The 57,671-nt window shown below is 35.7% G+C and carries 53 protein-coding genes, 4 tRNA genes and 1 pseudogene (1 of these 58 running past the window's edge); 42 read left to right on the top strand and 16 right to left on the bottom strand.

The window, feature by feature from the left end; translation table 11 throughout:
- Window positions 1-226: 226 nt before the first annotated feature.
- The 4 genes from DB891_RS11030 (at window position 227) to DB891_RS11045 (ending at window position 3,916) form a co-directional block, all read left to right on the top strand.
- Window positions 227-2,443: a molybdopterin oxidoreductase family protein gene (locus DB891_RS11030; RefSeq protein ID WP_116763493.1), complete on the top strand. Its 2,217-nt coding sequence runs from the start codon at window positions 227-229 to the stop codon at window positions 2,441-2,443.
- Between the two features lie 16 nt (window positions 2,444-2,459).
- Window positions 2,460-3,029: a 4Fe-4S dicluster domain-containing protein gene (locus DB891_RS11035; protein WP_116763495.1), complete on the top strand. Its 570-nt coding sequence runs from the start codon at window positions 2,460-2,462 to the stop codon at window positions 3,027-3,029.
- Window positions 3,030-3,133: 104 nt separating this feature from the next.
- Entirely contained in the window at window positions 3,134-3,649 is a 516-nt protein-coding gene (locus DB891_RS11040; protein WP_116763497.1) for a Rieske (2Fe-2S) protein, read from the top strand.
- 18 nt (window positions 3,650-3,667) lie between these two features.
- Window positions 3,668-3,916 carry a DUF6755 family protein gene (locus tag DB891_RS11045; protein WP_116763499.1) on the top strand — a complete coding sequence of 83 codons (249 nt, stop codon included), beginning with the start codon at window positions 3,668-3,670 and terminating at the stop codon, window positions 3,914-3,916.
- A gap of 132 nt (window positions 3,917-4,048) precedes the next feature.
- On the opposite strand, the gene nadB is transcribed toward DB891_RS11045, so the two are convergent.
- Complete coding sequence (gene nadB / locus DB891_RS11050; RefSeq protein WP_116763501.1) at window positions 4,049-5,587, bottom strand: L-aspartate oxidase; 1,539 nt, start codon at window positions 5,585-5,587, stop codon at window positions 4,049-4,051.
- A gap of 2 nt (window positions 5,588-5,589) precedes the next feature.
- Window positions 5,590-6,516 (bottom strand): quinolinate synthase NadA, encoded by a 927-nt coding sequence (gene nadA, locus DB891_RS11055; protein ID WP_116763503.1) that lies wholly within the window; start codon window positions 6,514-6,516, stop codon window positions 5,590-5,592.
- Between the two features lie 256 nt (window positions 6,517-6,772).
- On the opposite strand from nadA, the gene DB891_RS11060 reads away from it, so the two are divergent.
- Window positions 6,773-8,587, top strand: coding sequence for a hypothetical protein (locus DB891_RS11060; RefSeq protein WP_116763505.1), 1,815 nt, complete (start codon window positions 6,773-6,775; stop codon window positions 8,585-8,587).
- A gap of 257 nt (window positions 8,588-8,844) precedes the next feature.
- On the opposite strand, the gene DB891_RS11065 is transcribed toward DB891_RS11060, so the two are convergent.
- From DB891_RS11065 to ric, 8 genes are all read right to left on the bottom strand, one after another.
- Window positions 8,845-9,573, bottom strand: coding sequence for a hypothetical protein (locus DB891_RS11065; protein ID WP_116763507.1), 729 nt, complete (start codon window positions 9,571-9,573; stop codon window positions 8,845-8,847).
- A gap of 90 nt (window positions 9,574-9,663) precedes the next feature.
- Window positions 9,664-10,098, bottom strand: a complete 435-nt coding sequence (locus DB891_RS11070) for an RrF2 family transcriptional regulator (RefSeq protein ID WP_116763509.1) — start codon at window positions 10,096-10,098, stop codon at window positions 9,664-9,666.
- A gap of 346 nt (window positions 10,099-10,444) precedes the next feature.
- Window positions 10,445-10,894 (bottom strand): CopD family protein, encoded by a 450-nt coding sequence (locus tag DB891_RS11075; protein ID WP_116763511.1) that lies wholly within the window; start codon window positions 10,892-10,894, stop codon window positions 10,445-10,447.
- Entirely contained in the window at window positions 10,891-12,102 is a 1,212-nt protein-coding gene (locus DB891_RS11080; RefSeq protein ID WP_116763513.1) for a hypothetical protein, read from the bottom strand. Before DB891_RS11080 ends, DB891_RS11075 begins: the two co-directional genes overlap by 4 nt.
- 2 nt (window positions 12,103-12,104) lie before the next feature.
- On the bottom strand, window positions 12,105-12,821 hold the full coding sequence (locus DB891_RS11085; RefSeq protein WP_116763515.1) for an anaerobic ribonucleoside-triphosphate reductase activating protein: 717 nt from the start codon (window positions 12,819-12,821) through the stop codon (window positions 12,105-12,107).
- Window positions 12,775-12,942 carry an anaerobic ribonucleoside-triphosphate reductase gene (nrdD, locus tag DB891_RS11090; RefSeq protein ID WP_116763518.1) on the bottom strand — a complete coding sequence of 56 codons (168 nt, stop codon included), beginning with the start codon at window positions 12,940-12,942 and terminating at the stop codon, window positions 12,775-12,777. The genes DB891_RS11085 and nrdD overlap by 47 nt, the downstream gene beginning before the upstream one ends.
- A 287-nt stretch (window positions 12,943-13,229) precedes the next feature.
- Complete coding sequence (locus DB891_RS11095) at window positions 13,230-15,335, bottom strand: ribonucleoside triphosphate reductase (protein ID WP_116763520.1); 2,106 nt, start codon at window positions 15,333-15,335, stop codon at window positions 13,230-13,232.
- A gap of 30 nt (window positions 15,336-15,365) precedes the next feature.
- Window positions 15,366-16,097, bottom strand: coding sequence for an iron-sulfur cluster repair di-iron protein (ric, locus tag DB891_RS11100; RefSeq protein WP_116763522.1), 732 nt, complete (start codon window positions 16,095-16,097; stop codon window positions 15,366-15,368).
- Between the two features lie 429 nt (window positions 16,098-16,526).
- On the opposite strand from ric, the gene DB891_RS11105 reads away from it, so the two are divergent.
- From DB891_RS11105 to DB891_RS11160, 12 genes and pseudogenes are all read left to right on the top strand, one after another.
- On the top strand, window positions 16,527-16,961 hold the full coding sequence (locus DB891_RS11105) for a c-type cytochrome (protein WP_116763524.1): 435 nt from the start codon (window positions 16,527-16,529) through the stop codon (window positions 16,959-16,961).
- Between the two features lie 11 nt (window positions 16,962-16,972).
- A complete protein-coding gene (locus DB891_RS11110; protein ID WP_116763526.1) occupies window positions 16,973-18,307 on the top strand; it encodes a cbb3-type cytochrome c oxidase subunit I in 1,335 nt (444 codons plus the stop codon).
- Between the two features lie 116 nt (window positions 18,308-18,423).
- Window positions 18,424-19,203 (top strand): CbbQ/NirQ/NorQ/GpvN family protein, encoded by a 780-nt coding sequence (locus DB891_RS11115; RefSeq protein WP_116763528.1) that lies wholly within the window; start codon window positions 18,424-18,426, stop codon window positions 19,201-19,203.
- A 90-nt stretch (window positions 19,204-19,293) separates the two neighbouring features.
- Window positions 19,294-21,069: a nitric oxide reductase activation protein NorD gene (locus DB891_RS11120; RefSeq protein WP_116763530.1), complete on the top strand. Its 1,776-nt coding sequence runs from the start codon at window positions 19,294-19,296 to the stop codon at window positions 21,067-21,069.
- Window positions 21,070-21,182: 113 nt separating this feature from the next.
- Window positions 21,183-22,148, top strand: a complete 966-nt coding sequence (locus tag DB891_RS11125) for a DUF438 domain-containing protein (protein WP_116763532.1) — start codon at window positions 21,183-21,185, stop codon at window positions 22,146-22,148.
- 134 nt (window positions 22,149-22,282) lie between these two features.
- Complete coding sequence (locus DB891_RS11130) at window positions 22,283-22,864, top strand: cytochrome c oxidase subunit 3 (protein ID WP_116763534.1); 582 nt, start codon at window positions 22,283-22,285, stop codon at window positions 22,862-22,864.
- 2 nt (window positions 22,865-22,866) lie between these two features.
- Complete coding sequence (locus DB891_RS11135; RefSeq protein WP_124019512.1) at window positions 22,867-23,109, top strand: cytochrome C oxidase subunit IV family protein; 243 nt, start codon at window positions 22,867-22,869, stop codon at window positions 23,107-23,109.
- A gap of 118 nt (window positions 23,110-23,227) precedes the next feature.
- The gene (gene nirK / locus DB891_RS11140; protein ID WP_394335997.1) at window positions 23,228-24,709 is read left to right on the top strand and encodes a copper-containing nitrite reductase; all 1,482 of its coding nucleotides are present in this window, start codon (window positions 23,228-23,230) and stop codon (window positions 24,707-24,709) included.
- 259 nt (window positions 24,710-24,968) lie between these two features.
- A pseudogene (locus tag DB891_RS11145) lies at window positions 24,969-25,292 on the top strand (c-type cytochrome); the annotation flags it as partial.
- Window positions 25,293-25,317: 25 nt separating this feature from the next.
- Window positions 25,318-26,091 (top strand): formylglycine-generating enzyme family protein, encoded by a 774-nt coding sequence (locus tag DB891_RS11150; protein ID WP_116763542.1) that lies wholly within the window; start codon window positions 25,318-25,320, stop codon window positions 26,089-26,091.
- A gap of 27 nt (window positions 26,092-26,118) precedes the next feature.
- Entirely contained in the window at window positions 26,119-26,718 is a 600-nt protein-coding gene (locus DB891_RS11155; protein WP_116763544.1) for an SCO family protein, read from the top strand.
- A gap of 12 nt (window positions 26,719-26,730) precedes the next feature.
- Window positions 26,731-28,005: an alginate export family protein gene (locus DB891_RS11160; RefSeq protein ID WP_116763546.1), complete on the top strand. Its 1,275-nt coding sequence runs from the start codon at window positions 26,731-26,733 to the stop codon at window positions 28,003-28,005.
- A gap of 64 nt (window positions 28,006-28,069) precedes the next feature.
- On the opposite strand, the gene DB891_RS11165 is transcribed toward DB891_RS11160, so the two are convergent.
- The 4 genes from DB891_RS11165 to DB891_RS11180 all read right to left on the bottom strand — a co-directional run bounded on the left by DB891_RS11165 (window position 28,070) and on the right by DB891_RS11180 (window position 32,649).
- Window positions 28,070-28,306, bottom strand: a complete 237-nt coding sequence (locus DB891_RS11165) for a hypothetical protein (RefSeq protein ID WP_116763548.1) — start codon at window positions 28,304-28,306, stop codon at window positions 28,070-28,072.
- A gap of 131 nt (window positions 28,307-28,437) precedes the next feature.
- Window positions 28,438-30,147: a lysine--tRNA ligase gene (gene lysS, locus DB891_RS11170; RefSeq protein ID WP_116763550.1), complete on the bottom strand. Its 1,710-nt coding sequence runs from the start codon at window positions 30,145-30,147 to the stop codon at window positions 28,438-28,440.
- Between the two features lie 244 nt (window positions 30,148-30,391).
- Entirely contained in the window at window positions 30,392-31,426 is a 1,035-nt protein-coding gene (locus DB891_RS11175; RefSeq protein ID WP_116763552.1) for a hypothetical protein, read from the bottom strand.
- The gene (locus DB891_RS11180; protein WP_116763554.1) at window positions 31,417-32,649 is read right to left on the bottom strand and encodes a hypothetical protein; all 1,233 of its coding nucleotides are present in this window, start codon (window positions 32,647-32,649) and stop codon (window positions 31,417-31,419) included. The genes DB891_RS11175 and DB891_RS11180 overlap by 10 nt, the downstream gene beginning before the upstream one ends.
- Before the next feature lie 251 nt (window positions 32,650-32,900).
- Here DB891_RS11180 and DB891_RS11185 point away from each other — a divergent pair, with 251 nt between their 5' ends.
- Window positions 32,901-33,656, top strand: coding sequence for a hypothetical protein (locus DB891_RS11185; protein WP_223256092.1), 756 nt, complete (start codon window positions 32,901-32,903; stop codon window positions 33,654-33,656).
- Window positions 33,657-33,782: 126 nt separating this feature from the next.
- On the top strand, window positions 33,783-34,484 hold the full coding sequence (lipB, locus tag DB891_RS11190; RefSeq protein ID WP_116763559.1) for a lipoyl(octanoyl) transferase LipB: 702 nt from the start codon (window positions 33,783-33,785) through the stop codon (window positions 34,482-34,484).
- A gap of 42 nt (window positions 34,485-34,526) precedes the next feature.
- Here lipB and DB891_RS11195 read toward each other — a convergent pair whose 3' ends face one another.
- Complete coding sequence (locus DB891_RS11195) at window positions 34,527-35,186, bottom strand: ribonuclease HII (RefSeq protein WP_116763561.1); 660 nt, start codon at window positions 35,184-35,186, stop codon at window positions 34,527-34,529.
- A 487-nt stretch (window positions 35,187-35,673) separates the two neighbouring features.
- Between DB891_RS11195 and DB891_RS11200 the strand changes: the two genes are divergently transcribed.
- The 5 genes from DB891_RS11200 to DB891_RS11220 all read left to right on the top strand — a co-directional run bounded on the left by DB891_RS11200 (window position 35,674) and on the right by DB891_RS11220 (window position 41,660).
- Window positions 35,674-37,629, top strand: coding sequence for a putative porin (locus DB891_RS11200; protein WP_116763563.1), 1,956 nt, complete (start codon window positions 35,674-35,676; stop codon window positions 37,627-37,629).
- A 260-nt stretch (window positions 37,630-37,889) separates the two neighbouring features.
- Entirely contained in the window at window positions 37,890-39,251 is a 1,362-nt protein-coding gene (locus DB891_RS11205; RefSeq protein WP_116763565.1) for a pyridoxal-phosphate dependent enzyme, read from the top strand.
- A 94-nt stretch (window positions 39,252-39,345) separates the two neighbouring features.
- Entirely contained in the window at window positions 39,346-39,828 is a 483-nt protein-coding gene (locus tag DB891_RS11210; RefSeq protein WP_116763567.1) for a 3'-5' exonuclease, read from the top strand.
- Window positions 39,829-39,985: 157 nt separating this feature from the next.
- A complete protein-coding gene (locus tag DB891_RS11215; protein WP_116763569.1) occupies window positions 39,986-41,257 on the top strand; it encodes a DUF2851 family protein in 1,272 nt (423 codons plus the stop codon).
- Between the two features lie 175 nt (window positions 41,258-41,432).
- Complete coding sequence (locus tag DB891_RS11220; protein WP_116763571.1) at window positions 41,433-41,660, top strand: PspC domain-containing protein; 228 nt, start codon at window positions 41,433-41,435, stop codon at window positions 41,658-41,660.
- A gap of 74 nt (window positions 41,661-41,734) precedes the next feature.
- Here the strand turns inward: DB891_RS11220 and DB891_RS11225 are convergent, their stop codons facing one another.
- On the bottom strand, window positions 41,735-43,228 hold the full coding sequence (locus DB891_RS11225; protein WP_116763573.1) for an amino acid permease: 1,494 nt from the start codon (window positions 43,226-43,228) through the stop codon (window positions 41,735-41,737).
- A gap of 243 nt (window positions 43,229-43,471) precedes the next feature.
- Here DB891_RS11225 and DB891_RS11230 point away from each other — a divergent pair, with 243 nt between their 5' ends.
- The 18 genes from DB891_RS11230 to rpoC all read left to right on the top strand — a co-directional run.
- Window positions 43,472-44,359: a ComEA family DNA-binding protein gene (locus tag DB891_RS11230; protein WP_116763575.1), complete on the top strand. Its 888-nt coding sequence runs from the start codon at window positions 43,472-43,474 to the stop codon at window positions 44,357-44,359.
- Window positions 44,360-44,551: 192 nt separating this feature from the next.
- Window positions 44,552-45,721 (top strand): acyl-CoA dehydrogenase family protein, encoded by a 1,170-nt coding sequence (locus DB891_RS11235; RefSeq protein ID WP_116763577.1) that lies wholly within the window; start codon window positions 44,552-44,554, stop codon window positions 45,719-45,721.
- A 260-nt stretch (window positions 45,722-45,981) separates the two neighbouring features.
- Entirely contained in the window at window positions 45,982-46,179 is a 198-nt protein-coding gene (gene rpsU / locus DB891_RS11240) for a 30S ribosomal protein S21 (protein WP_024982054.1), read from the top strand.
- 70 nt (window positions 46,180-46,249) lie between these two features.
- Entirely contained in the window at window positions 46,250-47,161 is a 912-nt protein-coding gene (locus DB891_RS11245; RefSeq protein WP_116763579.1) for a tyrosine-type recombinase/integrase, read from the top strand.
- 19 nt (window positions 47,162-47,180) lie between these two features.
- Window positions 47,181-47,483, top strand: coding sequence for a ribosome hibernation-promoting factor, HPF/YfiA family (gene hpf / locus DB891_RS11250; RefSeq protein ID WP_116763581.1), 303 nt, complete (start codon window positions 47,181-47,183; stop codon window positions 47,481-47,483).
- A 91-nt stretch (window positions 47,484-47,574) separates the two neighbouring features.
- Window positions 47,575-47,648 (top strand) — tRNA-Thr (locus tag DB891_RS11255).
- A gap of 59 nt (window positions 47,649-47,707) precedes the next feature.
- Window positions 47,708-47,788 (top strand) — tRNA-Tyr (locus DB891_RS11260).
- 86 nt (window positions 47,789-47,874) lie between these two features.
- Window positions 47,875-47,946 (top strand) — tRNA-Thr (locus DB891_RS11265).
- A 53-nt stretch (window positions 47,947-47,999) separates the two neighbouring features.
- Window positions 48,000-49,187 carry an elongation factor Tu gene (tuf, locus tag DB891_RS11270; protein WP_116763583.1) on the top strand — a complete coding sequence of 396 codons (1,188 nt, stop codon included), beginning with the start codon at window positions 48,000-48,002 and terminating at the stop codon, window positions 49,185-49,187.
- A gap of 56 nt (window positions 49,188-49,243) precedes the next feature.
- Window positions 49,244-49,314, top strand: a tRNA-Trp gene (locus tag DB891_RS11275).
- An 18-nt stretch (window positions 49,315-49,332) separates the two neighbouring features.
- Window positions 49,333-49,530: a preprotein translocase subunit SecE gene (gene secE, locus DB891_RS11280; RefSeq protein ID WP_116763649.1), complete on the top strand. Its 198-nt coding sequence runs from the start codon at window positions 49,333-49,335 to the stop codon at window positions 49,528-49,530.
- 9 nt (window positions 49,531-49,539) lie between these two features.
- Entirely contained in the window at window positions 49,540-50,091 is a 552-nt protein-coding gene (gene nusG, locus DB891_RS11285; RefSeq protein WP_116763585.1) for a transcription termination/antitermination protein NusG, read from the top strand.
- A gap of 67 nt (window positions 50,092-50,158) precedes the next feature.
- Complete coding sequence (gene rplK, locus DB891_RS11290) at window positions 50,159-50,596, top strand: 50S ribosomal protein L11 (protein WP_035639405.1); 438 nt, start codon at window positions 50,159-50,161, stop codon at window positions 50,594-50,596.
- A 13-nt stretch (window positions 50,597-50,609) separates the two neighbouring features.
- The gene (rplA, locus tag DB891_RS11295) at window positions 50,610-51,299 is read left to right on the top strand and encodes a 50S ribosomal protein L1 (protein WP_072944426.1); all 690 of its coding nucleotides are present in this window, start codon (window positions 50,610-50,612) and stop codon (window positions 51,297-51,299) included.
- A 22-nt stretch (window positions 51,300-51,321) separates the two neighbouring features.
- The gene (rplJ, locus tag DB891_RS11300) at window positions 51,322-51,831 is read left to right on the top strand and encodes a 50S ribosomal protein L10 (RefSeq protein WP_116763587.1); all 510 of its coding nucleotides are present in this window, start codon (window positions 51,322-51,324) and stop codon (window positions 51,829-51,831) included.
- A gap of 84 nt (window positions 51,832-51,915) precedes the next feature.
- Window positions 51,916-52,284 carry a 50S ribosomal protein L7/L12 gene (rplL, locus tag DB891_RS11305; protein ID WP_077370834.1) on the top strand — a complete coding sequence of 123 codons (369 nt, stop codon included), beginning with the start codon at window positions 51,916-51,918 and terminating at the stop codon, window positions 52,282-52,284.
- Between the two features lie 274 nt (window positions 52,285-52,558).
- A complete protein-coding gene (gene rpoB / locus DB891_RS11310) occupies window positions 52,559-56,371 on the top strand; it encodes a DNA-directed RNA polymerase subunit beta (protein WP_116763589.1) in 3,813 nt (1,270 codons plus the stop codon).
- A gap of 247 nt (window positions 56,372-56,618) precedes the next feature.
- Window positions 56,619-57,671 carry the 5' end (the start) of a DNA-directed RNA polymerase subunit beta' gene (gene rpoC, locus DB891_RS11315; RefSeq protein WP_116763591.1) on the top strand. 3,258 nt of this gene lie beyond the right edge of the window, so only the first 1,053 of its 4,311 coding nucleotides appear in the window; the start codon lies at window positions 56,619-56,621; its stop codon lies off the right edge, out of view.

Genomic DNA, 57,671 nt, shown 5'->3' on the forward strand with positions numbered 1-57,671 from the left:
GCATAGTTCACCTCTGTTTTCCTTTGAATAAATTTAGTGTTTTATCAAATACAAAGTAAAGGCGGATAGCCCGACAGCAGTAATGAAAGGGGCCGAATAAGCGGTATAGTGAGTTGGCCTCTTTCATTACTGGTGGCACGCCCAGAGGAGGACTGCAGATTTTAGAATTAAGATTTTAGATTTTTGAAACCGAAAACTAATAACAGAGAACTGTAAAAAATATAAAATGGCAAAATTACCAGTAGCAGAAGAGAATATAGTAAAGCATTTTGGACCCACGCTGAATTATGCGCCAAAGGACGGATATGTCGGTAGGGACGAACCGGATGAGGCTGTGAAAACGCATTGTTGTTTTTGCGGGATGCAATGCGGGATTCAATTGTTGGTGAAAGAAAATAAGGTAGTGGGGTTCGAGCCTTGGATGGAATTTCCTTTTAATGAAGGGAGATTGTGTCCAAAAGGGGTGCAACGCTATTTGCAAAACAACCATCCAGACCGTTTGATGTCTCCGTTGAAAAGGGTAGAAGGACAAGGGTTTGTTCCAACTTCTTGGGATGAGGCGATGAGCAAAACGGTTTCTGAAATCAAAAGAATTCAAGAAAAATACGGGAATGATGCCATGTCTATGTTATCAGGAGTTTCGTTGACGAATGAGAAAAGCTACCTAGTTGGTAAATTTGCTCGTGTGGCGCTAAAAACCAAAAACCTGGATTACAACGGTCGCTTATGTATGGTGAGTGCAGGAGCGGGTAATAAAAAAGCCTTTGGATTGGACAGGGCTTCGAATAACTATTCGGATCTGGAATATGCCGAAGTGATTATAGTGGCTGGTGCCAATATCAGCGAGACATTCCCAACACTGACACACTGGATTTGGAAAGCCCGTGATCGCGGCGCCAAAATTATAGTGATTGACCCAAGGATGATTCCGCTGGCAAGAACTGCTGATATCCATTTGGATGTGAGACCGGGAACCGACTCGGCTTTGTATGGTGCGATGCTGAAATACTTGGTGGATCACGACATGCTGGATCATGATTTTATTGACAATTATACTTCTGGTTTTCAGGAAACCATTGATGCTGTAAAAGACTATACGCTTGAATGGGCGGAGGAAGTTACTGGAATCGACAAAAATAAAATACGCGAAGCGGCCGAATTGTGGGGCAAAGCCAAAACGAGTTTCTTGCTTCACGCCCGTGGAATCGAACACCACTCGAAAGGGGTGGACAATGTTTTGGGCTGTATCAATTTGGTACTAGCAACAGGAAGAATAGGCAGACCGTATTGTGGTTACGGAACCATTACCGGTCAAGGAAACGGACAAGGCGGTAGGGAGCACGGACACAAATGCGACCAATTGCCGGGTAACAGAGATATTGAGAATCCGGAACACCGTAAGTATATTTCGGAAGTTTGGGGAATCAACGAGGAAGATATGCCTGGAAAAGGGCTTTCGGCTTACGAAATCATCGAAGCCATTCATCGTGGAGAAATAAAAGGATTGATATCAATTTGTTTCAACCCGTTGGTCTCTTTGCCGAATAGCAACTACGTTCGGGAAGCTTTGGAAAAATTAGAATATTATGTATGTATTGACTTTTTCTTGAATGAAACGGCACGCCACGCCGATATGGTGCTGGCGGGTTCTTTGCAGGAAGAAGAGGAAGGAACCACGACATCTGCGGAAGGTCGAGTGATTCGTATCCGTCAAGCGGTAACTCCTCCCGGTGATGCGAGAACCGATACGTCCATTATTCTTGAATTGGCCAAACGATTGGGTGTTGAAGATAAATTTACGTATGAAAACAGTGAAGCCATTTTTAACGAATTGCGTGTGGCTTCGAAAGGAGGAACAGCAGATTACAACGGAATCACCTATAAACGAATTGAAGATAATATGGGAATCTTTTGGCCTTGCCCAACCGAAGACCATCCCGGAACACCGCGATTGTGGGAAGACAAAAAGTTTAAAACCCCAGATGGAAAAGCACATTTTAATCCCGCTCCATACAAGCTTCCAGGCGAAATAACCGATGCGGATTATCCTGTGATTTTGACAACAGGCCGAGTGGTGTCTCAATATTTGAGCGGAACGCAAACCCGTAGAATTGGGAAATTGGTCGATCAATTTCCAGAGCCTTTATTGGAAATTCATCCTAAAATGGCAGAACAATACGGAATCAAGCAAAGAGAATTAATAAAAGTTTCCACTCGACGCGGAGAAGGAATCTTTCCAGCAAATATTGTTGAAACCATTCGGGAGGATACCGTTTTTATCCCGTACCATTGGTCTGGGAAAAAATCGGCGAATCAATTGACCCCTGGAACATTGGATCCTATTTCTAAAATACCGGAGTTCAAAGTATGTGCCTGTCAGTTGGAACCGCTAAAAGAAATTGCTGGGCCATCCAAAGAATCAAAAGCGTATGCTAGTGTTTAATCTATAAAAAGGAAAAATGAATTACACCAGTTTCAATAAAAACGAGGAATTTTTTGTAGATATGCAACGTTGCATTGGCTGTAAAGCCTGCGAAATGGCTTGCGCCGAATGTGAAACCAACGGTCAGGAAACCTTAATTCACGTGAATTATGTCGATAGGGCTTCAACGATTCAAACTACGGTTCAGGTGTGTATGCACTGTGATGATCCTGTTTGTGCCAATGTATGTCCTGCCGATGCAATATCTAAAGACGAAAACGGAATTGTTCATACTGCCAATACCGAGAGATGTATCGGTTGTTCGAATTGTGTGATGGCTTGTCCTTTTGGGGTACCCAAAAAAGAAGAATCGTATGATTTGATGATGAAATGTACGATGTGTTATGACAGAACCAGTATTGGCAAAAAACCAATGTGTGCGACAGTTTGCCCAAGCGGTGCTTTGTTTTTTGGAACAAGAACCGAAATCGAGGAAATGCGTCCGAACAGTACGCCGGTCAACACCTTTATATTTGGAAAAGAAATAGTCAACACCAAAGTCAATATCATGATGCCAAAAGGAAGCACGGAGCTGATTATATACTAGTAGCCCCCTCCCCGATAGCTATCGAGACCCCGAAGGGGGAACTTCACAAGAAGTTGAAACTTGAAACATTAAACTTGAAACAAAACTTTTTACAACATATAGAAATGTCAAAAGAAGATAATTTAAATAAAAATTGGAAGAAAGACTTTCCAATTCTTAAGCAGCAAGCGACCAATGTAAGTCGTCGTGATTTCGCCAAATTCCTTACCCTAGTTTCGGGCGGACTAATGGTAGGTAGCGGACTCGTAGCCGCCAAAGCCTATTTGCTTCCCAAAGAAGAAGTAGAAGGGGAGCATTTTGTATGCAATAAAGATGAGGTACCAGTAGGTGGAACTCGTGCTTTTGTAATCGCGGGCAGTACTATTCCGTATATTTTGATTCACCTCGAAAATGGCGATTTCAAAGCCTACGAGCAAAAATGCACCCACCTGTCGTGTTCCGTATTTTACAAACCAGGCACCGGAATTATTCATTGCCCTTGTCACGAGGGATCATTTGATGCCAAAACAGGAGATGTTCTAGGTGGTCCACCGCCAAGAGCTTTGCCAAGTCTTGATGTGTTTTTTAAAGAAAACGAGATTTATGTAAAAGCGGCTCACCAAGAGGAACATGCAGTTTAAAAACTAAAATAAAAAATCATGAGTACTTTTAGAACTAGTCAAAATCAAGCGAATCCCAACAAGCTCAACAACATCCTTTCGACTTTGATATTCATATTAATTTTGAATGTCACTATCCAGATTTGGTTGTTGTATGCCTCGTTGAACAACGCTTTAGAAAATAATCGTGAAATATTAATTCCTGCTTTTATTGCCTCCTTGATCCTGTTCCTGATAGGGTTTGCGTGGCTGTATTATTTGCCAACAGGCAATAAAAGGCAACAATAATAGTGACAGTCAATATACCTTATGATCAATCCCAGTTTAGCGACTGGTTTTTTTTATTTAGAAGTGTTATTTTCAAGTTTAACAAACAAAAAAAGTCTCTCAACATATTCCAGTTAAGAGACTTTTTTAAATTTATTTAATATCTTTCGATTCATATTTCACAAATCCACCACAATTGCCATTGCGATCAATGGATTGTTGTACTATAAGATTTCCGATGTCTATCATGTTGTTCAATTCATATAAATCAGTGCAAACAAGATGTTTTTTTATAGTGGCATCTATTTCGTCTTGCATGATTTTGAGTTGTTCTTTGGCTTTCAATAAATCCGAATCAAATCGAACGATTCCTGCATTTTGACGCATCAAAAGCTGTAGTTTAGCTTTCATTTGGGCAATATATTCGGGAGCAATTTTTGTTTTAGATTCGATAGACCATTTTGGAATGGCAATTTTTGTTTTTGGAGCAATAAAAGGATTTTCTGCTAAATAATGGTAAACCTTATCCGAGTATACCAAAGCTTCCAACAAGGAATTTGAAGCCAGCCTATTGGCGCCATGCAAACCAGTTCTGGAGCATTCACCACAAGCAAATAAATTATCTACAGAGGTTTTACCGTTGATGTCCACTACAATTCCACCACACAAATAATGTTGGGCAGGAACAACGGGAATCCAATCTTTTTCAAGATCAATCCCTACATTTTTGCAATGCGAATAAATCATTGGAAAGTGATTTTTAAATCCTTCCATTTCTAGATGGGTGCAGTCTAGATAGACACATTCGTCACCCGATTTTTTGAGTTCCAAGTCAATGCTTTGGGAAACAATGTCTCTTGAGGCAAGATCTCCACGAGAATCATAATGATGCATGAACAGTTCTCCTTTTTTGGTTCTCAATCGAGCACCAAAACCACGAACAGCCTCAGATATTAAGAATTTAGAACCAGCCGAGGTATCATATAAAGCTGTTGGATGAAATTGTATAAATTCCATGTCCTTTATGGTGGCGTTAGCACGATATGCCATGGCAATTCCGTCGCCTGTTGCTATGATTGGGTTGGTGGTGTGACCGTATAAATGTCCGATACCCCCAGTTGCCAGTAAAGTAAAATCAGATTGATACGTAATGATCTCGTTTGTTTTTTCGTCAAGGGCATAAGCACCTACACAGCGATTGTCTTTAGTGATCAATTCGAGTGCGAAGTAATGATCCAAAACCGTAATGTTCTCTTTGAGCATTACCTGTTCTAAAATAGCACGTTGAATTTCGTGACCGGTTTGGTCTTTATGGTGTACCACCCTATTTTCAGAATGGCCTCCTTCTTTACCTAAGTCAAAAGTACCTTTGGCATTTTTGTCAAATTGCGCTCCCCATTCTATCAGTTCTTTCAGTCGCTTAGGGCCTTCGGTAACCACCATTTTAACTACAGTTTCGTCACACAATCCGTCGCCACAAATAAGGGTGTCTTCGATGTGTTTTTGATACGAATCTTCCATTTTATCAGTAACAATGGCTATTCCGCCTTGAGCATATTTGGTATTAGACTCGTCAGCGTTGGCTTTGGTAATAATGGTAATGGTTTTCTCAGGAAAACGATTGGCTATTTTAAGGGCAAATGTCAATCCGGCAACGCCCGAACCTATAACTAGATAATTGGTTGTAATCATTATTAAGATAGTTCGAGCATGCGTTCTATTGGGATTAATGCTTTTTTTCTAATGTCGTCCGGAACATTGATTTCTGGAGTTTCATTCAATAGGCAGTCGTATACTTTTTGAAGGGTATTCATTTTCATATATCCACATTCGCTGCAAGCGCAAGTGTTATCTTCGTTTGATGGCGCTGGAATAAGGATTTTGTTTGGAACTTCTTGTTTCATTTTATGCAAAATACCTGCTTCGGTTGCAACGATAAATTTGTTGTTCGGATTGGTTTTTACATAATTAATCATTCCTGCAGTAGATCCTATATAGTTTGCCGTTTTTAGAATATGTGTTTCAGATTCTGGGTGTGCAATAATTTGGGCATCCGGATTTTGTTTGTAAAGTGCAATCAGCTTGTCTAGCGAAAAAGCTTCGTGAACCACACATGCGCCATCCCAAAGTAGCATTTCTCTACCGGTTTGCTCCATTACATACTTCCCTAAATTCTTATCTGGGGCAAAAATAATAGGCTTGTCTTTTGGAATAGACTGTACAATTTTAACTGCATTCGATGAGGTAACCACAATGTCTGACAACGCTTTTACTTCGGCAGAGCAGTTTACATAAGTGATTACGATATGATCAGGGTGTGCTTCCGTGAATTTTTGAAATAAATCAGCAGGGCAAGATTCGGCAAGGGAACAACCTGCGTTTAAATCTGGCAGAATTACTTTTTTAGTAGGATTTAAAATTTTGGCAGTTTCGGCCATGAAATGAACTCCAGCAAAAAGGATTATGTCCGCATCCACTTTCATGGCTTCTTGAGACAATCCTAAGCTGTCACCTACATAATCTGCAACATCTTGAATATCGGCTTCTTGATAATAATGGGCTAAGATTACCGCATTTTTCTCTTTTTTCAATTCCAATATACGTTCTTTAAGACTTTTCATTTTTAGAAACTTTAATTGTGTTTTCTTAATTGAAGATTATTTTTTTGCAAAGATAAGGTAAAACTTTGAAGGTACCTCTTTCTAAAAGCTTTAGAAAAGACTCTAAAAGGAGGTTTTTGTTAAATATCTGTTTTTACGCATTTTACAATCTGCAAATGTAATTCAATATGTTTCTTTATAGTATGACATTTATCAGTTTTTAAGCTAATAAGTTTTTTGACCTTTGCAAAATAAGTTCATTAAACCAATAAAACGCATGACAACAAAAAAACCGATACATACTTTCCATATTCCAGTAATGGGATTGGCGTATACCATTGATAGCCCGATACGAGTGGCACAATACGGAATATCATCCGTAGTTTCGATTATAGACGATGATTTAATAGAAAGAATGAACGCTTTTTATAGCGAAAAATTCAAAATGCCATACCAAGAAATCACAGAAAAGATTCATGATTACCGTGCAGAACGCGTGACATCTTATTTGAATTTGATGGACACTATCGTAAAAGAAAAGTTCGAAAAATTTAAAGTAGAATTGGCAGAAAGTAAACAGGCTTTAGACAATTACATTGCCATGTTGCCTAATAAATCGGAGATTAAAAAAGGGCTGCAGAATCTGATTGACGATGGCGTTGCTTTTAAGGACAATATCAAAAGTTACCTTGAAAACAACCTTTCACCCGGAGAGATTGATGTTAATATCATGACCAAAGTTGATAAAGATAATTTCATTAAAGACGAGCAATTACCGGTTGAATTTAATGATGCTCATGCTTCTTTACGTGGTTTTGCCAATAGTAATTTGTCTTCATCAGTAGTGCTATCTGCGGGAATGAATCCTAGATTGTATGCTTATTTTGAAAATTTCCCCGTTTTTTACCCGGATGCGAATAATACATTGCAAAAGAAAATTATTTTGAAAGTAAGTGATTTTCGTTCGGCTATGATTCAAGGGAATTTCTTGGCTAAAAAAGGGCTTTGGGTATCTGAATACAGAATAGAATCAGGTCTGAATTGTGGAGGTCATGCCTTTGCTACCGATGGATATTTGTTAGGTCCGATTTTGGAAGAATTCAAACAAAAAAAGGAGCAATTAATTCAATCAGCGCATGAATTGATGGTTAAGTCTTTGGAGATAAAAGGACTGCATGTTCCTGAAACGCCATTAGAATTAAAAATCACCGTACAAGGTGGTGTTGGTACTGCCGAGGAGCATGACTTTTTATTAGAACATTATCAAGTAGATTCAGTGGGCTGGGGTTCTCCATTTTTGTTAGTTCCCGAAGCAACTTCTGTAGATGCCGCCACTAGAACATTATTGGAAAAAGCCAAAGAAGACGATTTTTATTTAAGTCATATTTCGCCACTTGGAATTCCATTCAATGCGGTAAAAGGAACGACCAATGAGTTTTTTAAACAAAAAAGGATTGAAGAAGATAAAGCAGGAAGCTCTTGCCCTAAAAAATTCTTGGCCTTAAGTAAAGAATATGGTCCAAAAGGAATGTGTCCTGCATCAAAAAAATACCAAGATTTAAAATTGGAGGAATTAGATGCCATAAAAGATTCTCTATCTAAAGACTCTTTTGATAAAAAGAAAAACAGCATTACCGAGAAATCATGTCTTTGTGTTGGTTTGGCGAATGCTTCTTATCTTGAAAATAACATTAAAATAAAAGGACAATCCCAAGGAGTTGTTATTTGCCCAGGACCTAATTTGGCTTATTTTGACAAAGAAGTTTCGCTTTCGGACATGGTAAAACACATTTATGGCAATGCATCAGTACTGGGAAATAAGGATCGTCCGAATGTAATTATCAATGAATTGAAAATGTACATGGATTACCTGAAAAATGAAATCAATGAGTTTTCAGAGCAAATAACGGCACCTCAAGTAAAGAAATTGAAAGCTTTCAAAAGTAATTTGAATGAAGGAATTGAATATTATCAATCATTAATTGCTTCTAATACTTGGTTTGAGAAAAGTAAACAAAACATCGAAAATCAGTTGAATAATTATAAGAAAGAACTGTTTGAACTTAGTATACCTGAATTAGCAGTAGTTTAAATAAAGAAAAAGGCTTGATGAAAATCAAGTTTTTTTTTTGGTTTATTTGTAACTGTCAAAGCAGAGATATAGCCCAAGGTTTCAACCTTGGGTATCGTATCTTTGAGAATATTTTCCGATATTGAATGCTTTCTTATTGTCTCCAACGGTTGAAACCGTTGGCTATGGTATAATCTTTATCTGTGTTCCGTAACAGTCTCTAACTAGTGCTTTTAATGCTAAAAGTTAAGGACGGTATTGGTGTAATTGGCTTAAAATTAATCTTTAAACAGTGTTTCTCCTTTGACTAGCCAAGCAAAACCAAAACTTTCAATAGCCAAGGTTTCCATCCAAAAAGTAAGTGGATATTCTTTAAAATATTCGGTTGGTATTATTTGGAGGGATCCTGCAAATAGAATCAAAATGGCCAATACCATCAATGCCCCACAAGTTCTGTAAATTCGGTTTCGGATTATTTTTTTAGAACCTCTTTCGCTTGGTGATTTGTTTGATTTTGTAAATAAAAAGAAAGCCATAAAGGATAAGCAAAGAAAGAACAAGCCTGCAACGGTATAATGAAAATACATTCTGAAATCACTTTTGGGCAAAATCGTAACAGCATATTTTTTGGTTGGGTCACAACATATGTCGGTTAAGTTGCTTGTTGGGAATAAAACGACCAATAATGCAAAAACTCCAGCGAATAAGGAGATGTAGAAATCAATAGGTTTTTTGCCTTTGTAAACAATCAAGAAGACAGCTAATAAACTTAAAACAATAACAAATATACTGCTAACTCTAGTGTAGTAATAATGACTGATGGATTCTAAGGGGAAATTTAATCCATTGTCGAGGTATAAGGATAAGTACAGCAATAAAGGCATTGCCATCCCTAAAACACCAATAATTTTTCGGAGTGTCAAACTATCGGTGAGCCAGATACTATTGTCTTCGGTATAATCTACTTTTAAAAAAGTATTTAAATCAGATTCCTTAGATTTAATCATGATAATTTGGGTTTAAGTTTTGCTACTTAAAATATCATGTAAATATAAGATTACTTTTTATTTTGCAGTAAATTCTTGGCTTAAAAGGTATTAATACCTCAAAAAAGTATCTCCTGTCTTTATACCCAAGGCCAATTCCTCCAGATTGGTATTTTCGAGCATAAAAGCCAATTCATTTCGAATGGATTTGAATTTTTCATGAACTGGGCAAGGATGCTCCTCAGAACAGGAACTCAACCCCAACCCACAACCCGTAAAAACCGAGTCGCCTTCTAATGCGGTAACTATGTGCGAAAGCTTTATTTCGCTCATCGTTTCTTTGGGAATTTCAAAGCCGCCTCCAACACCTTTTATGGAATTAATGATGTTGTTTTTGGATAGTATTTGAAGAATTTTGGCGGTAAAAGCTTCGGGAGAATCAATTTTTTGGGCAATGTCTTTGAGTCCCACCCTGTTGTTCTGGTAGGATTGTGAGGCTATGAAAATGGTGGCTCGAATACCGTATTCGCAGGTTTTTGAAAACATAATTGGTTTTTTACAAATTTATAGAAATAAGTTGTATTCTCTATTAACCCGTTGGGTGTAATATTTTTTTTACCACATAGAAGCATAGAATTTTAGTTTTTGAAAAGAGTTTGATAGATGTTTTACTTTTCACATAGTCAATCTATGTGAAAAATAGTGCTATTTTCTATTCTTTCTTTAATTATTAGTTATAAATCTATGTATCTATGTGGTTTGTTTTTTATTTAAAAACGGGTTCTATTAATAATTTATGGACGTCCTAAAGCTTATTAGGAGTTTTATTAGTTATGGAAAGGCATATAATAATTATGGCAAAAGCTCTTTTTTAATTTGATTCATTATAAAACTAAAACCCTCCAAAACGAACAAAAGAACCAAAAATAAGCATCAAAACACCAATTAAGGTGACGGATAGAATATGAAAAGTCATTTCGGGCAATTTATCGGGACTGTTTTTGAGTTTTGGCAATACTCTAAATTGAGCACTCAGTGCAAAAACAACGGTGAGTAAAAGCAAAAGCAATTTTGTAGAAACCACTTTTTCTATTGGTGTAGAAAAATGGAACCAATATTCGATGCTTACGCCATATTGATAAGCCATCAAAATTCCAGTAGTTACCAGTAAAATTAAAGAAGTCATTCCTACTGGTTCATACTTTTTCTCATAGTTCAGGATTATATTTTGATTTTTCTCTTTGAGGGCTTGAGGCAAATGACCAAAGACAAGCAATAAATGCCCACCTACCCAAATGGTAGCACTCAAAAGGTGAATGATTAACAATAAATGATGACTCATATAAATTTTGATTTAAGTTTAAAAACACCGATTGTCAACATCAAAAGTCCTACTGGCAAACAAATACTTGATAAAAACAGATTTTGATAATAGCCAGGAAGTGATCCTTTATTCAAGAACAGCCAAATACCTTGAAGGAATAAAAGAATTTCGGTAGTCACAAATCCCAGTAAAAAAAGAATTGTTCCCCATTTTTGAATGGAGTTTTGAGAGCTTAAAAAATCATTTTGCAAGGCAAACCCAAACAGAAAACCAGTGATAATCCCCAGCATTGTCAAGTGGATGTATCCAATGACAAAATTCCTAATCTCATGGGATACTTGTGCCAGTTCAGGAACCAAAACGACCAATTGAATGATGACTTTTAAGGCTAATGAAAATAAGGCAAAACGGTATACGATTTTTTCCAATGAAGACAACGGAGTAAAAAATGTTTGGAATTGAGGTCGAATAAGTTGGATGAAAAATAGTGTCGAAATGAGTTGAAGCACAACCCCAACCACATTAATCCAATAAAAAATGGGATTCGAAAGCGACCAACTCACGGGCAAAGCCAATGTTAATACCGTTGCGCTAACGAATAAATTATAGAACATACGGAATTTTTTCTCCTCGATGTTTATTTTTGACTGTTTGAAAAACAAAGCCAAAACTGCAAACAGGAACCATCCATTAAACTGAAAATGAAGGAAAAACTGAATCGCAATTTGATAAAAAGCACTTTCTTTCCCCAGCATCCCAACTGCGGGGCCCAGACACCAAACGCCCAATGTGGAAAATACCATAAAAAACAAAGCCGTTCTCAACAATTTTTTTTCAGGAAGAGTGGCGGGTTTAGCGTCTTTCCAAATCAGATAACAGAAATAATAACTGCAAAAAATATGTAAAGTCGAAAAGAGGATAGAGGCAAAGGCATACCCTTGGGCTGGAAAATCAATCATCATACCAACAACGGCCAATTCAGTAACCCAAAATAATCGGTTGTATATGGGTTTTTGTTGGGCTTCTTTGGGAACAAAGAAATGAAAAATCAAGCAGTACAGCATCAAATATACCCAACCCAACATGGCTACATGCGAATGCCCGTGCATTAAAAACTGAAAATTGACTCCTTCAAGAGGTGCAACATACATCCATCGAAGCAATAAGCCCATCACCGAAGCGATGAAAAAATTTATAAAACATACCAAAATCCAACTCTTTCTCATAATTATCCCCTAAAATGTACTTTAATTTTTTCCGTAGAAAGATTTTCGTTTTCTAATTCCCTGAATGAATGACTTAGTTTTTCTATGGTGGGTACTTCGTTTATAAAATGTTGAATATAATAATTGCCATTGTAACCAGTTTTTTCCAAATAGGAAATCATCTCCTGAATATCCTTTTTCTTTAATAATTCAGAATGTACAGTTGTACGTACTTCAAAAGAAATTCCACTTTGAAGCAATAAAAGTAATGACTTTTCGAAGGGAACAAAGAGTTTTGATTGCGTTATTTTTTCGAATTTTTCAGGCATTGCCTTAAAATCGAGCGCTACATAATCAATGAGTTTTTTTTGGATGAGTTCTTCCAGTACTTCGGGTTGGGATCCATTGGTGTCGATTTTGACTAAGAAACCCATTTTTTTCACTTCTGCTATAAACGAAATGCTTTTTTTATGCAACAAACATTCGCCTCCGCTAAAAACAACTGCGTCGAGTAAATGGATTCTGCTTTTGAGGAATTGGAGCGCTTTTTCAAAGGAAATAGTTCCTTTTCCAAAAACAATTTCGGGATTGTAACAATAAAGACACCGCATATTACAGCCTGCAAACCAAAGTATGCAAGCTGATTTATGAGGGTAGTCCAATAAGGTAAAAGGGGTTAAGCTATAAATAGGTTTAGCAACACTTTCCTTCTGTAAAATGAGTTCGTTGTTTGTGTTCACCTTTTTTTCCTATGTTAAAACTTTCTACGGGTCTGTGATAGCCCATTACTCGTGTGTACACCAAACACTTGGTGCGTAATTCTTGATTTTGCTCTAAAATCTGGTTGGTGGTTAGTTTCATTTTTTTGTAGTTTAAATTGTTTAAGGTTTAAATTATTTAAGGTTTAAATTGTTTAAAGTTGTTTAAATCTGAGTTTGATTATTGATTTGGAGCGAAAGATTAGGCTTTTTTGCTGGCATAGTTCCCGCTATCCGTTTCAATCTTTTGTGCCGAACCCCGGCACAAAAGGATTTCCACTACTATCGGGGCTAAAGGCAATTATTTTGTTTTTTTTGCCATTATCAAAAAACGTTCAAACCTTAAACAATTTAAACCTTAAACAATTTTAAACTATTCTTAAACCCTTTTTATATCTCAATAAATTTTGCTTTTTCCTCAATTATAATTTCATCACATTTCGGGCAATATTCGTGTTCTCCGTTCAAATAACCGTGCAATGGACATATACTGAATACAGGAGTTACGGTAATGTAAGGCAACCTGAAATTCGTGATTACTTTTTTGACAAATTGTTTGCAGGCTTCGGGTGAACTTATTTTTTCGCTCATGTATAAATGTAAAACTGTCCCTCCAGTGTACTTGCATTGCAATTGATCCTGTAGCATCAAGGCTTCAAATGGATCTTGGGTAAAATCCACAGGGATTTGCGAACTGTTGGTGTAATAAATATTGTCGTCCTGTCCCGCTTGAATAATATCGTCAAAGCGTTTTTTGTCTTCTTTGGCAAAACGATAGGTAGTGCCTTCGGCTGGAGTGGCTTCAAGGTTGTATAGATTCCCAGTCTCCTCTTGAAATTCTTTCATCCTGTTTCGAATATGATCCAGTATTTCGGATGCAAATTCAATGCCGGATTCAGAGGTAATGTTGTTTTGGTCATAGGCGAAATTCTGTATCATTTCATTCATTCCATTCACACCAATAGTTGAAAAGTGATTCCTGAAATGTTGCAGATAACGTTTGGTATAAGGATATAATCCACGGTCATACATCTCTTGGATAAAGACTCTTTTTTTCTCCAAAGTCGATTTGGCGATGTATAAAAGTGAATCCAGTTGGGTATATAATTTTTCTTTGTTTCCTTTATTCAAATAACCCAAACGCGCCATGTTGATGGTAACTACGCCAATACTTCCCGTCATCTCGGCACTTCCAAAAAGTCCGTTTCCGCGTTTTAGTAATTCGCGTAGATCAAGTTGCAAACGGCAACACATACTGCGAACCGCATTAGGTTTGTAGGCATTCTCATTTTCAATTTGATTGCCATTTTCATCTAAGACATATTGACTTCCGATGAAATTCTGAAAATAGGAAGATCCAATTTTGGCGGTATTTTCAAAAAGTAAATCGGTATTTTCTCCGTCCCAATCAAATTCTTCGGTAATGTTTACCGTAGGAATCGGGAAGGTAAACGGTTGTCCATTGGCATCTCCCTCGGTCATTACGGTATAATAGGCCTTGTTGATGAGGTTCATTTCTTTTTGAAAATGCTCGTAACGTAATTCAGTAACTTTTTCAACACCACGCTCTTTGGCTCTTACCAAAAGATCATATTCAAAATTATTTTCAAAAAAATGGAAATCATTCTTTGTTGGAATTTGAGTCTTCAAATCATCTGGAACAATCCAATCCAGCGTGATGTTGGTAAAAGGCGATTGCCCCCATCGAGCGGGAACATTCAGGTTGTACACAAAACTTCGTACGGCTTTTAGAACATCCTCAAAGTCTAAATTATCTTTAAAAACATAGGGAGCAAGATAAGTATCAAAAGAACTGAAGGCTTGCGCTCCAGCCCATTCGCTTTGCAAAATCCCAAGAAAATTAGCCATCTGACCCAATGCTTCCCTAAAATGAGAAGGCGGTTTACTCTCTACACGACCTCTTACGCCATTGAAACCTTCGTTTAATAAAACGCGTAAACTCCAACCCGCGCAATAACCCGTAAGACAATCTAAATCGTGAATGTGAATATCGCCATTACGGTGTGCATAACCTTCTTCTTTGGTATAGACTTTATCCAACCAATAATTGGCTATAATTTTACCGGCAACATTGTTGACCAATCCTGCATTAGAATAAGAAGTGTTGGCATTGGCATTAATACGCCAATCGGTTTGTTCGATATATTCCTGGATGGTTTGCGTACTGTCTACATAAGTAGTATCGTCATTCAATCCGTTGATATGTTCGCGTTGCAACTTTCTTGTGTGACGAAACAACATGAAAGATCGCATTACATTAAAGTATTGCTTTTCGTACAACTTTTTTTCAATCAAGTCCTGAATCTCTTCAACTGCCCAAACTTTTTTGGCTGTAAGCTGAAGAATAATGCTTTCAAAAACACTTTCATCAACGACTATGGAAACGCTTTTAAAACTTTTTTCAATGGCATCTTTAATTTTAAAACTTTCAAATGGTTTGTATTTTCCATTCCTTTTGATAACGTAATTCTCCATAGTAGTTGATGTTTAGTGTTTATAATTATTTTAGTGTTGAGCCGAAAAGTCTTTTTCCAGTTTAGCGGCTTTTGGGAACAAAATGTTGTTTTCCAAATGAATGTGTTTGTGCAAATCCTGTTCGAATTCCTGTAGCATTGCAAAGGTTACTTTATAGGTATTACAAGCATCTGAAGGCGGAGTATAATCATTTGTCAACTCAGCTATTTTTCTAAAACGTACCCCTTCGGCATCGTGTTCGTGCATCATCATGGCAATAGGATTTTCTACTGTTCCAAAATGAGGTTGCTCAATTAATTCATCCGAAATACTGGCACGAACCATTTTTTTGACAAAAGGGAACAAAATCAGCTCTTCTTTTTTCATGTGTTGGGCCAGTTCGCCTGCACAACCTTTGAAGAGTTCATTTATTTCTAATAATTCAGGATGATTGGCTCCATGTACTCGACTTAATTTGTCTAAAAATTGAAGTAGAGTAGGTGTTTTATCTGAAACATAACGGTGATGTGTTTTCTCAATATAATCGGCTAATAAATCGATAGGCCATGAATTGAAATCGATTCCAGAATCCGTTTTTGAGGATAAAACAGTTTTAATTTCTTGTAATAAATCATCAGGATTCACTGCTTTTTTTTCGCAAGCTTCTTCGATACTTCTATTGCCATTGCAGCAAAAATCAATGCCATATTTTGAAAAAAGGGCTGCTGTTCTAAAGTCTTTTGCTACATATTCACCTATTGTAATTTTTTCTAAAGTTTCCATAATGTTATTTTTTAATTTAAATCTTGAAGGCAAAATTAGGTAACATTACAATAAAAGACAAATTTATCCGTAATTAATTTTTTTAATTTTAATTTTTTGTAAATCTTTGATAACGAAAAGAGTGTGGTTTTTTAATATCTTTTTTTAGGCGATATAATTTTACGAATATTAAAAAGTTCAGAATATGATTTTTATCATATTTGGAGTGCTACTTAAGAACAATTGGTTGTTGAAAACTTATAAAATCAAATTTTTCAGGAACTACGCAGGATTCTATTTAATGAAGAGTGAAAAAAATATTTTTATTAAAAAAAATGACAATTATTATAATAAAAGATAAATTTATCTTTTATATTTGCAGAACAATAAAGGACAAATTTATCCTTTATTGAAAATAACAAATTTATTAACTAACAAAAACAGATTATTATGCTGTCAAAATCACAAGCACGAGCATTTTTTCTGGGAGGAACTTTGGTCACCTTTTTAATCTTTATAGGATTGACCATTTATTCGTTTATGCCCAGAAATGATCAAACTAACTATGGTAAGATAGACAAACAGGTAGTGAGAGGAAAAGAACTTTGGGAAAACAACAATTGCATGGGATGTCATTCCGTTATGGGAGAAGGAGGCTATTATGCGCCAGAATTGACAAAAGTTATCGATCGAAGAGGCGAAGGATATGTTAAAGCGGCTTTAATGTCACCCGTTCCTTGGGCTCCTAGTGGACGAAAAATGGTTGCCTATAATATGAGTGAAAAAGATGCCGATGCATTAGTAGCTTACTTCAAATGGATTGGAAAAATCGATCTAAATGGATTTGACCGTATCGTTTCTCCATTAGCTAAAGAAAATAATTAAAAAATAAACAGATGAAATATAAATCACAAAAAGTAGCCTATTGGTTTTTTGCACTGTGTATGCTTTTGTTCTCACTGCAAATTGTCTATGGTTTTATAATGGGCTTTGATCGAATAGGAATACAAGGATTACACGAAATTGTACCTTTTAATGTAGCACGAGCGGTACATACCAATTTACTGGTGGTGTGGTTGTTAACGGGTTTTATGGGAGCGGCTTATTACATCATTCCCGAAGAAGCCCAACGAGAACTGATTAGCGTAAAATGGGCTTATGTACAATTAATTTCGCTAGCAGTTGTTGGTGTGGTGGCCATTGTTGGTTTTCACTTCAACCACTGGGAAGGTAGAAAGTTTCTTGAAATTCCGAGAGAATTGGATTTTCTGGTAGTTATCAATGTATTGTTATTCTTGGGTTTGATTTTAGGAACGCTTTTCAAAGGAAAACGACAAACTACAACCGCACTGGTATTGACTATGGGATTGCTTTTTGCTGCCTTACTGTATTTACCGGGAATGATTTGGTTTGACAGTCAGGTTATGGATTCATTCTTCCGTTGGTGGGTAGTTCACTTGTGGGTTGAAGGGGTTTGGGAATTAATTATGGGAGGTATTCTTTCGTACTTATTAATCAAATTGACTGGGGTTGATAGAGAAGTTATTGAGAAATGGTTGTACGTAATTGTTGGATTGACTTTCCTTTCTGGAGTTTTAGGAACTGGACACCACTATTATTATATCGGAGTAAATAAAATTTGGTTAATCGTTGGTGGAATTTTCTCTGCACTGGAACCTTTGGCTTTCTTGGCAATGGCGTTGTTTGCGGTAAATATGTATCGCAAAGGCGAAAAAAGCCATCCTAATAAAATTGCCTTATTCTGGACCATTGGTTCTTCTATAGTATCTTTTGTTGGAGCAGGGTTACTAGGTTTCGCACATACATTACCTCAAACCAATCTATATACTCACGGAACATTGGTTACAGCCATGCACGGACATTATGCTTTTTGGGGCGCTTATGCCATGATTGTTTTGGCGATAATCAGTTATGCATTACCAAATGTAACTGGTCGTAAGAGATACCAAAGCACTACAGGAATGGCCGCTTTTTGGTTATCGAATGTCGGGATGTTAGGAATGACAGTTGCTTTTGGAGTAGCTGGTGTGGTGCAAGTATATTTAGAGCGAAAAATGAAAATGGAATTCATGGTAGTGCAAAACGAAATCAGTATTCACTTTGTGGTATTGTTGATTTGTGCAACCATGTTCACTACCGGAATAGGGCTCTTTATTTATGATTTTGTTAAATACGGCAGACCTTCGGATGAAGCTTTAGAGGTTAAATAAGTTTACTAATTCACTTTTTTTTTTAATCAGAACGCTTTATTGATGGTTTTTTAGAACTGCATTTCCAGAAAAACAATTGATATCGTGTTCTGATTTTTTATTTAAAAAATACTACAATGTCACAAAACACACCATATTACCATACCGTAGGCAAAGAAGTAGAAGTCTTTGAACATTCCTATAAAAACAAAATTCCTTTTTTGCTAAAAGGTCCTACCGGAACGGGGAAATCCCGATTTGTAGAATTCATGGCGCATCAATTGGATAAAAAGCTCATCACGATTAGCTGTCATGAAGAAACTTCTTCCACCGATTTAATTGGGCGATTCATTATAAAAGGAGCCGAGACCGTTTGGATTGATGGTCCGTTGACCACTGCCGTAAAAGAAGGAGCGATTATCTATCTGGATGAGGTGGCGGAAGCCCGTCCTGATGTGATTGTGGCTATTCACTCCTTGACCGATCACCGACGCGTGCTCTTTATAGACAAACTGGGGGAAACGGTAAAAGCTCATGATGATTTTATGCTGGTTGCCTCTTTTAATCCTGGATATCAAAGAGGATTCAAAGAACTGAAACCTTCCACTCGTCAGCGATTTATTGCCGCTTCTTTTGACTATCCAGAGCCGAAAATAGAAACGGAAATTTTGGTCAAAGAAACCAATATTGACAATGATACCGCCAAGAAATTAGTAGCCATTGGTAACAAAATTAGAAATTTAACCGAATTAGGATTGACCGAAACGGTTTCTACGCGACTTCTGGTAGATGCCGCGAAAATCATTCACAGCGGATTGCCAAAACGATTATCCGTTCACGTCGCCGTTGTAGAACCGCTGACTGATGATTTGCAAACCGTAGAAGCATTGAAGGATTTATGTAATCTGATGATATAATAAAAAGTTATCAGTGGTCAGTTTACAGTCGCAGTGTGAACGGAGGCCGAGACTGAAAACTGAGACTGCGACTGAAAACTAAAAAAAAATATGGGTTTCGAAATAGATGAATACTTAGTTGGGAAATTCTTTCAACAATTAAAAAAAAGCAAAAAAGTTTCTCCCGAAATTACTGCCAGGACCATTATGTTGAGTGAGATAAAACCGCGTTTGACAATTTTGGCACGTGCCATAACGGGAAATCCTATCGAAATATTTCCCGCAGAACGTGAAGGAGGGTATAAAAATAATAATTTTTTCCTCCCAATCTCGTTTGCCGAATTGCCTACGCTGGAGGAGAATCTTACTTTTTACCATTTTCGACTTTTATACTTATGCGTGCAACAACGTTTGAATCACAATTGGAAAGTAGAAGAAACCGAACCAACGTTAATCCTTTCGCAACAAAAAGCATTGGAAACATCTAAGGAAATTCTGTCTATATTGTTTCAAGAATTTTCTATTGATGCACAGTTTCTGGTAGATGCCAAAAATCATTTTATTCAAAAAACAGCTACCAAAAAAGATCCTGATTTCTCTTGGCTATTTGGTAAATGGATGAAAAATGAAGTTGTAATCGATTCCGATGAGACGTTGAAAAACTTCTCGGATAAGACTAAAAAACCGAATGAAATTCAGCCTTTAACTACGCTTAAAGCAAAAGCCGTAGAGGAAGTTGTTACAGTAGAACTCGATAAAAAGCAACAGGAGGATTATGTCATGTTGCATAATTTTGAAAAAGTCGAAACCGCCGAAGAATTCAATGGGAACTGGCGTGATTTTGATGGATCAGATGAACTCGAAGATCATCAAGACGCCTTGGAAGAATTGAATATGAAATACACCGTTCGTGTTGATGATACTACGCATTCCGTATATCAAGCCGATTTTATTGAAAATACCACGATTTCCGAAAGTGCTGAGGTGGATGAAAAAGGATTTCATCATACCTATGATGAATGGGATTTTAGTAAAAATAGTTACAAGGACAGTTTTTGTAAAGTATACCCAAAATCACAACTTAAAACGGATAGCGATTATTACAAAAAAACAATAGTAAAGAATGCGTCCACTTTGATGGGCTTGCGTAAAATGTTGACGAATGTTAATAACAAAATGCAACAACAAAAAAGACAAACTCAAGGCGATGAATTTGATATTGACGCCATAACCGATTTGTATGTAGATGTACATTCAAGAAGAACGCCTTCGGATAAAATTTATGTTTCAAATCGAAAAAAAGAAAAAGATTTGTCTATTCTGATTCTGTTAGATATCAGCCTTTCAAGTGATGGTTATGCAGCCGGAAACCGTGTGATTGATGTAGAGAAAGAAGTTTCTATTTTGTTTGGGGAAATTTTAAACGAGTTCAATATCGATTTTTCGATAGATAGTTTTTATTCCAAAACCAGAAATTATTCGACCTATCTAACAGTAAAGGATTTTGACGAAAGTTGGAATGTTGCCAAACACAAAGTGGGAGCTATAGAACCCAGTGGATACACCAGAATTGGAGCGGCTTTGCGACATGCAGGTGTACGTCTCGACAAACGAAGCACCAAAAACAAATGGGTAATCCTAATTTCTGATGGAAAACCCAATGACTACGATAAATACGAAGGAAAATATGGAATCAATGATGTAAAACAAGCCCTTCGAGAACTTAATTCAAAAAATATTAATTCCTATGCATTGGCTATTGAGGCCGAAGCCAAATATTATTTGCCTCAAATGTTTGGGCAAAATCACTATCAAATTCTAACGACTCCAGTTGAGTTGTTACAATCTTTAGTGAAATTATATGAAAAGATTAAACATCAAAAATGAAAATGAAATAAGCCATTTTTTTTTAATGAACCATTAAGGGATTAAGTCTTATTAATGTCTTAATGGTTAAAAAAACAAAAAGGAAAATGGTTCCAAAATAAAAATAATTAATAATGACAGAGACAATCAATACCACAGCATTGCCGGAAGGACATCCCGTTTGGATTTACTTTCAGGAAAAAGAAATTATCAATAGCCTTTTGGAAGAAATTAAAGCGGTAAATCCATTGGTAGATTTGCCAAAATACACGAATATATTCCATCAGTTGCTTACCATAGAAAAGCGTTTTACCCGAAAAGAAAATCAGCTTTTTCCATTTTTAGAAAAAAAAGGATGGGTAGGGCCTTCGCAAGGAATGTGGTCGTTTCATGATAATTTGAGAGAGCAATTCCGATTGATTCAGTACTATCTCAAAATGAATAATCCTGAAAAGATAAAAACCAATACTCCGTTTTTGACAGATGGAATTTCTCGATTGATGGGAGTTGAAGAGGATGTGCTATTCCCAAATGCATTAGATATACTAACCGATAATGATTGGATCGAAATGCGAAAAGGCGAAGAAGAAATTGGCTGGATGTTATCCCAAACACCTCCATCTTTTCCAAAAGTGGAATATGTACATCCGAGTGAAGATTTTACTGTTAGAGAAATGCCTTTTTCTTTAGAAAATACTTCGCATTATGATGAAGGATACATGACTGTGGAGCAAGTGAATTTGCTTTTCAAAACGATGCCTTTGGATTTGACCTATGTTGACGAAAATGACAAAGTGATTTTCTACAACAGGGGAGAAGAGCGTGTGTTTCCTAGGAGTGCGGGTATTATTGGACGTGAAGTTAAATTTTGTCATCCTCCCAAAAGTGTGGGTACCGTACTCAAAATCTTGGACGAATTTAGAAAAGGAACTCAAAATGAATCGTCGTTTTGGATTAATTACAAAGAACGCCTGATTTACATTCGCTATTTTGCCGTGAGGGATGCCAATAAAAACTACAAAGGTGTGATTGAAATGTCTCAGGATATTACAGACATCAAGAAGATTGAAGGCGAAAAAAGATTGTTGGATTGGGAATAAAAGACAATCTAAAGGTCTCCAACAGTTGAAACTGTTGGCTATGGAATTTGCCAACACTTATTAATTAAACATGTAACCATAGCCCAAGGTTTCAACTTTGGGTAACTTTGTAATGTGTTTTGCAAACAACAATTATGAATACCCTAAAAATTAATTATAAAAACATCTATTATCCGCCGGGAGGAATCTTGATGTGGATTATTATTTTTCTTGAACTCATTACTTTCGGGATGGCACTCGTGGCTTTTGTTTATTATGGAAATGAGCAACGCGAATTGTTTCACCATTCTAGAATGCAATTGAATACCACTTTTGGAGCCATAAATACAGTTTTCTTATTGACAAGCGGATTTTTTATGGCCAATGCAGTGCATCAATTTAAGGAGAAGGAAATCCAGAAATCATCTGTATTCTTTAAATTGGCTATGTTGGGGGGATTCTTGTTCTTAGGACTCAAAAGCATTGAATATTATCATAAAATAGAAAGCGGAATTTCATTGGACACCAATATGTTTTATACTTTTTATTGGTTGTTGACTGGATTTCACGTGATTCATGTTATTATGGGATTGGTTATTTTAGGTTGGACCAATTACGGAATGACAAAAAAAGATTCGGATACCATTACTGAAGATGTCGAAGCCTGCGCAGCTTTTTGGCACATGTGTGACTTGATTTGGTTATTGTTGTTTCCAGTACTTTATTTAATTTTTTAAAAATGCAAAAATCACTAATTTTCGTTTATGGAGTTTTGATAGCACTCACCATTGCTACAGCTTTGATTGCCAATTTTATGTTGGTTTCGCCTTTTGTAGTGTCTTTAATAATGGGATTAGCCGTTTTCAAATTTTCACTTGTTACTTTTCAATTTATGGAATTAAAAAAAGCAAATTCGTTCTGGAAAGTTAGCTTAACTTTAACTTTAGGGCTAATTGTATTGCTGATTATCTTTTTAAAATAATCCTTAAAAAAAAGTTAAGAACATGATTTTTATCATGATTTTTTTAGTATTCATCCTTTAATTTTACGTCATAATAAAAGACAAGTTTGTCTCTTATTTGAATTATCATTTAACCTTAATTATTATGAAACCAAAACAACAAAATGGCAAACGAATCAAAATAGTTTTAGCAGCATGCTTAACTGTTTCGTTAGGATTATTAGCGTTCAATCACTACAAACCAGGTAGTGATGCGGATAGCAACAAGTACATTAAAGTAGAAGGACAGCAAGAGGCCGAATTAACTGCTCCTCCTTTTGTGCCAAAACCTGTAGGCGATCGTGCAGCAACAAAGTTAGTTGTTCACATGGAAATTAAAGAACAAGAAGGAGAAATGGCCGATGGTGTAAAATATACCTATTGGACATTTGGAGGGTCAGTACCAGGAAGTTTTATCAGAACTCGTGTGGGTGATGAGGTGGAATTTCACTTAGAAAATCACCCAGACAACAAATTGTCTCATAATATCGATTTGCATGCTGTAACAGGACAAGGTGGAGGAGCTGCTTCTTCATTGGTTGCGCCAGGACATGAAAAAGTATTCAATTTCAAATGTTTAAATCCAGGTTTGTATGTGTACCATTGTGCTACTGCACCAGTTGGGATGCACATTGCCAATGGAATGTATGGTTTGATTTTAGTGGAGCCAGAAGGAGGATTGCCAGCTGTAGACAAAGAATACTACGTAATGCAAGGTGATTTCTATACTTCAGGTAAAAATGGAGAGCCGGGTCTACAACAATTTGATATGGATAAAGCGGTTAAAGAACAACCTGATTATGTTGTTTTTAATGGTAAAACAGGAGCGTTAGTGGGTGATAAAGCCCTTACTGCCAAAGTAGGTGAAACAGTTCGTATCTTTATGGGTAATGGAGGTCCTAACTTAGTTTCTTCTTTCCACGTGATAGGTGAAATTTTCGACAAAGTATATATCGAAGGTGGAGATATGATCAACAAAAATGTACAAACCACTTTGGTTCCTGCCGGTGGAGCTGCAATTGTAGAATTCAAATGTGAAGTGCCTGCAACTTTAGTCTTGGTGGATCACTCTATCTTTAGAGCATTTAACAAAGGTGCGTTGGGTATGCTAAAAGTAGAAGGACCTGAAGATAAAACTATCTATTCAGGAACTACTCAAGAAGGAATTTATTTGGCAGAAGGTGGTGGAATTCAATCAATGCCTGTAGGTAAAAAAGAGGTAAAATCAACTAAGCCTAAAACTGTAGCTGAACAAATTAAATCAGGGAAAGATGTATATGGTAAATCTTGTTTTGCTTGTCACCAATCTGAAGGGCAGGGAATTCCGACAGTATTTCCTCCATTGGCCAAATCTGATTTCTTGAATGGCAACACTACAAAAGCGATTCATGCCGTTGTAAATGGTTTATCCGGAAATGTAACGGTGAATGGTACCAAGTACAATAATGTGATGCCTGCTCAAAACTTGAGTGATGAAGAGATTGCAAACGTGTTGACTTATGTTTACAGTAGTTGGGGAAATAATAAAACTAATGTTACTGCATCTCAAGTAAAAGGACAAAGAAATCAAATAGGACACTAATAAATAAAATGCCGTTTGGATTAAGCCTTTTTATTGAATAACTTGCTTACTCAATTAAATTGATCTTTAATTAGGTTTAACCAAACGGTTTTGATTAACACAATAAAATTATAATTATGAAATGAGCATGTCCGAAAATTGGTCGCAAACACCAATGATGATATGCGAATTACATATGACCAAAAAAAACAATAAAATTCAACATATGAAAAAGTTCATTTTTACTATTGCAATATTAGGATTTGCAATACAAGGGTATAGTCAAAATGCGGCCAAAGGTAAAGGCGTTTATGATAAGGTATGTGTGGCTTGCCACCAACCAACAGGACAAGGAATTCCAGGTGCTTTTCCTCCACTGGCCAAGTCGGACTATTTGAATGCCGATGTGAACCGTGCCATTAAAGGAGTAGTTAAAGGATTAACTGGGCCAATCACGGTAAATGGTAAAAAATTCAATAGTGCGATGCCAGCTCAAGCATTAAGTGACCAACAAATTGCGGACGCATTAACTTATGTTTACGCTAGCTGGGGAAACAGCAAAAAAGTGATTACACCTGCTATGGTTAAAGCACAACGAAAATAGATTTTAAACTTTAAAGAGTTTCACTATGTTACAATTCAAAATAGTAGGAGTTGTCTTTTTACTAGTATTGTCAACAGTTCTAACGGCTCAAAACACTCAGTCGGTTGCCATAAAAAAGGGGGCATATGTTCCCCTTTATGGTACCACTGATAAAAAACCAGTCGAAGTAAAAGCATTTAATATGGATGTTTTTCCAATAACGAATGCACAATTTGTAGTATTCTTAAAAAAGTACCCACAATACAGCCGTTCTAATATTAAAGGGCTTTTTGCCGAAAAAAGTTACCTTTCGCAATGGAAAAGTGATTATGATTATGGGACAACTAATTTATCCAATGCTCCTGTAACCAATGTTTCGTGGTTTGTAGCTAAGAAATATTGTGAATGCCAAGGAAAAAGATTGCCTAGTATGGACGAATGGGAATATGTGGCTATGGCCGATGAAAAACGCATTGATGCCAGAACTAAAGAAGAATTTAACAAATATATTTTATCTTGGTATGAAAAACCAAAAACCTATACAAATCCAGTTGGTAAAACTTTTAAAAATTATTGGGGAGTTTATGATATGCATGGATTAGTCTGGGAATGGACTTCGGACTTTAATAGTATTTTCTTATCGGGGGAATCAAGAAAAGATAAAGATACCGACAAGAATCTTTTTTGTGGAAGTGGTTCCATAAACGCATCCGACTTAATGAATTATGCTGCTTTTATGCGTTATGGTTTTCGAGCCAGTCTAAAAGCAAATTACGCTACTAAAAACCTAGGTTTTCGTTGTGCAAAAGATTTGAAATAGTGCCGAAAATATTTTAAATATAAAAATATGAAAAAGTTAATTATAGGAATGATACTGTTGTTCTCAACTTTGCAAAGTTGTAATACAAAGGTTGATGCTCAAGTTTCATCAAAATCAAAAAACATATCGGAATTATCAATTTACAATTTACCATCAAAATGGACCAATCAAAATGGTCAAAATATAGAAATGATGGATTTGAAAGGAAAGGTCCTGGTAATGGTTATGATTTATACTTCCTGTAAATCGGCTTGTCCAAGATTAGTTGCCGATATGCGAAATATAGAATCCCGTTTATCGGAGAATATCAAGGGAAAAGTGAAATTGGTTTTGGTCAGTATTGATCCCGAGGTAGACACTCCCGAGCGATTAAAAGCATTTTCTATCGAAAATAAAATGGAAACGGATCAATGGATTTTCCTGCGTTCTACCGAAGAAAATACAAGAGAGTTTGCAGCAGTTTTGGCTGTAAATTATAAAAAAATATCTCCTTTAGATTTTTCTCATTCAAATATCATAAGCGTTTTTAATGCCGAAGGGGAATTAGCTTACCAGCAAGAAGGATTAGGTGTAAACTCGGATGAAACTATCCAAAAAATAACCGAAGAAGCGGTTAAACTTAATTAAAAAAGTATAAAAATGAATATATTTAAAAAAACGGCGCTGACTGCTATAACAATGATTAGTATGAGCGCATTTGCACAAGAATTTGACGCCAATTTGCAAATTAGACCTCGTTATGAATTTAGAAATGGTTTCAGAGCCCCAATTCCTTATGGAGAAATTCCAGGTCAGTTTATATCGAATAGGACTCGTTTGAACCTGAATTTTAAACAAGATAAAATTGTTACTAAATTAACCCTGCAAAATGTTCGTGTTTGGGGAGACGTAGGAACTACTACCAAATCAGATGTTAATAGTATTCAATTGTTTGAAGCTTGGGCGCAATATAATTTTAATGAACAATGGAGTTCTCGTATAGGTCGTCAAGTGATTTCGTATGATAATCAAAGAATATTTGGAGAACTAGATTGGGCACAACAAGGACAGAGCCATGATGCGGCATTGGTAACTTATAAAAACAAGAAAAGCCAGTTGGATTTTGCAATTGCATATAATGCCAATTCTGAATCTGATATTGCTACTAATTACGTTGTGCCATTATACAAATCAATGCAATACGCTTGGTTTCACACCGAATTGGGGAAGATTAATATGAGTTTGTTGTTCTTGAATACGGGTTATGAAAATAAATTAACAGCTCCGATTCCAACACCTACGCCAGAATTGGTAGTAGATTATATGCAAACATTTGGAACCTATTTGAATACCAAAAACAAAAGTTGGGATGCCAATTTATGGTTCTATGGACAAACTGGGAAAAATAACACCAATTCTGTAAGTGCTTATGATGCTGCTTTAAATTTTAACTACTATGTAACCGATAAATTTAAAGCCGGTTTAGGATATGAATTACTTTCTGGAAAAAGCCAAGCCAGTACGAGTAAAGATATTAAATCATTCTATCCTTTGTTTGGAACCAATCACGGTTTTAACGGATACATGGACTATTTTTATGTAGGAAACCATAAAAACACAGTTGGATTGCAAGATGCATTTTTGAAATTAGGCTATACAGACAAAAAATGGCAGTTTGCTTTGATGCCACATATGTTTAGTGCAGCCAATACTGTATTGGATGCAAATGGTAAAAAAATGGATGACTATTTAGGGACTGAGGTCGATTTTACATTTGGCTATGCTGTACATAAATTTGTTAATGTAAGTGGTGGTTATTCTCAAATGTTTGCCACTGATACCATGCAAAGACTCAAAGGTGGTGACGTTGATCACACTAACAATTGGGCTTGGGTAATGATTAATGTGAATCCTCAAATTTTTTCTTTTAAATAGTTATTAGTCTTGTATTAAAAAAGGAGCTTCAAGCTTGGAGCTCCTTTTTTTATGCTTTTAAATTTTACAGTTCCGTCAACCATTCCGAATCTTCTTTGTTCAGTTGTTCTTCAGAAATGTCATTTTCAAATTTTATATCCTCTTCACTTTCTTTTGCCATTTCCAATTCATTTTCATTTAAGTGTTTAATCTCATTTGGATCTACAGGCTGAAGTAAATTCATAATTTGCTTTAGCAAGTCAGCATCATCAACAGATTTTAGTTTGTCAATTATTTTTTGTTTTAAGTCTAAAGTATTCATAACGTGTGATTTTGAATAGTAAAGTTACGAAAAACGAAAATCGATTGTTTGGTTTGGTTTAATGTTTTTAAATAAAAAAAGGAGCTTCAATTTGAAGCTCCTTTTACATAAATAAAATATTTGTAATATTTTTACTCTTTCAATCGACAAGCTTTTACATCTCCATCAACAACAACCTCAGTCATTCCAAGAGTTGATAGATTCTTCATCGCTTTGTCCCATTTCTTACCGCTTAACTCCGATTTGACTTTTAATAAACCAAAATTCATTTGGTTGTTATTGGCTTGCAAAATTGCCACAATAACTTTCTCTTCGTCTTCCAACTCAATTTGAACTTGTTTTTTCTCCGGACGCATTTGAGGAAAAAACAACACTTCCTGAATAGACGAATTGTTGGTTAGGAACATCATCAAACGGTCCATACCAATTCCTAAACCAGACGTTGGAGGCATACCATATTCTAATGCTCTCAAGAAATCCTCATCAATCGTTCCAGAAGCTTCATCATCACCTTTTTCAGCCAAACGCATTTGGTCTTCAAAACGCTCTCTTTGGTCAATTGGGTCATTCAATTCAGAGTAAGCATTCGCTACTTCTTTACCGCAAACCATCAATTCAAAACGTTCTGTCAATTCTGGATTGTCACGGTGTTGTTTACAAAGCGGAGACATTTCCTTTGGATAATCCGTGATAAATGTAGGCTGAATGTAATTCCCTTCACATTTAGAACCGAAAATTTCATCAATCAATTTTCCTTTACCCATCGTTTTGTCCACGTCAATTCCCATACCTTTTGCGGCATCAAAAAGTTGCGCTTCATCTTTTCCAGAAATATCAAAACCAGTAAAATGTTTGATAGAATCCGTCATCGTAACGCGGGCGTAAGGAGCTTTGAAGTTGATTTTATGTTCACCAAAAGTTGCCTCACTCGTTCCATTAACACCAATAGCGCAATGTTCCAATAAGTTTTCGGTAAAATTCATCATCCAGTTGTAGTCTTTGTAGGCTACATATATTTCCATAGCGGTAAATTCCGGGTTGTGCGTTCTGTCCATTCCTTCGTTACGGAAGTTTTTAGAAAACTCATACACTCCATCAAAACCACCAACAATCAATCTTTTTAAATACAATTCATTCGCAATACGCATATACAAAGGAATGTCCAAAGCGTTATGATGCGTCATAAATGGTCTTGCCGCAGCTCCACCAGGAATCGGTTGTAAAACAGGAGTTTCCACCTCAAGATATCCTTTGTCGTTAAAGAACGAACGCATCGAGTTAAACAATTTTGTTCTCTTGATAAACGTCTCTTTCACGTGATCATTCACGGTCAAATCTACATAACGACGACGGTATCTTTGCTCAGGATCGGAGAACGCATCGTGAGTTTTTCCGTCGGCGTCAATTTTTACCACAGGAAGCGGTTTTAAGGCTTTCGCCAAAACTGTTAAACCGTAAATATGAACGGAAATTTCGCCAACTTGAGTTTTAAAAACTGTACCGCGAACCCCAATAAAATCTCCAATGTCCAATAATTTTTTGAAAACCACATTGTACATCGTTTTCTCTTCATCATTCGAAATGTCGTCTCTAGAAACATAGACCTGAATACGTCCTTCGGCATCCTTCAATTCCGCAAACGAGGCCTTTCCCATGATGCGCTTACCCATCAATCTACCTGCTAAAACCACTTCCTTACCTTCGTACTTCTCGAAATCGGCAAGGATTTCGCTCGTATAGGCGGTAGTAATAAATTCGGCTGCTGGATAAGGCTCAATGCCCAAATTGCGTAATTCTGTGAGTGCTTCTCTACGTAAGATTTCTTGTTCTGATAAGGCCATTTTATGCTGTTTTTAAGTGTGCAAAGATAGTCTTTATGTCTTGAAATTGCAAAACCCTAAAAATGATTTTTCAGCTCCCTCTCTTTTGGAGAGGGCGGGGGGTGAGGTTCTTTTTCTGGAACATCAATTTCGCGAAAAATAGAACTAAAAAAAGTTTGTAATTTTCAGCGGAATTGTACCGCCTAGATTAGTTTCTATGTATTGAAAATTGATGTTTTTCAATCAAAATGCAACAGTACATCGTTTACTTTTGCTCTGCGATTGTAGTTTGATTGAGTTTAATAACCCTTATTTTTTGGTTTGTATTATCTGCTAAAAAAAGGCGATCGTTAAGTTGTGCGGTACTGACAATGCTCCCAAAAGGATTTGCTCCCATAACATCTGCGGCATTTATCCTTGGAGTATAGGTTTTATTAACGAATTCTTCTTTAGGATAAAGGCGTAGATAATTTACATTTCCAATGTTTTCTGAGGTCACAGCCCAATCAGTGCTAAAAGTAACAGCGAGAGGTTTTGCTTCTGCGAAAGGTGTTGCTGTTGGGTTTATTGGCGTTACGAGTGAACTTGCGGCGTTGGCACGAATGTCTGCAATGTTGTAATACAAATAGCTTTTTGCATTTCGTCCTGCTACAACTAAATTTCCAGACGCTACATCCATAGAATAGATTTCGTCATAACCTTCTAAGGTGTTTAATTTTGCAATAGGAGTTAGATTCCAATTGCTTGTGTCTGTGATTTGTGAAGTTTCGAAAACTTTAATGCTAGTGTTTTTTTCTTTGACAAATACCAATCCGTCTTTTACCACAACCCCAAAAACGTGTACAAAAGTTTGCCACCATTGTCCATTTCCAACGGTATTAATGCCAAGGTTTGTGTTTTCATCGATTACAAAAAGTCTTGAATCAACACTTCCGAGGTAGATTCTACCATTATCAACCGATACAGAAGAAAGTTTTGTTAACGGAATTGTAGTCTCTCCTTTGGTGTAGTTCTTGATTGTTTTTAGGAATGTCAAAGTTTTAGCATTGAAAACTTCGAGTACATCACCATTGCAGATGTACAATTTGTCGTTTGCTATGGATATCCCTTTCGGATCTAGTTTGCCTGTTCCATCTCCAATTTGGCTTGCTGTGATTGTTGTTTCGTCGGTAGGATAGTAATAATTGTAATTGGTTGGTTCGAATGCCTCGTAAGAATCCTTGCTGCAATTTGTAAAAATGCAAAGCAATGCTATAAAAAAAGCTATTTTATTCATGTTGATTTGATTTGTTAATTCCATTTTCCAGCTCCTTTATATTTTAATAAGAATGGGTTTTTGGGAGAAATAGTAAAGACAGGTTTTTTGTAAGTGCCTGTCAGATAATTTGTTTTGGTCCATCCTTTGAGTATGTCTGGATCGGTAAAAGGGAGGTCGTTTAGGTAGATTAAGTATTTGTAAAAATGGGTCAGCATCTCTTGTTGTCCGCCACCTTCGCCACTATTGGCTAAATTGCTGCTATGATTGAAACCTGTGTGATGAGAATATTCGTGTGACCAAACCGACATTTCGCCTGTCCAATGTCCTGTTATGTAGCCGGATTCCCATTGAGAGGCTAGAGGACCACCTCCCCAAGCAGATGATCCTCCTACCATTGCGATATAAAGTGATCTGTTGTCAACGTAGTTTAAATATATTTGTTCAATTTCGGCTTTGGTTAAATAATCGTAAACTCCATTAACGTCATCCGTATTTCCGTGCCAATTGATTGCGCCATTTATAGCAGTTCCAGCTAGAGCAGCTTGTTCTTGTTTGTATCTGTCAAAATTAGTAAAGGTTTCATAATACATAGGATGACTCAAAGCATAGGAATAGTTAAGAATCATTGTTATCGCTTCTTTGGCCAAAACTGGGTTCATTGGTAAAAATTTCCCAAGTTCATTTATATGGTAGGCATCGTTAAACTGAACCAATTGTGAAGATTTTATTTTTTTGAATTTAGCAAATAAAGGATCGCTTGATTCTACCGAAAATTCGATAGCGCCAGAAGAGAAACCATCAATTTTATCAATGGTAACCGCATTGCCAGTTTCTAATAAATAATCATTTTTTCCAGCTACTAACGGAATTTGATGAAACGAACGATGAAATGCTGGGATTTTTGTAAAATGGTAGATTAAAAATCGCTTGTCATAGTTGGGTAGTTTTGCATAGATTTTTACATCAGCAAGTCCAACAGGGGAATAAAGAGATACTTGAACCGAATCTTTTCCTTTTTGGATTATTTGCAGCGGTTGATTTACCCGAAACCAACGATCTTTTTTGTCATACATTTTTGAAGGACTTTCAGTATCTTCAAACATAGTCATAGGTCTATTTCCTATTGGTAAATTGGTTGCGTCAATGCTTGCCAAATAGTTGGGCTCGTAATTGGTATATTGAGTTTCGTTATCACAGCTGGTAAGCGTAAGAAAAGAGGTAATTAGCAAATTGACAAAGAGCCATCTTTTGATGTTTGGAATCATGTAGGTTAATTTAAATTGTTTGTTTTAGGTTTTGGGGATATTGTATTTTAAAAGTGCAAATGTCACGACTTCTTTTTGTAATAAAAAGTTGTTTTTTATTTATGTAGTAAAAGATGTAGAAAAAGTATGACGCGAATTATAGATAGTCATAATTTGAGTGGAGATGTATTTGGGTTGTTTTAAAATTTTCTTAAAAATTACAGTTTATAAAATAATAAGAATTTAGTTATATTTGACAAAAATAATAGACAATGATATTCAAAACAATGAAAATATATTTCTTTTTACTTTTAATCGTTCTTACCGCAAGCTGTCAAGTTACCGAAACGATTCATCTCAATCCAGATGGTAGCGGAAACATTGAAGTTGCCAACTTAAGAGAAGAAAATAGTTATATGCAACTGGCAAAAGAGGAATATTCAAAGGAAAATATCTACAGAGACACCACTTATGTTTTTGGAGATTATATCAAGAAGCATCAAGAAACGTTTTCTAGAACCCCGGTGGCTGACCAAAAAGTATTCTTGAGATATTCGGAGGTGAAAGTTCATAGAAAAGCAAGTTCCTATGAAAAGGAATTCAGAACTACCTATACTCAAAATTTTCAAAAAGCATCAGATATTGTTGATCTTTATAAAGCCGATCATTATTTAGATGATGTTAAAAATAACTATGCCTTAAGTGCCGAAGAGCATTATTATAAAGTAAATTATTCTTTTGAAGGGAATCATTTCAATAGAACAGTTACTATTATTGATTCATTAGTACTAAAAAAGGAATTTGATGAAATTGAAAAAATAAAAACGAAGTACAAAGGTTATAAGCTGGTTCAGAGTTATGTGTTGAACTATCATTTTCCTAGAAAGATTCAATCGGTTTCTAATCCACTGGCTAAAATTAACGAGGACCGTAAATCACTTTCGGTACAATTTCTATTAACTGATTGTTTGCAAAATCCCGAAAGCACGAATCTCGAAGTGGTTTTGGAGTCAGAAGCAGTCGATTAAAACTCATATCCTAACAGGTTTCCAAAACCTGTTAGGATGCAATAAACATCTTTCAAAACTTTGTACCTTTGCAAAAAAAAATCTAAGAATCTTAGCGTCTTAGATTCTTAGTATCTCAGATAAAAAATGAACAAAACCATCCAACTTCAAGATTTAGGAAATAAAGATTACAAAGAAACTTGGGAATACCAAGAAGAACTGTTCAAAGGCATTGTGGATTTGAAGATTCAGAATAGGAGAGAAGAGACTACTATTGAAACGCCCAATTATTTCTTGTTCGTAGAGCATCCTCATGTATATACTTTAGGGAAAAGCGGTGATTTAACTAATTTACTTCTGTCCGAAAAACAATTGGAAGCCAAAGGTGCCACTTTCTACAAAATCAATCGAGGTGGTGATATTACCTATCACGGACCGGGACAAATTGTGGGTTATCCTATTATTGATTTGGAGAATTTCTTTTCGGATATTCATAAATACTTGCGTTTCTTGGAGGAAGCCATCATTCTAACATTGCAAGAATACGGATTAGCATGTGGCAGAAGCGAAGGCGAAACCGGTGTTTGGCTTGGAGTAGGGACACCTTTCGCCAGAAAGATTTGTGCAATGGGAGTTCGCGCTTCCCGTTGGGTAACCATGCATGGTTTTGCCCTAAACATCAATGCCGACTTGGGATATTTTGACAATATTATTCCGTGTGGAATCCGTGGTAAAGCGGTAACGTCTTTGAATGTAGAGCTTGGAGTAGATAGAGTAGATGAACAAGAAGTGAAAGAAAAAATATTAAAACATTTCTCTGATTTGTTTGAATGTTCGATTGTTCGATAGTTGGATTATTGGATAGTTCGAAAAATCTAAGAATCCAACAATCTAAATATCCAATTTCAATTGCTCTGGTAGTAACCTAAAACTCATTCTATGGTATTTCGTCACGCCATATTTTCGGATGGCTTCGCGGTGTTCTTTGGTAGGGTAGCCTTTGTTTTTTTTCCAATTGTACATGGGGAATTCTTCGTGAATTTTATCCATATATTCATCGCGATAGGTTTTTGCCAAAACAGAAGCAGCAGCAATACTTAAATATTTAGAATCCCCTTTTATGATACTTTGACTGGGAATTGATTTTAATAATTCGATTTCAGTTTTAGAGAATTTTTTTCCAAAATTGTTTTTCAGACCCAATTTGGCGTTTAGTGCTCGATTGCCATCCACAATAATAAATTCGGGAGTTTGGTTTAATTTCAAGATGCATTCCTGCATTCCTTTCATTGAGGCATTTAGAATATTTATTTCATCAATTTCTTTCGGATGTAAATGGGTTACAGCAAATGTAATGGCTTCTTGTTCGATAATAGGTCTGAGTTTTTCTCTGATTTTTTCGGATAATTGTTTGCTGTCGTTTAGTATTTTGTTTTCAAAATCTATTGGTAGAATTACTGCCGCGGCAGTTACAGGACCAGCAAGACAACCACGTCCCGCTTCATCGGTGCCGGTTTCGAGTAGGAAAGAGGAGAGATTATTTAGAAGCATATTGTGTGTTTTCTTCCGAAAAGTATTTAAAATTTGGTTATCAGACCCGAGCGATAGCGAACAGGCGAAGCAAACCGCTTTTTTATTTTATAGGAAAAAAAATCTTCATGGCGGTTTCGAGTAGCAAATATTGTGATTTTTTCTCGATTTTCTTTTTTGTGGGGCAAATTGATTTCGGAAAATAAATATATCTGGGGGATTGCACTATAGTTCCTACGAGTGCGAGAGGGATAGAAATAAGCTACCGAAGTAGCATGGATAGCCCGACAGCAGTAGGGAAAGGGGCAAATAAGCGGTACTGTGAGTTTGCCCCTTTTTCTACTGGTGGCTCGCCCAGATTATTCGGAATAGTGGAGTTGTGGTTTATAACTAAATTATGTTTTGTTGTTTGTTCTATAAATTGGGGTGTTTTTTTATTTATACGTTTTTATCCTTTACCTTTGCTCGATATATCAGTGAAATAATTGCCTAATTATAACCTTTGCAAATGAGAATTTTCTTTTCTTTATTTTTTTTAGCTTTCCCAATTCTCCTGTTTTCTCAAGTAAATAGTGCTAAAGAAATAGATTATAATAGCAAATACAATGCTTCGGACTCCATAAAGAAGAAAAAAGCACCAGTGGCAACCATAGATATGTATCAGTTTATTTCGGTAGATCGGGATACGACTTATATAGATACGACGCAGTCTATAAAAAAAGAATATAGTTATAATTATTTGAGGAAAGATATTTTTGGTCTTTTGCGTTTTACCAATGTGGGGCAAACGTATAATACGTTGCAGTATGGTATAAATGGTTTTTCACCGTATCCTGAATTTGGTTTTACGGCAAAACAATTTAATTACATCAAAGCCAATGAAATTAAATATGCGAATGTAGCGACTCCGGTAACCGAGTTGTATTTTAAAACTACGATACTAAGAGGGCAATCTGCAGATTCTTATTTTACGTTGAATACTTCTCCAAGGCTGAACTTTTCAATTGCGTATAGAGCATTACGATCTGAGGGAAGGTATATTAATCAAGAGGCACGAACCGGAAATTTTAGATTTACGACGAGTTACAATACAAAGGATGGTCGTTATGTTGCCAATGCGCATTATACTTCTCAGAAGATTCAGAACGAAGAAAATGGGGGAATCAGTAATGTAAGTGATTTTGAAAATGGCGATCCTTCTTTTGACAATAGGGCTAGGTTGGGTGTTTATTTTGAAGATGCCATGTCTTTGCTAAAAGGAAACCGTGTTTTTGTGGATCAAGCCTTTAGGGTAAACGGAAAAAAAGGAGCCAATAATTTATATGTGACCGAACAGTTTAATTATGAAAACATACATTTTAATTATAGCCAGCAAACAATAGCTTCTTCGGTTGGAGGAAATCAAGTGTTTCGTTATGGGGAGTCTTTTGTGACAAGCGGCATAAATGATGAAACGAAGTACAATAAAATGTACAACAAGTTGGGGTTGATGTATGAGAACACCACTTTGGGAACTTTTATTTTTTTTGCAGATGATTTGCGCTCTAATTATTACTATAACAAGATACTGTATTTTGATAATAATGTTATTCCAAATTTGTTAAGTCAAACCATAAACACGATTGGAGGACAATACAATTATCGTAAAGACAAATGGAATGGGAAGTTTTTATATTCGAAATCGGTTACGGATCAAAATTTATCTAATCTGGATGCGTCGGCTCAGTATGATATTAATGACGAGAATCAAATTTCTTTCCGATACCAGAATATGAATAAATTGCCGAACAACAATTATAATTTGTATCAAAGTAGCTATAAGGCGTACAATTGGTCAAACGATTTCCAGAATGAAAAAATTAACGCCATTAGTGTTAATGCCACTACAAAATGGGTTTCGCTTTCTTTACAGTTGAATTCGATTAAAGATCATTTGTATTTTGCGGATATCACTACGGCAACCGAAAGAAACGAGGGTAAGCAAATAGTGGCTCCGGCTCAATATGGCAAGGCGATTAATTATGCTTCGCTTAAGGTTGCCAAAGAGTTTGTATTTGGTAAATTTGCATTAGATAATACGTTGTTGTTTCAAAAAGTAGATCAATCTAATTCTATTTTGAATGTTCCGGAATTTGTAACCAGAAACACCTTATATGTGTCGGATTATTTTTTTAAGAAAAAGTTGTATTTGCAAACAGGGATAGAGTTGAATTACTTTACCAGTTATTATAGTGATAGTTGTAATCCTTTGGTTGGAGAGTTTTTTGTTCAGGACAAAGTGAAGATAGGAAATTATCCGAATCTTGATTTTTTTGTAAATACAAGGATTCAACGTACTCGAATTTATTTAAAAGCAGAACATTTTAATTCACTGTTTTCAAAAAACAATTATTTTTCGGCACCCGATTATCCGTATCGTGATTTCTTAATACGATTTGGATTAGTTTGGAATTTCTTTAATTAGTATTTTGAAATTGTAATTTTGAATATTTCTAAAAAGAATCTATAATTGATGTTAGACAATTGAACCATTAAGGAATTAAGTTTAATAAGTCACGATTTTTAGATGTTTTATAAAGTGTAATACGATTTGATAAGCTGAATAATCTCAAGGTAAAAAAACAGCAAGTTGCAATACTTAATAAACTTAATTTCTTAATGGTTTTAAAATGGGGCGTTTTGTAGCGCCAAAACCATAATTCTAAATTTTAAAATAACCACATAATGCAATACTCAGAAAATATATTAGGAACTATTGGGAATACACCTTTGGTAAGACTCAATAAAGTAACTGCAGAAATAGATGCTTTGGTTTTGGCCAAAGTAGAGACTTTCAATCCAGGAAATTCGGTAAAAGATCGTATGGCTGTAAAAATGATTGAAGATGCCGAAGCCGATGGTAGACTAAAACCGGGAGGAACAATAATTGAAGGAACCTCGGGGAACACTGGTATGGGCTTGGCGCTAGTAGCGATTATCAAAGGATACAAATTGATTTGTGTGATATCCGACAAGCAATCTAAAGAGAAAATGGATATTCTTCGTGCAGTTGGTGCCAAAGTGGTGGTTTGTCCTACCGATGTGGAGCCTACCGATCCTCGTTCGTATTATTCGGTTTCCAAAAGATTGGCCGAAGAAACACCAAATTCTTGGTATGTGAACCAATACGATAATTTATCGAATTCTTTGGCACATTATGAGCAAACTGGACCTGAAATCTGGAGACAGACAGAAGGTAAGATTACTCATTTTGTTTCGGGTGTGGGAACAGGTGGAACGATTTCGGGTGTTGGGAAATACTTGAAAGAGAAAAACCCAAACATCAAAATCTGGGGAATTGATACTTATGGTTCCGTGTTTAAGAAATATCACGAAACCGGAATTTTTGACGAAAATGAAATTTATTCATACATCACAGAAGGTATTGGGGAAGATATTTTACCAAAGAATGTAGACTTCTCTTTAATCGATGGATTTACCAAGGTAACTGATAAAGATGCGGCAGTTTATACTCGAAAAATTGCCCTTGAAGAAGGAATATTTGTGGGGAATTCGGCTGGTGCTGCTATAAAAGGATTGTTACAGCTCAAAGAGCATTTCAAACCAGAAGATGTGGTTGTAGTGCTGTTTCACGATTCGGGAAGCCGTTACGTGGGGAAAATGTTCAACGACGACTGGATGCGAGAAAGGGGATTCCTGGACGATGATATTACTAAAGCCGAGGATGTGATTAAAGATCATATCGATAAACCATTGGTTATTGTACGTACCGAGGAATTGGTTTCGCACGCTATCGAAAGAATGCGTAAATACAAAATATCCCAAATTCCAGTAATTGATGTTACGGGATTTGTAGGTTCGGTGGATGAAAGTGATTTGTTCCGTAGCTATGTAGCTGATAAAAATGTAGCCGATAAACCTATTAAAGAAGTGATGGGAAAACCATTCCCGATTGTAAAATTAGGTACTTCGATAGATGAACTTTACAAGTTGTTTACCAAAGAAAATGATGCCGTACTAGTTGATTTAGGAAACGGTCACCATCATATTATTACGAAGCACGATATTATTGGGTCGATGAAGTAATCTTATTTGGATTGGGATTTTATGTAAATCATAAAGTTCCAATCTTTTTTATAATCAGCAATCAAAAATCGTTAATCCTAAATCAAAAATCAAATTGACCTTTACCGCTATAGATTTTGAAACCGCAACGGCCTATCATCCCTGTTCTGTAGGGATTGTTACTGTAGAAAACGGTGTTATTGTAGATGAGTTTGTGACTTTAATCAAACCACCCAATAATGAATACAGTCCATTTACGATAAAAGTGCATGGAATTTATCCAAGAGATACAGCTAATGCCAAAACCTTTGCACAAGTATTTCCTGAGATTAAAAAGCGTCTTCAAAACAAAGTTGTAGTGGCTCATAACGAAAGTTTTGACCGTAATGTTTTGGTTAAATCAATGGCACTTTATGGTCTTGATTATGAGGATTTAAATATTGGTTCTCGCTGGGAATGTACCGTAAAAATATACAAAGCCAAAGGGTTGAAGCCAACAAAACTCAGTGATTGTTGCCGTGAAATGAATATAAAGCTAAACCATCACGAAGCCTTATCGGATGCGAGAGCTTGTGCTAAATTATATTTACTTAGGTAGTTTCTAGCTTCATCTCCTTTGGAGAGCGGGGCTGAGGATTCGGTGGTGGTGAGTTTTTTTTATTTCGTAAGGTAAATTGTTCTTTTTTTTTAGTACTTTAGTCTTTTAGGACGAGTCTATTATCTCTCATCTTTCCATCTATTATCTAAAAAAAAATATGAAAGAAGATTTTCTCCACTACCTCTGGAAATTCAAAAAGTTTGATACTTTGAATCTTAAAACTTCCAATCAGGAGGAAATCACTATCAGTAATGTTGGACAGTATTTAGAACTGGCCGGCCCCGATTTTTTTAATGCCCAAATTACTATAGGAAGCCAAAAATGGGCAGGAAATGTCGAAATTCATCTCAAATCGTCCGATTGGTATGTGCATCATCATGAGAAAGATGCGGGTTATGAGAACGTAATTCTGCATGTAGTTTGGGAACATGATTCCGAAATTTACAGAAGCAACAATACCGAAATTCCTGTTCTGGAACTCAAAAACTATGTTGGTACGACAACGGTCAATAATTATCAAAAGTTACTGTCTCCCAAATCCTGGATTTTTTGCGAAAAGCAACTAAAAGAAATTCCGAAATTTGCATTAATCAATTGGCAAGAGCGTTTATTTTTTGAACGTTTAGAAAGAAAATCAAAACCTATTTTGGAGTTGTTAGAGTCAACGAATAATGACTGGGAAGCGGTTTTGTTCTGCCTTTTAGCAAAGAATTTTGGTTTGAATACCAATGGCGAAATATTTCTCAAAATCGCTCAATCTATACCATTTTCCGTAATACGAAAAGAATGTTTTGAAGTCGAAAATCTGGAGGCTTTGCTTTTTGGTTCTTCAGGATTATTGGATGTGGAGAAAGAAGATAATTACTTCAAAGATTTAAAATTCAGGTATTATTATTTGCTTCATAAATATCAAATTGAGAAAAGTTGCATCGAACCCGTTCAGTTTTTCAAACACCGTCCCGATAATTTCCCGACGATTCGGCTTTCGCAATTAGCCAATTTATACCACAAACAGCAAAATTTATTTTCTAAAATAAGCGACTTGAACTCTCTAGAAGCGATTTATGAAGTTTTTTCTGTTTCGGTAGCTCCTTATTGGCAAACCCATTATCAATTTGACAAAGAAAGTCCTAAGAAAAAGAAAGCGTTGTCTCAATCGTTTCTTGATTTGATTGTTTTAAATACTATTATTCCGCTTCAATTTGCTTATGCCAAAAGTCAAGGAAAGGAGATCTCAGAGGATTTGATAAACATTTTAAATGATGTCGAACCTGAGAAAAATTCAATTATCGATAAGTTCAGTTCTTTTGGATTAAAGGCTAAAAGCGCATTCGAAACTCAATCCCTTTTGCAACTTAAAAATGAGTATTGTAACAAGAGTAAATGTCTAGAATGTGCTATCGGAATGGAGCTGTTGAAAAGTAATTAGAATTTTGTTTATTTTTGCTCAACTCTTATGGGAAATTTAAGATTATGAAATCGCCATGACAGCATTTGTCGCAATTGCAAATCATCGAATACCAAAATAAAATAGTAACTGATGAGATAAACACCGATGAAGATCTGGCGATACCATATTCCAACAAAAACAATATTATCTACATATGAAAGCAGTAATTAGATTAAAATATTTTTTAGAAAAATACGGTTTCCACGTCTCTTCACGATTGGCTGATAAATTGGGAATGAGAGTGACAAGTGTGCGCTTATTTTTTATTTATATCTCTTTTGTTACCGCTGGATTGGGATTTGGGGTCTATCTTACTTTGGCTTTCTGGATCCGACTCAAAGATTTAATTCGAGCCAAACGGACTTCTGTTTTTGATTTATAGATGGTTTTAAAGCATAAAAAAAGGGATTTTAAAGTGGTAAACTTTAAAATCCCTTTTTTTTATATTAATTGAATTTATTCTTTTGGGTTGTTCAGGACACTATTTTTCTTTCCATAAGCAAAATAGAAAATAACTCCTAAAGCCATCCAAGCAAAAAGTCTCAACCAGTTAGTCCAGCCTAAACCGTACATCATAGCACAACAAACCGCAACGCCTAATAATGGGACAAAAGGAACAAGAGGTGTTTTGAATTCTCTAACCATATTTGGCTCTTTTTTTCTTAGAATGATTACAGAAATACATACAAGTACAAAAGCAAATAAAGTTCCAATGCTGGTCATGTCTCCTACAATATCTCCAGGTACAAATGCAGCAAAAGCGCCAACGATTACTAAAATAGCAAGATTTGCTTTGTAGGGAGTTTTGTATGTAGGATGTAAGTCACTGAACATTTTTGGTAATAAACCATCTTTACCCATAGAATAAAAAACTCTGGATTGACCTAATAGCATCACTAAAATAACAGATGAAAATCCAGCTAAAATAGCAATAGTAACAAACTGTGCGAGCCAATTGTAGCTTGCTCCCATAGCGTGTATAATCGCATTGGCAACCGAAGCCTCTTTACCATCTGTTCTAAAAAACTCTACTGGTTCAAGACCTGTTAACACATGTCCAAAAAGGATGTATAAAACAGTACATACGGCTAAAGATCCTAAAATACCAATTGGCATATTTCGTTTAGGGTTTATAGTTTCTTGAGCTGCAGTACTTACAGCATCAAAACCAATAAAAGCAAAGAAAACGGTACCAGCGGCCCCTAATATTCCCATTATTCCTCCGTATGCGTGCCCTACTCCGTGTTCATCAACGAAAATATCCGTTGGTGGAATATAAGGTGTGTGATTTGCAGGGTTGATGAAATTCCATCCAAGGACAATGATTAATACTACAATTGTAACTTTAACAATAACAATAATTCCGTTTATAAATGCAGACTCTTGTATTCCTTTTATTAGTATAAGGCTGATTACAGCAACAATAAATAAAGCGGGTAGGTTGATGATTCCGTGTGTCACATGTTGTGTCACTGGATCAACTATTTTTTGAAATGGAGAGTGAGAGAGTTCAAAGGGTATTGGACTCATGTGGAGCACATTGATCAGTAAATTATTGAGGTATTCACTCCATGCAATTCCTACTGTGGCAGCACCTACGGCATATTCAAGGATTAAATCCCAACCAATAATCCATGCTAGAAATTCACCCATTGTAGCATAAGTGTAAGTGTAAGCACTTCCGGCAATTGGAATAGAAGAGGAAAGTTCTGCATAACACAATCCTGCTAATGCGCAACCAATGGCGGCAACAACAAATGCTATAGTTACAGATGGCCCAGCACTTTGTGCTGCTGCTGTAGCTGTTCGAACGAACAATCCAGCTCCAATAATAGCACCTATTCCTAATGCAACTAAGGACCAGGCTGTTAGTGTTCTTTTTAATCCTTTTTCAGAATCAGCAGCTTCAGCTAATAGTTGAGCTAATGGTTTTCTTTTCCAAATTGACATGGTTTTTATGGTTTAATGTTATTAAGTGCCAAATGTATTGTTTTTTATAAAAAATAAAAATTATAATTTCATTTAACTAACAAATTAATGATTCTGCCACTTTTTTATGTATAAATAATATAGTATCCCTATTTTGAAATAATTTAAATAGAAATTATAGTCGCTATTTTTCTTATGAAAAATAATGAGTATTGATTTATTTCGTATTTTTAAATTCCGAATCATAAAATATATTTTTAAAGAATGGCTTTCAATACAATTAAAGATTATTTTAAATTTACGCGAGAACAACGAACAGGAGTGGTAGTGTTGTTCGGAATTATAGTGATTCTACAATTGGTTTATTTTTTTGTCGATTTTAACGTGATTGAAAAAGAATATTCGGGTAAACAAAAATGGCTTTCCCTGCAATCTCAAATTGATGCCGAAAAAATAGAGAAGAATAATGATATGCTAAAAAATTACCCTTTCAATCCCAATTTTATTTCGGATTATAAAGGTTACAAACTAGGAATGTCCGTTAAGGAAATAGATCGGCTTCTTGCTTTTAGAAAAAATAATAAGTTCGTTAATTCTGCCAAAGAGTTTCAAAACGTTACTAAAGTTTCGGATTCATTGTTGAATGCAATCGCTCCGTTTTTTAAATTCCCCGATTGGGTAAACCATAAAAAGGAGTTTAAAGACTATAAAAACTTTTCAAATTCGGTTTTCGCCAAAAAAGGAAAAATAGTTAAAATTGATATCAATCAGGCAACCCAAGAAGATTTAATTAAAATATACGGAATAGGAGAGGCAATTTCGATTCGAATTTTAGCTCAAAAAGAAAAATTAGGCGGTTTTGTCTCTATGGATCAACTCAATGATGTTTGGGGATTGTCTCCGGAAGTAATTACGAATTTAAATGCCCATTTTACCATTGTAAAGCTTCCCAATTTGAATAAAATTGACATAAACAATGCGTCATTAAAAGAGCTTTCTCAGTTTTTTTATTTCAAATACGATTTGGCAAGACAGATTGTAAAATATCGAAGCATGAACGGTAATTTTGAAAATATTGAGGATTTGATAAAAATTAAGGGGTTTCCTGTTGAAAAAGCTAAAATAATTGGTTTATATTTGGACTTTAATTAGAAGCGTATAATGAAGTGATGTAAGCTTTCTTTAACTGGTTGTAAAAGGGTCTTTTTGCTATATGTTTTATTTCTTTAAAACGCAGCTCTGCTATTTAGATCAAGAAATCTTAAATTTTAGATAAAAAGTTCCTGTTGTCGCTTCAATTAAAACAGTTTTAAATATTACAATTTATTAAAATATTATTATTACATGGATTCAATTTATTTTACAGAAGAACATCAATTATTTAGAGAGAGCTTAAAGGATTTTTTACAAAAAGAAGTTGTACCTCATATCGAAAAATGGGAGAAAACAGGCTCAATCGAGCGTTTTATTTGGAAAAAGTTTGGGGAAATGGGCTTTTTCGGAATACGCTATCCTGAGGTTTATGGTGGATTGAATTTAGATTTGTTTTACACCGTTATTTTTTTAGAAGAACTTCAAAAAATAAAGTCTGCTGGCTTTGCAGCTGCAATGTGGGCACATTCTTATTTAGCTATGACGCATTTGAATGCGGAAGGCGATGAGCGAATTAAACGTGACTATTTAGCGCCAAGTATCTCTGGAGATAAAATTGGGGCTTTGTGTATTACAGAACCATTTGGTGGAAGCGATGTTGCTGCTATGCGTACTACAGCTGTTAAAAAAGGCGATAAATATATTATTAATGGCTCTAAAACATTCATAACTAACGGTATTTTTGGCGATTATTATGTAGTTGCTGCAAAAACAAGTCCGGAACTTGGAAACAAAGGAATTAGTATGTTTTTGATGGATAGTAATCTTAAGGGAATTTCCACGACAAAACTTGATAAATTAGGCTGGAGAGCTTCAGATACTGCAGAAATTGCATTTGATGAAGTAGAAATTCCGGTAGAAAATTTAATGGGTGAAGAAGGGAAAGGATTTCCTTATATTATGCAGCATTTTGCCTTAGAGCGTATGATTATGGCTATAAATGCCCATGCAAGAGCAGAGTATGCTATTGATTATACAATTGAATACATGTCGCAACGAGAAGCATTTGGAAAAACAATAGATAAGTTCCAGGCATTAAGACATACATTAGTAGAGCACGCAACAGATGTTGAGCATTGCAAAGTGTTTAATTATGCCGCTGTAGCCAGATTAGATAAAGGAGAATATGTGGTTAAGGAGGCAACTATGGCCAAATTAAAATCTACAAAAGTGGCCGATGAAACCATTTACAGCTGCTTGCAAATGTTGGGTGGTTATGGTTATATGGAAGAATATCCATTAGCACGTTTGTTTAGAGATAGTCGTTTGGGGCCAATTGGAGGCGGAACTTCAGAGATTCTTAAAGAGATTTTAGCGAAAATGATCATTGATAAGCAAAATTATAAGCCAGCTGTGAAATAATAGTAGGCTAATGTTATAAATAATATAAAGAGTCAATTTTCTGATATTGGCTCTTTTTTTGTGTGAAGGATAGTAGTGGAAATCCTTTTATGAAGTGCAAACGAATAAAAGATTGTAGCGAATAGCCTGACGGTAAATGAGAAGTTGTTTTGGAATCGAATTGTGTTTTGCTGGCACACCCAAAATAATTAGTAATTTATAGTCTTTAATTCAAAATAATGTTTACTTTTGCACACTTAACGAAAGGGGGTGATAAAATTATGTTAATTATACCAATTAAAGACGGAGAAAATATCGATAGAGCACTTAAGCGCTACAAAAGAAAATTCGATAAAACTGGAACTGTAAGACAACTAAGAGCACGTACTGCTTTTATAAAACCATCAGTTATCAATAGAATGAAATTTCAAAAAGCTGCTTATATTCAAAACATGAAAGATGGTTTAGAGAATATCTAGTCGAATTCTATTAAAATAAAGTACCGTTAGTCATTAAAGTTTCTTAACTTTGATGCTAACGGTTTTTTTTATGGCTACAAATATAGATGCATTTAGAGATTATTTGCAATTAGAAAAAAAATACTCTCCACATACTATAAATGCCTATTTAAATGACATTGCTTACTTTGAGTCGTTTAATAAGGAGTTTTTTCAGCAAGAGAGTATAGAGCAGGTAAATTATAGTCAAATTAGAAGTTGGGTTGTTTCTCTTGTAGATGATTCGGTTTCTAATGTTACCGTCAATAGAAAGATAGCTTCCTTAAAGGCTTTTTATAAATTTCTATTAAAAACAAAACAAATTGAGGTTAGTCCATTGCTGAAGCATAAAGCTTTAAAGGTGTCTAAAAAACTGCAAATTCCCTTTTCGGAGAAAGAACTGGTCGATGTTTTAGGTCAGGTCAATGAATTGAGTGGTTTTCAGGAAATAAGAGATAGGCTTATTATTGACTTATTTTACACTACAGGTATGCGAAGGACGGAATTGATTCATTTGAAATGTGCTGATGTCAATTTATTTGGAAATACAACTAAGGTTCTAGGGAAACGGAATAAAGAGCGTATAGTTCCTATTTTGCCTATCGTGGTAAGACAACTGTCGCTGTACGATAAGGAGAGATCTTGTTTGGAATGTATTGTTGATCAAGAATATTTATTTCTCACAAAAAAAGGGTTAAAATTGAGTGATTCTTTTGTGTATCGATTAATAAATTCATACTTTAGTACTGTCTCCGAGAAAGTAAAAAAAAGTCCGCATATTTTAAGACATACATTTGCAACTCACTTATTAAATAACGGAGCTGATTTAAATTCAGTAAAAGAATTGTTAGGGCATTCTAGTTTGGCGTCGACGCAAATATATACCCATAATAGTTTATCAGAACTAAAAAAGGTGTATCAAGAAGCGCATCCTAGAGGTGGGAATAATTCAAAAAAATTTTAACCATTAAAAAAGATTGATTATGAAGGTAAATGTTCATGCAGTTAACTTTGCTGTTGACAAAAAGCTAGTAGATTTCGTTCAAGACAGAATGGATAGATTGGAGAAATATTATGATAAAGTAGTGTCTTCGGATGTTTTTTTAAAAGTAGAAAAGACAAGTGATAAGGAAAATAAAATAGTTGAAATGAAAATCAACGTTCCTGGGGATGATTTTTTAGTAAAAAAGCAGTGCAAAACCTTTGAAGAAGCAACGGATCAAGCTGCGGAATCTATAGAACGATTGTTGGTAAAACGTAAAGAAAAGTTAAGAACACATATTTAATGAAAATTTTTTTCAAAAAATGTTTTGATTAAAAGATAAAATCTCTACATTTGCAGTCCGTTAGAAATAGCGGACTTTTTTTATTGAAATTGCCAGCGTAGCTCAGTTGGCTAGAGCAGCTGATTTGTAATCAGCAGGTCGTGGGTTCGAGTCCCTCCGCCGGCTCTAATTTATTCCAAATTCGATTTGGGATTTGTTCTTTAAGTTATTGGGATTAAAAAAATGGGGAGATACTCAAGCGGCCAACGAGGGCAGACTGTAAATCTGCTGTGTGAACTTCGCAGGTTCGAATCCTGCTCTCCCCACAAGAATTAATTTAAGATTGTGAATTTTTAGATTTCAGGTTGAAAAATCTAAAATTAGAAATTTAAACTCTTTAATCAAGGATTCTGCCGACTTAGCTCAGAGGTAGAGTGCTTCCTTGGTAAGGAAGAGGTCACGGGTTCAATTCCCGTAGTTGGCTCAAGTAAGTAGGAAATTGAAATAAATATATAACTAGATTAAAAATTAAGTAAAATGGCAAAAGAAACCTTTAACCGTAATAAGCCCCACTTAAACATTGGAACAATTGGGCACGTGGATCACGGAAAAACTACATTAACAGCAGCAATCACAAAAGTGTTATCTGATGCTGGTTACTGTCAAGCAAAATCATTTGATCAAATTGATAATGCTCCTGAAGAAAAAGAAAGAGGTATTACAATTAATACATCACACGTTGAGTATGAAACTGCTAACCGTCATTACGCACACGTTGACTGTCCTGGTCACGCGGATTACGTAAAAAACATGGTTACTGGTGCTGCTCAAATGGACGGTGCTATCCTTGTAGTTGCTGCAACTGATGGGCCAATGCCACAAACACGTGAGCACATCCTTTTAGGTCGTCAGGTAGGTATTCCTAGAATGGTTGTATTCATGAATAAAGTGGATATGGTTGATGATGAGGAATTGTTGGAACTTGTTGAAATGGAAATTAGAGACTTATTGTCTTTCTACGAATATGATGGAGATAATTGTCCAGTTGTTCAAGGGTCTGCTCTTGGAGGATTGAATAATGATCCAGCTTGGGTGCCAAAAATCATTGAATTAATGGCTGCTTGTGATTCTTGGATTGAAGAGCCAATTCGTGATACTGCAAAACCTTTCTTGATGCCGGTTGAAGATGTATTTACAATTACTGGTCGTGGAACTGTTGCTACAGGTCGTATCGAAACTGGTATTGCTAATACTGGAGATCCAGTTGAAATCATTGGTATGGGAGCTGAAAAATTAACTTCTACTATTACAGGAGTTGAGATGTTCCGTAAAATCCTTGATAGAGGAGAAGCAGGAGATAACGTAGGTTTATTGTTAAGAGGTGTTGATAAAGAATCTATCAAAAGAGGAATGGTTATCATTAAGCCAGGATCAGTAAAACCACACGCTACTTTCAAAGCTGAGGTTTATATCTTGAAAAAAGAAGAAGGTGGACGTCATACTCCATTTCATAATAACTACCGTCCACAGTTCTACGTACGTACAACTGACGTAACAGGAGTTATTACTCTGCCAGAAGGAGTAGAGATGGTAATGCCAGGAGACAACTTAACTATTAATGTTACTTTGTTAAGCCCAATCGCAATGAGCGTTGGTTTACGTTTTGCTATCCGTGAAGGTGGTAGAACAGTAGGTGCTGGTCAGGTAACTGAGATTGTAGGTTAATCCTAAATAAATTTAAAAAAATAGTGTCGTTTAACGACGACGCTATTTTTTATTCTACGGGCGTAGTTCAAGGGTAGAATAGCGGTCTCCAAAACCGTTGATGGGGGTTCGAATCCCTCCGCCCGTGCAAAATAAACTAATCACGATGACAAAAGTTGTTAATTATATATCGGAATCATTTGAAGAATTAAAATCAAATGTAACTTGGCCAGCTTGGGCTGAAGTGCAACGTCTTACGATCGTTGTTGCTGTTTTTTCAGTGGTATTCGCTTTAGCAACATGGGGAGTGGATGAAGTTTTTGCAAAAACATTAGCTGTGTTTTTTAACTGGATAAAAGCATAATTTTTTGTAATGGCAGATAATAATATAAAGAAGTGGTATGTCGTTCGTGCAGTAAGCGGACAAGAAAATAAAGTGAAAGCTTATATAGAAACTGAAATTACTCGTCTTGGGATGGAGGATTATGTTTCTCAAGTTCTTGTGCCTACAGAGAAAGTAGTTACTGTAAAAGACGGGAAAAAATTATCTAAGGATAAAGTTTATTTTCCTGGATATGTTATGATTGAAGCGAATCTAGTAGGGGAGATACCTCATATTATTAAGTCTATAACAAGTGTTATTGGTTTTTTAGGTGAAACAAAAGGTGGAGAACCGGTGCCGCTTAGAATTTCAGAAGTAAACAGAATGCTAGGTAAAGTAGATGAGTTGGCTGTAAATACAGATACTCGTTCTATTCCTTTCAACTTAGGAGAAACAATTAAGGTCGTTGATGGTCCTTTCAATGGTTTTAACGGTACGGTTGAAAAAATAAATGAAGAAAAGCGTAAACTGGAAGTAATGGTTAAGATTTTCGGAAGAAAAACACCATTAGAGTTGAGTTTTATGCAAGTTGAAAAAGTATAATTTTTGTTACATCTATAATAACCACTACAATCGCTTCCAATGATTGTCGTGTTAAATTTTTTAAAAAATGGCTAAAGAAATTAGTAAGGTAGTTAAACTACAAGTTAAGGGAGGTGCTGCGAATCCGTCGCCACCGGTTGGACCTGCTTTAGGAGCTGCTGGGGTAAACATCATGGAGTTCTGTAAGCAGTTCAATGCTAGAACACAAGATAAACCCGGCAAAATATGCCCAGTACAAATTACTGTGTATAAAGACAAATCATTTGATTTTGTTGTAAAAACTCCTCCAGCGGCAGTCCAGTTATTGGAAGCTGCAAAGCTAAAGTCAGGATCTGGTGAACCAAATCGTAAAAAAGTAGCAAGCGTTACTTGGGATGTTATCAAAGCAATTGCTGAAGATAAAATGGTAGATTTAAATGCATTCACAATCGAATCTGCTATGAGTATGATCGCTGGAACAGCTAGATCTATGGGTATAACTGTATCAGGAGATTCTCCTTTTTAATTAAGAGAAAGACATGGCAAAATTGACAAAAAAGCAAAAAGAGGCTGCTTCAAAAATTGAAAAGAACAAATTATATTCTTTAAAAGATGCTGCTGCATTAATTAAAGTTATTGCTTCTGCAAAATTTGATGAGTCTGTTGATATCGCTGTTAGATTGGGTGTAGATCCAAGAAAAGCGAATCAAATGGTTAGAGGTGTGGTAACATTACCTCATGGAACTGGTAAAGATGTTAAAGTATTAGCATTAGTTACTCCAGATAAAGAAGCGGAAGCTTTGGCAGCTGGTGCAGACTATGTTGGTCTTGATGATTACCTTCAAAAAATTAAAGACGGTTGGACAGATGTTGATGTAATCATCACTATGCCTGCTGTAATGGGTAAATTAGGTCCATTAGGTCGTATTTTAGGACCTAGAGGTTTAATGCCAAACCCTAAAACAGGTACTGTAACTATGGATGTTGCAAAAGCTGTTGCAGAGGTAAAAGCTGGTAAAATTGACTTTAAAGTTGATAAAACTGGTATTGTACATGCAGGAATTGGTAAAGTTTCTTTTGGAGCTGAGCAAATTTATGACAATGCACACGAAATTATTCAAACATTAATCAAACTTAAACCAACTGCTGCTAAAGGTACCTACATTAAAGGTATTCACCTTACAAGCACTATGAGTCCTGCAATTGCATTGGACCCAAAAGCAGTATAATTGGTAGTTAATAATTTTTAGTATGACTAGAGAAGAAAAATCAATCGCGATTGAAGATTTAACTGCACAGTTAGCTGGTACAAACATTATTTATGTATCTGATATTTCTGGATTAAACGCAGAAACAACTTCAAACTTGAGAAGAGCTTGTTTTAAAGCAGGTATTAAATTAGAGGTGGTAAAAAACACTTTGCTTGCAAAAGCAATGGAAGCTTCGGATAATGACTATGGTGATTTACCTTCTGTATTGACAGGTAACAGTGCTATCTTTATTTCTGATGTTGCAAATGCACCTGGAAAAATCATTAAAGATTTCAGAAAGAAATCTGACAAGCCTGTATTAAAAGGAGCTTATATTAACTCTGAAATTTACATCGGTGATGATCAATTAGAAGCATTAGCTACTATTAAATCTAAAGAAGAGCTTATCGGCGAAATCATTGGATTGTTACAATCACCAGCTCAAAGAGTTATTTCTGCTTTGCAAAACCAATTCGCTAACAGCGAAGAAGTGGCTGAGACAGAAGCATAATAAAAAAGAGTCAATCTTTTTTATTTAGAAAAGCGCACAATAAATAAATTATATTTTACAAATCATTTTAAAACGATAGAAAAAATGGCAGATTTGAAACAATTCGCAGAACAATTAGTTAATTTAACTGTAAAAGAAGTTAACGAATTAGCAACAATATTAAAAGATGAGTACGGAATCGAACCAGCTGCTGCAGCTGTAGTAGTTTCAGGTGGTGGAGAAGCTGCTGCTGAAGAAGCTCAAACTGAATTTACAGTTGTATTGAAAGAAGCTGGTGCTTCTAAATTAGCTGTAGTTAAATTGGTAAAAGAACTTACAGGTTTAGGTTTGAAAGAAGCTAAAGATGTAGTTGATAGCGCTCCAAGTAACGTTAAAGAAGGTGTAACTAAAGAAGAGGCTGAAGGTCTTAAAAAATCTTTAGAAGAAGCTGGAGCTGTTGTTGAGCTTAAATAGTTCTACTCAGTTTTAAGAATTAGGTTTAGGTCTTGGATTTACTTCCAAAGACCTAAACCCTTTTTCGTATAATAAAATTATAATAAGTTTTATTATAAAATAGTTTAAAATACCCAATGGTTTTAGATCAATACGATGAAAGAAAATCAACAATAGAGTTTGCTCTTGAGTTATTTTTAAAGAGGTATTGATTAGAAATTAAGTATTGATTGTTTTATATTAGTCAGTGTTTTACACTAAAACTACTTTTTTTTAATCAAAATTTTGTCAATTGATGATATCAAATCAAACTGAAAGATTGAATTTTGCCTCAACAAAAAACATACCTCAATATCCAGATTTTCTAGATGTTCAGGTAAAATCGTTTAAAGATTTTTTTCAATTAGAAACTAAATCTGACGAAAGAGGCGACGAAGGGTTATACAACACCTTCATGGAAAACTTTCCAATTACAGATACAAGAAATAACTTTGTATTGGAGTTCCTAGATTACTTTGTAGATCCACCACGTTACACCATTCAAGAATGTATAGAGAGAGGTCTTACCTATAGTGTGCCTTTAAAAGCAAGGTTGAAACTATATTGTACAGATCCTGAACATGAAGATTTTGAAACAATTGTTCAAGATGTTTATCTTGGTACAATACCTTATATGACACCAAGTGGTACTTTTGTTATCAATGGAGCTGAGCGAGTTGTGGTTTCACAATTACACCGTTCTCCAGGTGTTTTCTTTGGACAGTCATTCCATGCAAATGGAACAAAATTATATTCTGCCAGAGTAATCCCTTTTAAAGGATCTTGGATAGAATTTTCTACAGATATCAATAGCGTTATGTACGCTTATATCGATAGAAAGAAAAAATTACCGGTTACTACTTTATTCCGTGCAATAGGCTTCGAAAGAGACAAGGATATCCTAGAGATTTTCGACCTAGCTGAGGAAATTAAAGTTTCTAAAACTGGACTTAAAAAATATATTGGTAGAAAATTGGCTGCCCGTGTTTTGAACACTTGGCATGAAGATTTCGTTGATGAAGATACTGGCGAAGTTGTTTCTATCGAACGTAACGAAATAATCCTTGATAGAGATACTATTATCGACAAAGATAATGTGGAAGAAATCATTGATTCAAACGTTAAATCTATTTTGTTGCATAAAGAAGATAATAATCTTGTTGATTATTCTATCATTCATAATACGCTACAAAAAGATCCAACAAACTCTGAAAAAGAAGCTGTTGAGCATATATACAGGCAATTGCGTAACGCAGAACCGCCTGATGAAGAAACTGCTCGTGGTATTATAGATAAATTATTCTTCTCTGACCAACGTTACAACTTAGGTGAAGTAGGTCGTTATAGAATAAACAAAAAATTAGGTTTAGATACTCCAATGGAAAAGCAAGTGCTTACCAAAGAAGATATCATAACTATTGTTAAGTATTTGATTGAATTAATAAATGCGAAAGCTGATATTGATGATATTGACCACTTATCAAACCGTCGTGTGAGAACAGTAGGAGAACAATTGTCTCAACAATTTGGTGTAGGTTTAGCTCGTATGGCTAGAACTATTAGAGAGCGTATGAACGTTAGAGATAACGAGGTGTTTACACCAATAGATTTGATTAATGCTAAAACATTATCTTCTGTTATCAACTCTTTCTTTGGTACCAACCAGTTGTCTCAATTTATGGATCAAACGAATCCATTAGCTGAGATCACGCACAAAAGAAGATTATCTGCACTTGGACCAGGTGGACTTTCGAGAGAGAGAGCCGGATTTGAGGTACGTGACGTTCACTATACGCATTACGGACGTTTATGTCCAATTGAAACTCCTGAGGGACCAAACATTGGTTTGATATCTTCTCTTGGTGTTTATGCTAAAGTAAACGGAATGGGTTTCATTGAAACACCTTACCGTAAAGTAACTAATGGAGTAGTGGATTTAGAGTCTACGCCTGTTTACTTAAGTGCTGAAGAAGAAGAAGGTATGATGATTTCTCAGGCAAATATCCAAATGGATGAGACTGGTAAAATTACTGCCGATAATGTAATTGCACGTCAAGAAGGGGATTTCCCTGTTATTGATCCAACTAAAGTGGATTATGCAGACGTTGCTCCAAACCAAATTGCTTCTATTTCTGCTTCTTTGATTCCTTTCTTGGAACATGATGATGCGAATAGAGCATTGATGGGATCTAACATGATGCGTCAGGCTGTACCATTGATACGTCCTGAAGCGCCAATTGTTGGAACTGGTTTAGAGCGTCAAGTAGCTTCAGATTCTAGAGTTTTAATTAACGCTGAGGGTCCTGGAGTTATAGAATATGTAGATGCTAATATCATCACTATCAAATACGATCGTTCTGAGGAAGAAAGAATGGTTAGTTTTGAATCTGATGATAAAACATATAATTTAATTAAGTTTAGAAAAACCAATCAAGGTACAAGTATCAACCTTAAACCTATCGTAAGAAAAGGGGATAGAGTGGTTCTTGGACAAGTATTATCTGAAGGTTATGCTACTCAAAATGGAGAATTAGCTTTAGGTCGTAACCTAAAAGTGGCGTTCATGCCATGGAAAGGGTACAACTTCGAGGATGCGATTGTTATTTCTGAAAAAGTGGTTCGTGACGATATTTTCACCTCTATTCACGTTGATGATTATTCATTGGAAGTTAGAGATACTAAATTAGGTAACGAAGAATTAACGAATGATATACCAAACGTTTCTGAAGAAGCTACTAAAGATTTAGATGAAAATGGTATGATTAGAATTGGAGCCGAGGTTAAACCTGGTGACATTCTTATCGGTAAAATTACTCCAAAAGGGGAATCAGATCCTACTCCGGAAGAGAAATTGCTTCGTGCAATCTTCGGGGATAAAGCAGGTGATGTAAAAGATGCTTCATTAAAAGCTTCTCCTTCTTTACATGGTGTAGTTTTGGATAAAAAATTATTCGCAAGAGCAGTAAAAGATAAACGTAAACGTACTCAAGATAAAGATGCTTTAGGAGCACTTGAAATGGAGTTTGAAGTTAAGTTTGTTGAGCTTAAAGATAGATTGATTGAGAAACTTTTCAATATTGTAAACGGAAAAACTTCTCAAGGTGTAATGAATGATTTGGGTGAGGAAGTTTTACCAAAAGGTAAAAAATATACTCAAAAAATGCTTTATGCTGTTGAAGATTTTGCTCACTTAAGTAAAGGTCAATGGGTTGCAGATGATGTGACTAATAAAATGGTTAATGATTTAATTCATAACTATAAAATTAAATTGAACGATTTACAAGGAGCGTTACGTAGAGAAAAATTCACTATCACTGTTGGAGATGAATTGCCAGCAGGAATCTTGAAATTGGCTAAAGTTTATATTGCTAAAAAACGTAAACTGAAAGTTGGGGATAAAATGGCAGGACGTCACGGTAACAAAGGTATTGTTGCTCGTATCGTTCGTCATGAAGATATGCCTTTCTTAGAGGACGGAACACCAGTTGATATCGTGTTGAATCCACTTGGGGTACCTTCACGTATGAACATTGGTCAAATTTATGAAACTGTTCTTGGTTGGGCTGGACAAAACTTGGGTAGAAAATTTGCTACACCAATTTTTGACGGAGCATCTCTTGACCAAATCAATGAATTGACTGACGAAGCTGGAGTACCACGTTTTGGACATACTCATCTTTATGATGGTGGTACGGGAGAGCGTTTCCATCAGGCAGCAACTGTAGGTGTGATCTATATGTTAAAATTAGGACACATGGTTGATGATAAGATGCACGCACGTTCTATCGGACCATACTCATTAATTACGCAACAACCTTTAGGAGGTAAGGCGCAATTTGGTGGACAACGTTTTGGAGAGATGGAGGTTTGGGCACTTGAAGCTTATGGAGCATCAAGTACACTTAGAGAAATCTTGACAGTTAAGTCTGATGATGTTATTGGTAGAGCTAAAACTTACGAAGCTATCGTTAAGGGTGAATCTATGCCAGAACCAGGATTACCTGAATCATTCAATGTATTAATGCATGAATTGAAAGGTCTTGGTCTTGACATTCGTTTAGAAGAATAAATTAAAGTTTGCAGTATTCAGTTTTCAGGTAGCAATATCTGAAAACTGATTACTCATTTATAAGAGTTTTTAGGATTTAGACCCGTAACCCGTTCCGATTTTTTATTTAAACCAATTGGGTTTTGTAAATAGCACTTCAAAATTTTTATTTGAAGTTTAGTGAAGTAATCCGAGGTGTAGAGACGTTGCATTGCAACGACTGTACTGAAATCAATTTTTAATTGCAAATAAATCAATAGTAAAAACTATGATGAATAATAGAAATAATAATAAAGATAAGAATCCTGTAAAAAGGTTTAATAAAATTTCAATAGGACTTGCTTCTCCTGAATCGATCTTGAAAGAGTCTAGGGGTGAAGTATTGAAACCTGAAACAATCAATTACAGAACTCACAAACCAGAGCGAGATGGTCTTTTCTGCGAACGTATTTTCGGACCAGTAAAAGATTTTGAATGTGCTTGTGGTAAATATAAAAGAATACGTTACAAAGGGATTATCTGTGACCGTTGTGGTGTAGAAGTTACTGAGAAAAAAGTACGTAGAGACAGAGTAGGTCACATCAACTTGGTTGTGCCAATTGCTCATATCTGGTATTTCCGTTCTCTTCCTAACAAAATTGGTTATATCCTTGGTCTTCCATCTAAGAAATTAGATATGATTATCTACTACGAAAGATACGTAGTTATCCAAGCTGGTATTGCTAAAAATGCAGAAGGAGAATCAGTACAAAGATTAGATTTCTTGACTGAAGAAGAGTATTTGAATATATTGGATACACTTCCTGCAGACAACCAATATCTTGATGATTTTGATCCTAATAAGTTTGTTGCCAAAATGGGAGCAGAGTGTATTATGGATTTATTGGCTCGTATCAATCTTGACGAATTGTCATATGATTTGAGACACAAAGCGAATAATGAAACATCAAAACAACGTAAAACAGAAGCTTTAAAAAGATTACAAGTTGTTGAGTCTTTCCGTGAGTCTAACTTGAACAGAGAAAATCGTCCTGAATGGATGATCATGAAAGTGGTTCCTGTTATCCCACCAGAATTACGTCCTCTTGTGCCTCTTGATGGTGGTCGTTTTGCAACTTCAGATTTAAATGATTTATACCGTCGTGTAATCATCCGTAATAACCGTTTGAAAAGATTAATCGAGATTAAAGCTCCTGAAGTAATCCTTCGTAACGAAAAACGTATGTTGCAAGAATCTGTAGATTCACTTTTCGATAATACTCGTAAAGCATCTGCAGTAAAAACAGAATCAAACAGACCATTAAAATCATTATCTGATTCC

Source organism: Flavobacterium laiguense, from assembly GCF_003097655.1.
GTDB lineage: Bacteria > Bacteroidota > Bacteroidia > Flavobacteriales > Flavobacteriaceae > Flavobacterium > Flavobacterium laiguense.

Bases quoted from the DNA above. Each gene is read 5' to 3' on its own strand.
- DB891_RS11105 (WP_116763524.1), top strand. From the start codon at position 16,527: ATGCTGTCAAAATCACAAGCACGAGCATTTTTTCTGGGAGGAACTTTG.
- DB891_RS11225 (WP_116763573.1), bottom strand. From the start codon at position 43,228: ATGTCAATTTGGAAAAGAAAACCATTAGCTCAACTATTAGCTGAAGCT.
- DB891_RS11080 (WP_116763513.1), bottom strand. From the start codon at position 12,102: ATGAGAAAGAGTTGGATTTTGGTATGTTTTATAAATTTTTTCATCGCT.
- DB891_RS11200 (WP_116763563.1), top strand. From the start codon at position 35,674: ATGAGAATTTTCTTTTCTTTATTTTTTTTAGCTTTCCCAATTCTCCTG.
- DB891_RS11075 (WP_116763511.1), bottom strand. From the start codon at position 10,894: ATGAGTCATCATTTATTGTTAATCATTCACCTTTTGAGTGCTACCATT.
- DB891_RS11245 (WP_116763579.1), top strand. From the start codon at position 46,250: ATGGCTACAAATATAGATGCATTTAGAGATTATTTGCAATTAGAAAAA.
- secE (WP_116763649.1), top strand. From the start codon at position 49,333: ATGACAAAAGTTGTTAATTATATATCGGAATCATTTGAAGAATTAAAA.
- DB891_RS11135 (WP_124019512.1), top strand. From the start codon at position 22,867: ATGCAAAAATCACTAATTTTCGTTTATGGAGTTTTGATAGCACTCACC.
- DB891_RS11150 (WP_116763542.1), top strand. From the start codon at position 25,318: ATGTTACAATTCAAAATAGTAGGAGTTGTCTTTTTACTAGTATTGTCA.
- DB891_RS11215 (WP_116763569.1), top strand. From the start codon at position 39,986: ATGAAAGAAGATTTTCTCCACTACCTCTGGAAATTCAAAAAGTTTGAT.
- DB891_RS11030 (WP_116763493.1), top strand. From the start codon at position 227: ATGGCAAAATTACCAGTAGCAGAAGAGAATATAGTAAAGCATTTTGGA.
- DB891_RS11040 (WP_116763497.1), top strand. From the start codon at position 3,134: ATGTCAAAAGAAGATAATTTAAATAAAAATTGGAAGAAAGACTTTCCA.
- DB891_RS11230 (WP_116763575.1), top strand. From the start codon at position 43,472: ATGGCTTTCAATACAATTAAAGATTATTTTAAATTTACGCGAGAACAA.
- lipB (WP_116763559.1), top strand. From the start codon at position 33,783: ATGAACAAAACCATCCAACTTCAAGATTTAGGAAATAAAGATTACAAA.
- DB891_RS11205 (WP_116763565.1), top strand. From the start codon at position 37,890: ATGCAATACTCAGAAAATATATTAGGAACTATTGGGAATACACCTTTG.
- DB891_RS11235 (WP_116763577.1), top strand. From the start codon at position 44,552: ATGGATTCAATTTATTTTACAGAAGAACATCAATTATTTAGAGAGAGC.
- DB891_RS11130 (WP_116763534.1), top strand. From the start codon at position 22,283: ATGAATACCCTAAAAATTAATTATAAAAACATCTATTATCCGCCGGGA.
- ric (WP_116763522.1), bottom strand. From the start codon at position 16,097: ATGGAAACTTTAGAAAAAATTACAATAGGTGAATATGTAGCAAAAGAC.
- DB891_RS11180 (WP_116763554.1), bottom strand. From the start codon at position 32,649: ATGATTCCAAACATCAAAAGATGGCTCTTTGTCAATTTGCTAATTACC.
- DB891_RS11125 (WP_116763532.1), top strand. From the start codon at position 21,183: ATGACAGAGACAATCAATACCACAGCATTGCCGGAAGGACATCCCGTT.
- DB891_RS11060 (WP_116763505.1), top strand. From the start codon at position 6,773: ATGACAACAAAAAAACCGATACATACTTTCCATATTCCAGTAATGGGA.
- DB891_RS11035 (WP_116763495.1), top strand. From the start codon at position 2,460: ATGAATTACACCAGTTTCAATAAAAACGAGGAATTTTTTGTAGATATG.
- lysS (WP_116763550.1), bottom strand. From the start codon at position 30,147: ATGGCCTTATCAGAACAAGAAATCTTACGTAGAGAAGCACTCACAGAA.
- DB891_RS11120 (WP_116763530.1), top strand. From the start codon at position 19,294: ATGGGTTTCGAAATAGATGAATACTTAGTTGGGAAATTCTTTCAACAA.
- rplA (WP_072944426.1), top strand. From the start codon at position 50,610: ATGGCAAAATTGACAAAAAAGCAAAAAGAGGCTGCTTCAAAAATTGAA.
- rpsU (WP_024982054.1), top strand. From the start codon at position 45,982: ATGTTAATTATACCAATTAAAGACGGAGAAAATATCGATAGAGCACTT.
- nadA (WP_116763503.1), bottom strand. From the start codon at position 6,516: ATGAAAAGTCTTAAAGAACGTATATTGGAATTGAAAAAAGAGAAAAAT.
- hpf (WP_116763581.1), top strand. From the start codon at position 47,181: ATGAAGGTAAATGTTCATGCAGTTAACTTTGCTGTTGACAAAAAGCTA.
- rpoB (WP_116763589.1), top strand. From the start codon at position 52,559: ATGATATCAAATCAAACTGAAAGATTGAATTTTGCCTCAACAAAAAAC.
- DB891_RS11155 (WP_116763544.1), top strand. From the start codon at position 26,119: ATGAAAAAGTTAATTATAGGAATGATACTGTTGTTCTCAACTTTGCAA.
- DB891_RS11175 (WP_116763552.1), bottom strand. From the start codon at position 31,426: ATGGAATTAACAAATCAAATCAACATGAATAAAATAGCTTTTTTTATA.
- nadB (WP_116763501.1), bottom strand. From the start codon at position 5,587: ATGATTACAACCAATTATCTAGTTATAGGTTCGGGCGTTGCCGGATTG.
- DB891_RS11160 (WP_116763546.1), top strand. From the start codon at position 26,731: ATGAATATATTTAAAAAAACGGCGCTGACTGCTATAACAATGATTAGT.
- DB891_RS11165 (WP_116763548.1), bottom strand. From the start codon at position 28,306: ATGAATACTTTAGACTTAAAACAAAAAATAATTGACAAACTAAAATCT.
- nusG (WP_116763585.1), top strand. From the start codon at position 49,540: ATGGCAGATAATAATATAAAGAAGTGGTATGTCGTTCGTGCAGTAAGC.
- DB891_RS11095 (WP_116763520.1), bottom strand. From the start codon at position 15,335: ATGGAGAATTACGTTATCAAAAGGAATGGAAAATACAAACCATTTGAA.
- tuf (WP_116763583.1), top strand. From the start codon at position 48,000: ATGGCAAAAGAAACCTTTAACCGTAATAAGCCCCACTTAAACATTGGA.
- DB891_RS11185 (WP_223256092.1), top strand. From the start codon at position 32,901: ATGATATTCAAAACAATGAAAATATATTTCTTTTTACTTTTAATCGTT.
- rplK (WP_035639405.1), top strand. From the start codon at position 50,159: ATGGCTAAAGAAATTAGTAAGGTAGTTAAACTACAAGTTAAGGGAGGT.
- DB891_RS11045 (WP_116763499.1), top strand. From the start codon at position 3,668: ATGAGTACTTTTAGAACTAGTCAAAATCAAGCGAATCCCAACAAGCTC.
- DB891_RS11110 (WP_116763526.1), top strand. From the start codon at position 16,973: ATGAAATATAAATCACAAAAAGTAGCCTATTGGTTTTTTGCACTGTGT.
- DB891_RS11220 (WP_116763571.1), top strand. From the start codon at position 41,433: ATGAAAGCAGTAATTAGATTAAAATATTTTTTAGAAAAATACGGTTTC.
- DB891_RS11195 (WP_116763561.1), bottom strand. From the start codon at position 35,186: ATGCTTCTAAATAATCTCTCCTCTTTCCTACTCGAAACCGGCACCGAT.
- nrdD (WP_116763518.1), bottom strand. From the start codon at position 12,942: ATGAAACTAACCACCAACCAGATTTTAGAGCAAAATCAAGAATTACGC.
- DB891_RS11065 (WP_116763507.1), bottom strand. From the start codon at position 9,573: ATGATTAAATCTAAGGAATCTGATTTAAATACTTTTTTAAAAGTAGAT.
- rplJ (WP_116763587.1), top strand. From the start codon at position 51,322: ATGACTAGAGAAGAAAAATCAATCGCGATTGAAGATTTAACTGCACAG.
- DB891_RS11115 (WP_116763528.1), top strand. From the start codon at position 18,424: ATGTCACAAAACACACCATATTACCATACCGTAGGCAAAGAAGTAGAA.
- rplL (WP_077370834.1), top strand. From the start codon at position 51,916: ATGGCAGATTTGAAACAATTCGCAGAACAATTAGTTAATTTAACTGTA.
- DB891_RS11070 (WP_116763509.1), bottom strand. From the start codon at position 10,098: ATGTTTTCAAAAACCTGCGAATACGGTATTCGAGCCACCATTTTCATA.